This is a genomic window from Pseudomonas sp. RG1 (assembly GCF_025910115.1).
In the GTDB taxonomy this organism is placed as follows: domain Bacteria; phylum Pseudomonadota; class Gammaproteobacteria; order Pseudomonadales; family Pseudomonadaceae; genus Aquipseudomonas; species Aquipseudomonas atacamensis.
The window spans coordinates 1-56,161 of record NZ_JAPCIK010000037.1 but is presented as its reverse complement, the minus strand read 5'-3'; the positions used below and the strand labels follow the sequence as shown (position 1 = coordinate 56,161).

The following is a 56,161-nucleotide window of genomic DNA, read 5'->3' as shown; positions in this document are numbered from 1 at the left end:
CACTGCCAGCTGGCATGCGCGGCAGTCCATTCCACAGCCATCGGGTCAATGAGGAGATGTTCTACGTGGTGGCCGGGGAGGGCGAGGTGCGCTTGGGAGGGGAGCGTTTTCCGATCCGCGCCGGTGATGTGATCGCCTGCCCACCGGGCGGACCCGAGAAGGCACATCAGATCATCAATACCAGCGCGGGCGAACTGAGTTATCTGGCGGTGAGCACTCAGCAGCAGCCGGAGATCTGCGAGTATCCGGACTCGAACAAGTATGCGGTGATGGATAATTTCACGGTGGATGCCGACGGCAATGCCTCGGGCTTTGTCGCTGTCGCGCGGCAGGTGGATGGAGTGGATTATTGGGATGGGGAATGAAGCGGGCAGCTGAATATCGCGCAGACCCTGTGGGAGCGAGCCTGCTCGCGAAGGCGGCAGGTCATTCGAGGTCGTGGTGACTGACACTACGCTTTCGCGAGCAGGCTCGCTCCCACAGAGGTTCTGTTGTGATTATTCGAGGCGGGCCAGGCGTTCTTCCAGTGCGGCGATCCGCGCTTCCAGTTCCTCGATACGCTCCAGGGAAACGCCAGCGCTCGAGCGCTCCCCAGGATTCTGCCGCGCCGCCAATATCGCCTCGATATCCGCCGGATCGCCCAAGGCATGGGTGTAGCGATCCTCACGCTGCCCGGCCTGACGCGGAATCAATACCGCCAGACCGCGTGCGATCAGCCGTTCAAGCTGATGAACCACCTGCTCGGCGTCCTCGAACTCGTGCATGCGTCCGCTGCGGGTCAGCAGTTCGTTGACGGTCTGCGGACCGCGCAGAAACATCAAACCCGTCAGAATCACCTGTGCCGGCACCAGTTCCAGCGCCTTGTCGACCTTGTGCTCCCAGCGGTCGGCACGGCTGCCCATCACCAGCCGGGTGAAACCACGCCCCTCCAGCGCCCGCAGGCTCTGGCCGACCTGGCCCTGATTGAGGTTCATTACCGGTTCGCGGCTGGTTTTCTGATTGCAGGCCAGCACCAGCGCGTTGAGGGTCAGCGGATAGGTTTCCGGGCTGGTGGCCTGTTTTTCGATCAGCGCACCGAGAATGCGGATTTCCGTGGCATTGAGCCGTGGCTGGTCGGAGGTGGATTCTTGTTCGTTGCTCATCGCGCGTTCCCTCTGCAGTCGAAGCCGCCTAGCCTAATCCTTGCCAAACAAAAGGCAAGCCGTGTGCTCATCAAGCATGGCTATAATCGCCACCACGTATTACCCAGCCATCACATGAGATTGCCATGACCATTTCACTGTACGCCGCATCCGTCCCGGTTTTTCAACAAATGCTCAACGCCCTGAGCGATGTGCTGAAAAAGGCCGAAGCCCACGCCAGCGCGAAAAACATCGACCAGAGCGTCTTCCTGCAAGCGCGTCTGTACCCGGACATGTTCCCGCTGGTGCGTCAGGTGCAGATCGCCGTGGATTTCGCCAAAGGCGTGTCGGCGCGTCTGGCCGAAGTCGACCTGCCGAAGTACGACGACACTGAAACCACCTTCGCCGAGCTGCAAGCGTTGATCGCCAAGGTCCTGGCCTTCATTGGCGAGATCAAGCCAGAGCAGATCGATGGCAAGGAAGGCATCGAAATCGTCACCCGTCCGGGCACGCCGAAAGAGAAGCGGTTCAGTGGTCAGGCGTATCTGCTGACTTACGGCTTGCCGCAGTTCTTCTTCCACGTCACCACCACCTATGCGTTGCTGCGTCATAACGGTGTTGAAGTGGGCAAGCGCGATTACATGGGCGCGTTCTAAACACCCCGATACGAAAAAGCCCGCCAAGGTTCGCGCCTTGGCGGGCTTTTGTTTGATCGTTCCCACGCGCAGCAAAGGAATGCAGCCCGGGACGCTCTGCGTCCCATTCAGAGCCGAACGCGGAGCGTCCGTTGAGGCATTCCCACGCAGAGCGTGGGAACGATCTGTAATGTCTCGGCCCTTTCGCGAGCAGGGTCGCTTCCACAAGGTAAGGCGGTTACGCCGTACGCTGAGCCTTCTCTTCTTCGCCCAGGCAAGCCGCCGCGGTAAACAGCACGTCAGTCGACGAGTTCAGCGCGGTCTCCGCCGAATCCTGCAGCACGCCAATAATGAAGCCCACCGCCACGACCTGCATGGCGATCTCGCTCGGGATGCCGAACAGGCTGCACGCCAGCGGAATCAGCAGCAGCGACCCACCGGCCACACCCGAAGCACCACAGGCGCAAATGGCTGCGACGACGCTGAGCAGGATTGCGGTCGGAATGTCCACAGCGATGCCCAAGGTGTGCACCGCCGCCAGGGTCAGCACGGTAATGGTGATCGCCGCACCGGCCATGTTGATGGTCGCACCCAGCGGGATCGATACCGAGTAGGTGTCTTCGTGCAGGCCCAGGCGCTTGCTCAATTCCAGGTTGACCGGAATGTTCGCCGCCGAGCTGCGGGTGAAGAACGCGGTGATGCCGCTTTCGCGCAGGCACATCAGGGTCAGCGGGTACGGATTGCGGCGCAGCTTCCAGAACACGATCAGCGGGTTCATCACCAGCGCGACGAACAGCATGCAGCCCAGCAGCACCGCCAGCAGGTGCGCGTAGCCGAGCAGCGCGCCGAAACCGGAGGTGGCCAATGTCGACGCGACCAGGCCGAAGATGCCCAGCGGCGCGAAGCGAATGACCACACGGACGATCACGGTGACGCCGTTGGACAAGTCACCGAGCACTTCGCGAGTGGTGTCGCCAGCGTGGCGGATGGCAATGCCCATGCCGATCGCCCAGGCCAGAATGCCGATGAAGTTGGCATTCATCAGCGCGCTGACCGGGTTGTCGACGACGCTGAGCAACAGGCTTTGCAGGACTTCGCCGATGCCGCCGGGCGCAGTCACGGCAACGTTCTCGGTCGATAACACCAGATTCGACGGGAACGCCATGCTGGCGACCACGGCCACCACCGCAGCGCTGAATGTACCCAGCAGGTAGAGGAACAGGATCGGGCGGATGTGGGTTTCCTGACCGTGCTTGTGGTTGGCGATCGAGGCCATCACCAGCACGAACACCAGAATCGGCGCCACGGCTTTCAACGCCGAGACAAACACCTTGCCGATGAACGCGGTGGACTTCGCCAGCTCCGGTGCAATCAGGGCCAGGGCAATACCGGCGATCAGACCAATGACGATCTGGGTCACCAGACTCAGGCGTTTCAGGCGTTGCAGTAACGAAGGGGATGAAGCGGTCATAACGGCATCTCTGTTTTTTATAGGGTGCGAAGCGTCGTGGGCAGTCACGAAACGCCTGTCGAAGTGACATCAACGCCGCCAAACGGCACGTTGAACAGCTGTACGATTTTCAGGGCGCGGACTTTATCACAGCGTAGGCGTGAACCTTCAGGCCTGTGACGATCTGCCACCGGATCGGCCCGGCAGATCGGCAGTTTTGGGCAACTCAGTGCGGACGCAGTCTGTTAAGCTTCGCCATCCTCATTTTCAAGTTCTGCCAGCGGGCCTCCGGGTCATCGCTGGCGTCGTCGTTTTGCTGGAGTTGCGCATGCTGTTGCCTATTCTTCTGTTGTCCGCCGCCGGGTTCACGGTGCTGACCACGGAATTCGTCATTGTCGGCCTGTTGCCGGCGATCGCCCGAGACCTCGAAGTCAGCATCCCGCAAGCCGGGCTGCTGGTGACCTTGTTCGCCTTTACCGTGGCGCTGTTCGGCCCGTTCCTGACCGCTTATTTCGCCCGTTTTGAACGGCGCAAACTGTTCATCAGCATTCTGATCATGTTCGGTCTGGCCAACACCGTGGCAGCGTTGGCGCCGAATATCTGGGTGATGGCCATCGCACGGTTGATTCCGGCGTTGGGTTTGCCAGTGTTCTGGGCATTGGCCAGTGAAACCGCCGTCGACATCGTCGGCCCGGATTTCGCCGGCCGCGCCATCGCCAAGATCGGCTTCGGTATCGTCTGCGCCACGGTGTTCGGCATTCCGGTCGGCACGCTGATTTCCGACGCGTTCGGCTGGCGCAGCGCATTCGGCATTCTGGCGCTGATCGCGTTTGCCAAAGCCTTGCTGCTGTTTGTCTACCTGCCGAAAACCAGTCTGCACCAGCATCAGGTCAGCTTCCGTTCGCAGTTCAAGATCCTGCGCAGCCCGCTGATGCTCGGCCATATCTTGTTGTCGATTCTGGTGTTCAGCGGCATGTTCACCGCTTACACCTACCTTGCTGACATCCTCGAACGACTTGCCGGTTTCAACGGCACCGTGGTCGGTTGGTGCCTGATGGCATTTGGCGCAGTCGGGCTGGTCGGCAACTCGCTCGGCGGGCGTGCGGTGGATCGGCATCCGCTGGGGGCGTCGGTGTTGTTCTGTGCGTTCATGATCGCCGGCATGGTTTCGCTGGTGCCGAACATTCATTCGCCAGTGGGTCTGGCGGTGGCGATGGGCATCTGGGGCGTAACCCAGGCCGCATTGTTCCTGGTCAGCCATGTGCGCCTGATGAAAGCCGCACCGGAAGCGCCGGCCTTCGCCGCGTCGCTGAACATCGCCGGGGCCAATCTCGGTATCGGCCTGGGCGCGATGGTCGGCGGCCGGGTGATCGACAGCGCCGGTCTTGGCTTTCTCGGCTTTGCCGCTGCCGGCTTCATTTTGCTTTCGGTGTTCCTCGCCATGGTGCTGATGACACTCAAGCCACGGGAAGTCTGCGTTTCATAACCCGGTAAACAGCTCGCGTCGGGCACCCTCGGTAATCGCTACGATGCCAGGGTGCTTGACCTTGCGTTCCACCGAAATGGCATAGAACGACTCGCTCACCGCGTCGGTCTGGCCGATCAACTCGACGCCGTACTGGCGCTTCACTTCCTCGGCAATCACGCTCGGGCCGATAAAGATCCCGCTGCCGGATTGGCCGAAGGCCTGCATCAAAGCACTGTCATCGAATTCGCCGACAATCTGCGGCTGGATCTGCTGTTCGGCGAACCAGCGCTGCAAACGGCTGCGCACCACGGTTTCCGCGCCGGGAATCAGCAACGGTGCGCCGTGCAGGCTGCGCGGGAAATCCTGGCCATACTGCGCGGCAAGTTCGGCGGTGGCGAAAAAACTGATCCCGCATTCACCGAGCTTCTGGCTGTAGCCTTTGATGTCCAGATGCGAAGGCATCGGACTGTCGGAAATCACCAGATCCAGACGCTGAATGGCCAGATCGGCGAGCAGGCGCTCGAGTTTGTCCTCGCGGCAGGTGATGCGCAGCGGCTCGCTCAATTCCATGGTCGGCGCGATCAGGCGATAAACAATGGATTTGGGCACCACGTCGGCCACGCCGACGCGAAAGAGGATCTGCTGCTCGTTGGGCTGCGCACGCAGCATCAGCTCCAGCTCGCCGCCCAGCTGAAACATCTGCTCGGCGTAGGGCAGGGCCTGGCGCCCGGCTTCGGTGAGCTCCAGCTGCCGGCCGACGCGGCGAAACAACTCCACGCCATAGGTTTGTTCAAGCAGTGAAATCTGTCCGCTGATGGTCTGTGGCGTCAGGTTCAGTTGCTCGCAGGCGCGGACGATGCTGCCGGTTTTGGCTACAACCCAGAAGTAATGCAGTTGTCGGTAATTGAGCATAGTGATGGCCACTTCGTGAAAACCGAAGTATAGCCGCTAAAAATACGAATTTTCCTGAAGTGTTCATCTCCCTAGAATGCCCAGCCATCGACGGCCGGTGTGTGCGCCTGTCTGTTCATTCGAAGGAAACCTTATGAAATACACATTTCCCGCAGTGATGTTTGCGTCTTTACTGGTTCTGGCCGGTTGTGATCAGGCGGAAAAAAGCGCCCAGCAACTGATGGGTGCGGCGGCTGAAACTGCCAAGCAAGCGATTGACGACACCCATAAAGCCGCTGAGCAAGCGCTCAGTGACGCCACCGGTGGTTTGATCGAGAAAAAAGAAACCCCGGAAAAACAAGCGGAAGAATCCGAATCTTCCTCCAAGACCATCTAAACCGTCTTACACAGAGTCAGGACTGACCCATGGAATATCTGTTAGAACTCGCCGCCAGCCCCACCGCTTGGGTTGCTTTGGCCACACTGGTGGTAATGGAAATCGTGCTTGGCATCGATAACCTGATCTTTATTTCGATCCTGACCAACAAGCTGCCCGAACAGCATCGGCAGAAGGCGCGCCGTATCGGTATCGGCATGGCCCTGATTCTGCGTCTGGCGTTGTTGAGCACCATCGCGTTCATCGTGCAGTTGACCGAGCCTGTGATTGAAATTCTTGGCCAGGCGTTCTCCTGGAAGGACATGATCCTGATCGCCGGTGGCCTGTTCCTGGTGTGGAAAGCCACGACCGAGATCCATCACAGCATGGACCCGTCGCCGGAAGACCCGAAAACAGCGACTTCGACCATAACGCTTGGTTTTGCCGCAGCTATCGGTCAGATCCTGATGCTCGACATGGTGTTCTCGATCGACAGCATCATTACCGCTGTCGGCATGACCGAACACTTGCCGATCATGATCATCGCGGTGGTGGTGTCGGTGCTGGTGATGCTGCTCGCGGCTGACCCGCTGGCCAAGTTCATCAACGATAACCCGACGGTGGTCATGCTGGCGCTGGGCTTCCTGATCATGATCGGCATGACGCTGATCGCCGAAGGCTTCGGCGCCCACGTACCGAAAGGCTATGTGTACGCGGCCATGGCGTTCTCGGCGGGCATTGAGGTGTTGAACATGCTGTCGCGCCGGGCGAAGCAGAAGAAGGTTGCTCAGCAGGCGTAATTGCTGAGAACACAAAAAACCGCCTGGGCTGGTTGAGCTCAGGCGGTTTTTTTATTCACCTTTTGCTGAGTTATCGAGAGCGCGCTGCTGCTGAGCGCTCTCATGAGGGAAGGACCTTGTTGGTCTTCAATGCGCAGCAGCGTGTCGCACTGGATGCTTCTCTGTCTTCTCAACCGGCATCGTCTGCACCGGATGATGATGGCGCCGCGAAATCCGCAGCACGCCCCACAACATGGCAGTCGCCACGGCCAGCCAGCCGGCTATCAACATCACGATGGTCATGGTCAGGCTCATTGGTGCCTCCTCTTCGCCCTGCATCGGGCGCCCGCTTTTCGCAATTCGCTCTATTTCAGTGACAGTCTAGTCAATGGGGTGTTTCAAGCTATTGACCAAAGGTCGTTAGTGACCAATCAGTTTGCTCTATGCAATCGCCCGCTCTGCGGTTTAAGGCTATACCGCAGGCTGGTGCGGCTCTATGATCGCTGGCGTTGCCGGAACACGATGACCGGCGTCTGGAAGAGAGTGATTGATGGTGCAGGTATTTTCTCGAGTGCGCGGAGCGTTGCTTGCCGGCGCTTGCGCGGTGGTGCTGAGCGGATGTGCGGGCAGCGTAGCGCCAGAAGTCAAACGCTTGCCGGAGCGGGTTGAGCTCAGTGGCACCTTCTATCGTGGCGAAGCCAACCAGAGTGGGCCACAGGTGCTGGCCAGTCTGCTGTCGCAACAAGGCATCGTCATCACCCCGGGACTTCTGGAAAAACCGCTGCACTTGCCGGGCGCTGAGGACAAGCTGCAGCAGAACATGCAGAACCTCGCCCGCGAGTACGGTCTGGTGGTTTATCCGCTCGACAGCAAGCTGCCGGCCTTGCTGACCCAGGTCGCAGCGGGCTACCCGGTCATGGTGCGTTTCAGTGAAGGTTCGGCATTCTGGGCCGAGCCGCGTTACGCGATCCTGTCCGGCTACGATCGCAATAAACAGAAGGTCCTGCTGCGCGCCGGCATGAACCGTCGGCAGTTGATGGATTTCGGCAGCTTTCAAGCAGCGCTCGAAAAGGCCGGTGGCTGGGCGATCCTGATTCAGAAACCGTCGCAGATCCCGGCAGCCGTCGACCGCTCCCGTTGGTTGAAAGCCGCCGATGAACTGGCCCAGGCCGGTGAAGAAAACGCTGCGGCGCAGGCGCGAAAGGCTCTGGCAGCGCAATAAACCTCCGTTCGTCATCTGCCGGGCACGACTGCGCCCGGCCAGCCTCTGAAGATTAATGCCCGTGCTTCGCGGGTGAATCAAGGAGGCAACATGGCAGATTCCCCAAACCCGAAAGGCCCGCACTCGTCCGAACATTCCTCGGGTGATGATCTGGGATTCGATCCGGATTCGCCGGACCTTGACGATCCGCAAGTCGATCCGGTCGGTCCGGCTAAAGCGCCGCTGGATGTCGAGCCCGGTGAAGATCCGAAGAAACCGGCCAAGCCCTATGATCCGTTAGCCGATCTGAAACCTTGATGTGAGGTGCGTATGAGTACCGATTCAAGCTTCGATGACCACAAACCTGACAGCGTGCCGACCACGCCGGAGCCTGAGGTTGATCCGGTGCTGGACCCGGACAGCCCGATGCGTGACCCGCTGGCCCGGCCCAATGTGCTGACGCCGGAGGTTTCGCCAGAGCCGAGCTCGGGCGATGGCATCCCCGATGACGACAAGATGCCGCTGCCCAACGACTGATGCGCAGACGAAAAAAAGCCCCGAAGATTCGGGGCTTTTTCATCAACGCTGGATCTACTTGGCCGCCTCGACTACGCCGCTCTGACGGCTCTTGAGGTTTTTGTCGGCTTTGTACTGCTGTGCCACCGCTGGAACACTGGCGCTGCGCCCGGTTTCCACCCAGCTGCGGATGCGGCTGGCATCGGCAAAATGCGTGTATTTGCCAAACGCATCGAGAATCACCAGGGCGACCGGACGGTTGCCCATCTTCGTCACCAGCACCAGGCAATGGCCGGCCGGGTTGGTGAAGCCGGTCTTGGTGATCTTGATGTCCCAATCGGCCTTATTGACCAAGTGGTCGGTATTGCGGAAGCCCAGGGTGTAGTTGGGTTTGCGGAACGCCACGGTTTTTTCCTTGGTGGTGGTCAGTTGCACCAGAAGCGGTTGCTTGTGCGCGGCCACCAGCAGTTTGCTCAGGTCGCGGGCGGTGGAAACGTTGCGCTCCGACAAGCCGGTCGGCTCGACAAAGTGCGTGCTGGTCATGCCCAGCGCCTTGGCCTTGGCGTTCATTGCCGCAATAAAAGCAGCGTAGCCGCCCGGATAGTGATGGGCGAGGCTGGCGGCGGCGCGGTTTTCCGAGGACATCAAGGCGATCAGCAGCATCTCGCGGCGCGGCAGCTCACTCTTGAGTTTGACCCGGGAGAACACGCCCTTCATTTCCGGAGTGTTCCTGATGTCGACATCGATCCATTCGTCCATGTTCTGTCGAGCTTCCACCACGACCAGGCCAGTCATCAGCTTGCTGACGGAAGCAATCGGCACGATCACGTCAGGGTTGCTGGAATAGATGACCTTATTGGTCTGCATATCCATGAGCAGGGCGCTGCCGGACGCGATCTTCAAAGTCGAAGCGTCACGTGGGACAGCGGTGGTTTCCGCAGCGTTGATCGTTGGCGTGATGAATGTGCCCGTAACAGCAAACAACAGGCTCAGAATCGAGAGACGAATTTTCACGCGGGCGAACTCTAAAAGGTTGGATATACCGTTAGTTTGTAACGGGTTATTTCTTAAAACCGGCGCATTTTAGGAGTATGGCTGAAGAACTGTCGATGGTTGTTTGTAAGACCTGAAAATCTCGTGAAAAGGCCTGTAAAAAGAGCGGTTTCCGGCGAACGGTTGAAGTTTTTTCTCAGGCATTAAAAACCCCGCACGAGGCGGGGTTCTGGTGCGGCGGAAAAAACTGGTCAGACGTGCAGGGTTTCTGCCGCGTAGAGGGTATTTTCCAGCAGGCAGGCACGGGTCATCGGGCCAACGCCGCCCGGTACCGGAGTAATCCAGCCAGCGCGGGGCAGGGCGGTTTCGTAGACGACGTCACCGACCAGTTTGCCGTCTTCCTGACGGTTGATGCCGACGTCGATCACGATCGCGCCTTCCTTGATCCACTCGCCCTTGACCAGGCCCGGTTTGCCGGCGGCGACGACCACCAGATCAGCGCGGCCGACGTGACCGGCCAGATCCTTGGTGAAGCGGTGAGTCACGGTGACGGTGCAGCCGGCCAGCAGCAGCTCCATAGCCATCGGGCGACCGACGATATTCGAGGCGCCCACGACTACCGCGTCCATCCCGTAAAGATCAGCGCCAGTGCTTTCCAGCAAGGTCATGATGCCTTTCGGGGTGCAGGGGCGCAGCAGCGGGATGCGCTGGGCCAGGCGGCCGACGTTGTACGGGTGGAAGCCGTCGACGTCTTTGTCCGGGCGGATGCGTTCCAGCAGCTTGGACGCATCGAGGTGTTCGGGCAGAGGCAACTGCAGGAGCACGCCGTCGATGGCCGGATCGTCATTAAGGCGATCGATCAGATCGGTCAGGGCTTCCTGAGTGGTGTCGGAGGGCAGGTCGTAGGCTTGAGAGAGGAAGCCAACCTCTTCACAGTCTTTACGCTTGTGCGAGACATAAACCTGAGAGGCAGGATCGCTGCCGACCAGGATCACCGCGAGGCCGGGGGTGCGCAGGCCTTGCTGGCGACGCTCGGCAACTCGTTGGGCGATCTGCTGGCGCAGGCTGGCGGCGATCGATTTGCCGTCGATTAGTTGTGCAGTCATTGCGCGTGATTAACCATCGAGAGGGGAAAAAATGAGAACGCATTCTCGCATGTCGAGCGGTGAGGGCAAAGGCGCTTGGTCAGCAAATTCCTCTAACTCCTTTAATTAAATGAATTTTTTTCAAAAAGGATTTGACGACCTTTGGAGCCCTCTATACTATTCGTCGCACTTGTCGGGCACAGCCTAGCACTGGTTAAGAAGGTGAAGCGGAATCAAGGTTCTGCGACGCTGGAAAGCACTTAGTTTGTAGTCCTTTAAGAGTACAGATTAACAAGGCGCCCGTAGCTCAGCTGGATAGAGCATCCGCCTTCTAAGCGGATGGTCGCAGGTTCGAGTCCTGCCGGGTGCGCCATTAGGCAGCTTTGGCACAAGTAACGCGATATGGTGGGCGTAGCTCAGTTGGTAGAGCACGGGATTGTGACTCCCGTTGTCGTGGGTTCGATCCCCATCGTCCACCCCATATTTCGAAAGGCGCCAGATTTAACGGTCTGGCGCCTTTGCTTTAAAAGCTTCATCCGCGGATGTGGTGGAATTGGTAGACACACTGGATTTAGGTTCCAGCGCCGCGAGGCGTAAGAGTTCGAGTCTCTTCATCCGCACCAAATAAAGCTTCATCTGTGCCTCCGGCCTGATGAAGTTTCAACAAAGAAGTTGTTTGGCTTTTTTGTTACGCAATATGGTGGGCGTAGCTCAGTTGGTAGAGCACGGGATTGTGACTCCCGTTGTCGTGGGTTCGATCCCCATCGTCCACCCCATATTTCGAAAGGCGCCAGATTTAACAGTCTGGCGCCTTTTTTGTTTTAGCGGTTTCGAAATCCGGCCATGGCCGATTTCGAAGCGCAGGGCAGGGCACTTCATCGCTTTTAAAGGATCGGATGACGCTGAACTGCTCGTCGTTCCGGTTTTACCGGAACGCCTGTCGGGGCGGATTTGATAGTTGCTTCTATATATAGAAGCGTTGCTGCAGAGCCCTGACGTGATCGCTTGTATTCGCCAGTGGAGTGCACGGCATTCGTGCGGCGCTCCCTATAAATTGCCTGCTGTTTTTTTACCCGTTTCCAGTAGGGTGACTTCTTGAGTTTGACCCACTAGAATGCATGCCCTTGATTCTGGGGTCGGAAACGGCCGGCTAACGTCTGTGCAACGAGGAATATCCATGCAAGTTTCTGTTGAAAATACTACTGCTCTCGAGCGCCGCATGAGCGTCACCGTGCCGGCAGAGCGCATCGAGACTCAGGTCAACAAGCGTCTGCAACAGACTGCCCAAAAGGCCAAAATTGCTGGCTTCCGTCCAGGCAAAGTGCCAATGAGCGAAATCAAGCGCCGTTTCGGTGCTGATGCGCGTCAGGAAGCGGTAGGCGACGTCATCCAGTCTTCCTTCTACGAAGCTGTGGTCGAGCAGAAGCTCAACCCTGCCGGTTCGCCTTCGATCGAGCCAAAGTCGCTCGAAGCGGGCAAGGATCTGGAGTACGTTGCTGTATTCGAAGTCTTCCCTGAGTTCACCGTTGCTGGCTTCGAAGGCATCACCGTTGAGCGTCTGAGCGCTGAAGTGGCTGACGCTGACCTGGACAAGATGCTCGACATCCTGCGCAAGCAGAACACCCGTTTCGAAGTGGCCGACCGTGCCGCGCAGAACGAAGACCAGCTGAACATCGATTTCGTTGGCAAGGTTGACGGCGAAGTGTTCGCTGGCGGCTCCGCCAAGGGCACTCAGCTGGTACTGGGTTCCGGCCGTATGATCCCGGGCTTCGAAGAAGGCCTGGTTGGCGCTAAGGCTGGCGAAGAGCGCGTTCTGAACCTGACCTTCCCTGAGGACTATCAGAACCTGGACCTGGCTGGCAAAACCGCCGAGTTCACCGTGACCGTCAACACTGTGTCCGAGCCTAAGCTGCCTGAGCTGAACGAAGAGTTCTTCGCTCAATTCGGCATCAAGGAAAGCGGCATCGACGGTTTCCGCACCGAAGTTCGCAAGAACATGGAGCGTGAACTGCGTCAGGCGATCAAATCCAAGGTCAAGAATCAGGTAATGGACGGTCTGCTGGCCACCAACCCGATCGAAGTGCCAAAGGCTCTGCTGTCCAACGAAGTTGACCGTCTGCGCGTGCAGGCTGTTCAGCAGTTCGGCGGCAACATCAAGCCAGACCAGCTGCCGGCCGAGCTGTTCGAAGAGCAAGCCAAGCGCCGCGTCGTGCTGGGCCTGATCGTTGCTGAAGTGGTCAAGCAGTTCGACCTCAAGCCTGACGAAGCTCGCGTTCGCGAAATGATTCAGGAAATGGCTTCCGCTTACCAGGAGCCAGAGCAGGTCGTGTCGTGGTACTACAAAAACGAGCAGCAACTGAACGAAGTGCGTTCGGTTGTGCTGGAAGAACAAGTTGTGGATACTGTTCTGCAGAAAGCTAGTGTGACCGACAAATCGGTCTCCTACGAAGAAGCAGTCAAGCCGGTAGAAGCTCCAGCAGCCGACTGATTGATTTTGCGTTAGAAGTGCACACCATAAGCCAGCTCTCGAGCTGGCTTATGCGTATTCAAGACATAACTATTTGGGAGCGACTGCAGAGCATGTTCCGTAATTCTTATATTCAGCAGAACTCTGATATCCAGGCCGCTGGCGGCCTGGTCCCGATGGTTGTCGAGCAGTCCGCTCGTGGCGAACGCGCCTACGACATCTACTCGCGCCTGCTCAAGGAGCGAGTGATCTTTCTGGTGGGCCCGGTAGAGGACTACATGGCCAACCTGATCTGTGCGCAACTGCTGTTCCTTGAAGCGGAAAACCCGGACAAGGACATCCATCTGTACATCAACTCGCCGGGCGGTTCGGTGACTGCCGGCATGTCGATCTACGACACCATGCAGTTCATCAAGCCGAACGTATCGACTACCTGCATCGGTCAGGCCTGCAGCATGGGCGCATTCCTGCTCACCGCAGGTGCACCGGGCAAGCGTTTCTGCCTGCCGAACTCGCGCGTGATGATTCACCAGCCACTGGGCGGTTTCCAGGGTCAGGCGTCGGACATCGAAATCCACGCCAAGGAAATCCTCTTCATCCGCGAGCGTCTGAACATGCTGATGGCCAAGCACAGCGGCCGTACTCTGGAAGAAATCGAGCGCGATACCAATCGCGACAACTTCATGAGTGCCGAAGCTGCGAAGGAATACGGCCTGATCGACGAAGTGATCAACCAGCGTCCAGCTTAATATAAGCAGCGCAAAACAGGCCTGATCGGCATGTCCGATCAGCGGCGGGCTTGAAAAAGCCCGCAATAGCCTTCATCTTGTGTTGCAAGCCTATTGGATTTGGATCGAACGAATGACTGACACCCGCAACGGCGAGGACAACGGCAAGCTGCTCTATTGCTCCTTCTGTGGCAAAAGCCAGCATGAAGTGCGCAAATTGATTGCCGGCCCCTCGGTCTTTATCTGCGACGAGTGCGTCGACCTGTGCAATGACATCATCCGCGAGGAGGTGCAGGAAGCACAGGCCGAAAGCAGCGCGCATAAATTGCCTTCGCCTAAAGAAATCAGCGGCATCCTTGACCAGTACGTCATTGGTCAGGAGCGTGCGAAAAAGGTTTTGGCCGTAGCGGTGTACAACCACTACAAGCGCCTGAACCAGCGTGACAAAAAGGCTGACGACGTCGAACTCGGCAAGAGCAACATCCTGCTGATCGGCCCGACAGGCTCCGGTAAAACCCTGCTGGCCGAAACACTGGCCCGCTTGCTGAACGTTCCGTTCACCATCGCCGACGCAACCACCCTCACCGAGGCCGGTTACGTGGGTGAAGATGTCGAGAACATCATTCAGAAGCTGCTGCAGAAGTGCGATTACGACGTAGAGAAAGCCCAGATGGGCATTGTCTACATCGACGAAATCGACAAGATTTCCCGCAAGTCCGACAACCCGTCGATCACCCGTGATGTTTCCGGTGAAGGCGTGCAGCAGGCCTTGCTCAAGTTGATCGAAGGCACGGTCGCTTCGGTACCGCCGCAAGGTGGCCGCAAGCATCCGCAGCAGGAGTTCCTGCAGGTCGACACCCGTAACATCCTGTTCATCTGCGGTGGTGCGTTCTCCGGCCTGGAAAAGGTCATTCAGAACCGTTCCACCAAAGGCGGCATCGGCTTCAATGCCGAAGTGCGCAGCAAGGAAGAGGGCAAGAAGGTCGGTGAATCCCTGCGTGAAGTCGAGCCTGACGATCTGGTCAAGTTCGGTCTGATCCCGGAATTCGTCGGTCGTCTGCCGGTCCTGGCGACACTGGACGAGCTCGACGAGGCTGCGCTGATGCAAATCCTCACAGAGCCGAAAAATGCTCTGACCAAACAGTATGCCAAGCTGTTCGAGATGGAAGGCGTGGATCTGGAATTCCGTTCCGACGCGCTGAAATCGGTCGCCAAGCGTGCCCTGGAACGTAAAACCGGTGCCCGTGGCCTGCGTTCGATTCTCGAAGGTGTATTGCTCGACACGATGTATGAGATCCCCTCGCAGTCCGAGGTGAGCAAAGTCGTGATCGATGAAAGCGTGATCGAAGGCAAGTCCAAGCCACTGTATATCTACGAAAACAGTGAGCCGACGGCCAAGGCAGCGCCGGACGCGTAAGCGTTCACAGCGCCGCAACAAAGAAGGGGCCTTCGGGCCTCTTTTTTTTTAAGTCGTTTTTTACCTCCGCTTTGCGCTTGTTTTTTTTCGAGGCAGCCCCCATCTTGGTTTCAAGCTTAATTCCATCTGATTACGGCCATACGGCCGCCGTAGAGGCGAAATCATGAAGACAACCATCGAATTGCCTCTCCTGCCATTGCGTGATGTCGTGGTTTATCCGCACATGGTTATCCCGCTGTTCGTGGGGCGCGAGAAATCCATCGAAGCCCTCGAGGCAGCGATGACGGGTGACAAGCAGATTCTGCTGCTGGCCCAGCGAAACCCGGCTGACGATGATCCCGGTGAAGACGCTCTCTATCGCGTAGGTACGATTGCCACGGTTCTGCAGCTGCTGAAGCTGCCTGACGGCACCGTCAAGGTTCTGGTCGAAGGCGAGCAGCGTGGTACTGTCGAGCGCTTCAGCGAAGTCGATGGCCACTGCCGCGCCGAAGTGTCTCTGATCGAAGAAGTCGACGCCGCCGAGCGCGAGTCGGAAGTCTTCGTGCGCACACTGCTGTCGCAGTTCGAACAATACGTTCAGCTGGGCAAGAAGGTTCCGGCTGAAGTCCTGTCGTCGCTCAACAGCATCGATGAGCCCGGTCGTCTGGTCGACACCATGGCCGCGCACATGGCGCTGAAAATCGAGCAGAAGCAGGAAATCCTCGAGATCATCGATCTGTCGGCCCGTGTCGAGCACGTGCTGGCGCTGCTGGATGCTGAAATCGATCTGTTGCAGGTTGAAAAACGCATCCGCGGTCGCGTCAAGAAGCAGATGGAGCGCAGTCAGCGCGAGTACTACCTGAATGAGCAGATGAAGGCCATTCAGAAAGAACTCGGTGACGGCGATGAAGGCCACAACGAAATCGAAGAGCTGAAAAAGCGCATCGATGCTGCCGGCCTGCCGAAAGACGCGCTGGCCAAGGCGACTGCCGAGCTGAACAAGCTCAAGCAGATGTCGCCGATGTCGGCTGAAGCCACCGTGGTGCGTTCCTACATCGACTGGCTGGTGCAGGTGCCGTGGAAGGCGCAGAGTAAGGTACGCCTCGACCTGGCCCGTGCAGAAGACATTCTCGACGCCGATCACTACGGCCTCGAAGAGGTCAAGGAGCGCATCCTTGAATACCTCGCCGTGCAGAAGCGCGTGAAGAAAATCCGTGGCCCGGTGTTGTGCCTGGTCGGTCCTCCAGGCGTGGGTAAAACCTCGCTGGCGGAATCGATTGCCCACGCCACCAACCGTAAATTCGTACGTATGGCCTTGGGCGGCGTGCGTGACGAAGCGGAAATTCGTGGTCACCGCCGGACCTACATCGGTTCGATGCCGGGAAGATTGATTCAAAAGATGACAAAAGTGGGCGTACGCAACCCGCTGTTCCTGCTCGATGAAATCGACAAGATGGGTAGCGACATGCGTGGCGATCCGGCGTCGGCGTTGCTGGAAGTGCTTGATCCCGAGCAAAACCACAACTTCAACGATCACTATCTGGAAGTCGATTACGACCTCTCTGATGTGATGTTCCTGTGCACCTCGAACTCGATGAACATCCCGCCAGCGCTGCTGGACCGGATGGAAGTCATCCGTCTGCCGGGTTACACCGAAGACGAGAAGATCAACATCGCCGTGAAATACCTCTCGCCGAAACAGATCGCCGCCAATGGTCTGAAGAAGGGCGAGCTGGAGTTCGACGAGGAAGCGATCCGCGACATCATCCGTTATTACACCCGTGAAGCGGGCGTGCGGGGCCTCGAGCGGCAGATCGCCAAGGTCTGCCGCAAGGCAGTGAAAGAGCATGCGCTGGAAAAACGCTTCTCGGTAAAAGTGACAGCTGATCTGCTCGAGCATTTCCTCGGCGTGCGCAAGTTCCGCTACGGCCTGGCCGAGCAGCAGGATCAGGTGGGGCAGGTGACTGGCCTGGCGTGGACTCAGGTTGGCGGCGAATTGCTGACCATCGAAGCCGCAGTGATTCCGGGTAAAGGGCAGCTGATCAAGACCGGTTCGCTCGGTGATGTGATGGTCGAATCGATCACTGCCGCACAGACCGTTGTGCGCAGCCGCGCCAAGAGCCTGGGCATCCCGCTGGACTTCCACGAGAAGCGCGACACCCATATTCACATGCCGGAAGGTGCTACGCCGAAAGACGGCCCTAGCGCTGGCGTGGGCATGTGCACCGCGTTGGTCTCGGCATTGACCGGCATTCCGGTGCGCGCCGATGTCGCCATGACCGGTGAGATCACTTTGCGTGGTCAGGTATTGGCAATTGGCGGTTTGAAAGAAAAACTGCTGGCGGCACATCGCGGCGGAATCAAGATTGTGATTATTCCGGAAGAAAACGTCCGCGATCTGAAGGAGATTCCTGACAATATCAAGCAGGATCTGCAGATCAAACCGGTTAAATGGATTGACGAGGTCCTGCAAATTGCGCTGCAATACGCGCCGGAGCCCTTGCCGGATGTGGCTCCGGAGATAGTTGCCAAGGACGAAAAACGCGAGTCTGATGCCAAGGAAAGAATTAGCACGCATTAATACGTTTTAGCCTGGGGGGCTTTCCTTGACAGCATTTTAGAGCCCTTGTTATAAAGCGGCTCTTAAGTGTCTGTAGGCCATTCAGCACTCGTTTTTGCTTTCACCAAAAAACTTAGAAACATCTCAAAATAGATATAAGGGGACTTAGAGTGAACAAGTCGGAACTGATTGATGCTATCGCTGCATCCGCTGATATCCCGAAAGCTGCTGCTGGCCGTGCGCTGGACGCTGTAATCGAATCCGTCACTGGCGCTCTGAAGGCTGGCGACTCCGTTGTTCTGGTTGGTTTCGGTACTTTCTCCGTGACTGACCGTCCGGCTCGTACCGGTCGCAACCCGCAAACCGGCAAGTCTCTGGAAATCCCGGCTGCCAAGAAGCCAGGTTTCAAAGCCGGTAAAGCGCTGAAAGAAGCTGTTAACTGAGTTTCCAGGTTTTTACCCATCCGGGTCGGGGTCAAGCCTGACTTGGCAGCGGAGCGGTAGAGCAGGTGGCTGAAAGAGCCACCTGTAACGCCGGGATCGAGGGTTCGAGCCCTGTCCGCTCCGCCAGTTACGAGAAGGCGCATCCTCGGATGCGCCTTTCTTCTATCCGGATTCTACCCACGCTCCACGGTTGCCTAAATTGAAGTTCAACCGTTTCTGGGGGACGCATGCTGCAGAATATCAGGGACAATTCACAAGGCTGGATTGCCAAGACCATTATCGGGGTCATCGTTGCACTGATGGCCCTGACCGGTTTCGATGCCATTTTCCAGGCCACGACTCACAAGAACGAGGCGGCCAAGGTCAACGGTGACGAAATCAGCCAGAACGAGCTGAGCCAGGCCGTTGATATGCAACGCCGTCAGCTGATGCAACAGCTGGGCAAGGACTTCGATGCTTCCTTGCTCGACGAAAAGATGCTGCGCGAATCGGCGCTCAAAGGCCTGATCGACCGCAAGTTGCTGCTGCAAGGCGCCGAACAGGCGAAGTTCTCATTCTCCGAAGCCGCGCTGGATCAAGTGATCCTGCAGACGCCTGAATTCCAGGTCGACGGCAAGTTCAGCTCGGAGCGTTTCGACCAGGTGATCCGTCAACTGGGCTACAGCCGCATGCAGTTCCGCCAGATGCTGGCTCAGGAAATGCTCATCGGCCAATTGCGCGCAGGCGTTGCCGGCAGCGGTTTCGTCACCGACGCCGAAGTGCTGGCATTCGCCCGTCTGGAAAAACAGACCCGTGATTTCGCCACTCTGAACGTCAAGGCCAACCCGGCTGCGGTCAAGCTGACCGATGACGAGGTCAAGGCTTACTACGACGAGCACGCCAAGGAATTCATGACGCCGGACCAGGTGATCATCGATTACGTCGAGCTGAAGAAGTCGTCGTTCTTCGATCAGGTTGCGGTCAAGGATGAAGATCTTGAGGCGGCGTATCAGAAAGAGATCGCCAACCTGGCGGAACAGCGTCGTGCCGCGCACATCCTTATCGAAGTGAACGACAAGACCACCGAAGCGCAGGCCAAGGCGAAGATCGACGAAGTCCAGGCGCGTCTGGCCAAGGGTGAGAAGTTCGAAGCGCTGGCCAAAGAGTTCTCGCAGGACCCGGGTTCCGCCAACAATGGTGGTGATCTCGGTTACGCCGGTCCTGGCGTTTACGATCCGGCCTTCGAAAAGGCTCTGTACTCGCTGTCGAAAGACCAGGTGTCCGAGCCGATTCGTACCGACTTCGGTTATCACCTGATCAAGCTGTTGGGCGTGGAAGCGCCTGAAGTGCCGACCCTGGCCAGCCTGAAAGACAAGCTGACCCGCGAGCTGAAAGCCGCGCAGGTCGAGCAGCGTTTTGTTGAGGCGACCAAGCAACTGGAAGACTCGGCGTTCGAAGCCTCTGACCTGGCACAGCCAGCAGCGGATCTGAAACTGACCGTGCACACTTCCAAGCCGTTCGGCCGTGAAGGTGGCGAAGGTGTTGCCGCCAACCGTGCCGTGGTCACTGCCGCGTTCAGCCCGGAAGTGATTGATGAAGGTGCCAACAGCACCGCCATCGAGCTGGACCCGGAAACCGTGATCGTGCTGCGTTCCAAGGAGCACCTGAAGCCTGCGCAACTGCCGCTGGAAAGTGTGAGCGCGGCGATCCGCACTCAGCTGACCAAGGAGCACGCCAGTGCCGAGGCCAAGACCCGTGCCGAGAAGCTGATCGCTGATCTGCGCGATGGCAAGGCGCCGCTGGACAAGGCCATTGACGGTCAGAACTGGAAGATCACCGAAGCGGCCACCCGTGGTCAGGAAGGGGTTGATCCGGCTGTGCTGCAGGCACTGTTCCGTATGCCGAAGCCGGCTGCCAAGGACAAGCCGACGTTCTCCAGCGTTACGTTGCCGGATGGCAGCCTGATGGTTGTGCGACTCAACGGTGTTAACGAAGCTGCCGCGCCTACTGATGAAGAGAAGGCGCAATATCGTCGCTTCCTGGCTTCCCGTGAAGGGCAGCAGGACTTTGCGGCGTATCGCAAGCAGTTGGAAGCTGAGGCGGAGATCGAGCGGTTCTGATCTTTTGACTGACGTTTGAAGGAGCCCCGGCCTGGTTGGTCGGGGCTTTTTTGTTTTTGGTGGCTTGGCGGCCTTTGGGCCGGCCATGCTCTGGGTGGTTTGGGTGAATATCCGTTTCTTCGGGTGCTGCAGCTGGCGGTTTCGCCCTTACGGCGAGGCACTTTTTCCAGACGCCGAAAAAGTACCCAAAAAGGCTTGCTCCTACGTTCGGCCCTCGCAGGCTCGGGTTCCTTCGCTGCGGGATCGATCCGGGAGCAGCGGCTCCGGTTTGCTTCGCTGCACCTCCTTCCGCTGTGTCTGGCTGCGCCAGACGGTCGCTACGCTCCCACACCCGGATCAATCCCTCCGCTCAGCCTTCCGACGTCGCCGATGGATCAAAAGCAAGATCAGAAGCACTCGAGCTTGCGCTCATTGTTGAGTGGGGCGGCTTTGCCGCGGGCAGCTGCGCTGCTTTGCTTTTCTGTGGGAGCGAGCCTGCTCGCGAAGGCGGCCTGACAGCCGACCTGATCTTGAATTTTTACCTTTCTTTTGCATTTAGAACACGCCGGTCGGTTCTGGGGTGTTATGGCCGTCGAGCCGACAAGCCACGGCGAAATTGCGCGCGTTGATCGATCATTTGTCCACGCGGCTTTTTCCTGATGGCCATGACCGGTAAAGTTGTAACCGATTCTTGACACTATTCCATGCGCCATGGGGCGGCGATCTGTTGCACAATACGCCCCGGACTGTTTTCCCTCAGGATGTTCAATGTTGATTTTCACTCCCATGCGTGTTGTCGGGCTGGCGCTTTTGTTGACTGCGGTGGCCGGTTGTTCGAAGGACAAGCCGATCTATGAGCATGAGAACTTCGATGACTCCGGCACCTTTTCGCGCAATTATCCGGTAACCGACACCGCCAGTTGCGAAGCGGCCCGGCGCGCGTTGCTCAGTCAGGGCTACATCATTACCAGCAGTGATCCGAAGCTGGTCAGCGGTCACAAGAGCTTCCAGCAGACCGGCGAGACCCATCTCGAGATCAGCTTCAACGTGGTCTGCGCCGAAGATGGCAGCGCCGGCCATCATGCGACGGTGTTCGCCAACGCCTTGCAGGATCGTTATGCGTTGAAGAAGACCAACAACTCGGCCAGCCTCGGGGTTGGTGTGTTGGGCTCGGTGTCGATGCCGATCGGCTCCTCGGATGATTCGATGGTCAAGGTCGCCAGTGAGACGGTCACGGCGCAGAAGTTCTACGAGCGCTTCTTCACGCTGGTGGAGCAGTTCCTGCCCGCCGATGCGAAGAAAGCGGCGCATATCGAAGAAAAACCGAAAACCGACCTCGGTGTGCCTGAGCCGAAGGTGACGCCTGCTCCGGCTGCTGCGCCACTGATGCCGACACCGGCAGCAGAACCGGCCCCTGCGCCGGCTGCGGAACCAGCACCGGCCCCGATTGAAGCCGCGCCAGTGAGTTCCGAGCCGGTGGTGCCGCCAGCGGAGTCGACGCCGATTTCGCCTGCGCCAGCGCCCGTGGAAGAGCCAGCGCCGACCAGCGAAACCATCACGCCACCGACCAACCCGGATATTCCTCCACCGTCCGAGCCGATTCCGGCGATGCCTGCGTCGGGCCAATAAGAAACCAAGCGAGACCCTGTGGGAGCGAGCCTGCTCGCGAAGCGGTGTATCAGTCGACAGATGATCAGACTGTCACACCGCTATCGGGAGCAGGCTCGCTCCCACAGTGGTTTTCGGGTTGGCTTAAGATCTGGTTACATACCTGCGACATCAGCGCCGCGATAAATCCCCAGCCACCTGCTACGTTTTATTCATGAAGGCTGCGTTTCACTTTTCCTTCACACGGGCACTTTATGCTCGGGGCACAGGTCGATTGATCAGGCCATTTTCATAGCGAGTAGTTGGGGGATTCATACGATGGATGAGTATCAGGAAGAACTGCTCGAATACCAGGCCTTTGAGCTGGATCAACCAGAACCGGCTGACGACGCGACGGAGCTCTGAGCTTCAGGCTCCCGAGCGGTAATTTCGTCGGGATTCGCCGGGCGTCTGCCCGCTCCAGCGCTTGAATGCACGCTGGAAGGCTTCAGCTGAGGCAAAGCCCAGCAGGTAGGCGATCTCGCCGAACGCCAGTTCGGTGTCGCGGATGTAGGTCATTGCCAGGTCGCGGCGTGTGTCATTGAGGATCGCGCGAAATTGCGTGCCTTCCTCTGCTAGTTTGCGTCGCAGGGTCCAGGTCGGCAGTTTCAGGCGTGCCGCGACTTCCTCAAGATCCGGCTCGCGGCCGCCGTTGAGCAACGGGCCGAGCAACTGAGTGATGCGCTCGCGCAGGCTGCGGGTGCGGGTCAGTTGTTCCAGCTCCCGCTCGCACAATTGCAGCAGATGTCGCCAGGTGCTCGGGCAATGTTCGGGATTGCGCAGGGCAAGGCTGTTCAGGCTCAGGCGCAGCTGATTGCGTTCGGTGCTGAACTGGATCGGGCAGTCGCCGAGCATTGTGTAGGCGTCGCGGTAATCCGGCGCTTCGAATTCGATTTCGATTCGCTCGGCGCGCAACGTTTCGCCGCACAGGCTCGACAACTGATGCAGCCAGCCGGCGAGGATCGAGTCGACCACGAAGCGGTTATAGGCGTTGTACGGGCTGATCGAGTAGAAGCGCAGCCACGCACCGTTGGCGTCTTCGTGGAAACTGGACTGCCCGCGATAGTTGGAACCGTACAGCGGCTCGAAGCGCGTCAGGCAGCGGGCCGCTTCGCGCACGGTGGGTGCTTGCGCGGCGGTGATGCCGGCCAGCCCAGCCTGATTCAAGCGGATCATCCGGCCCATGCGCAGGCCCAGGGCCGGATCGCCGGTCAGTTGAATCGCCGCGTGGCCCAGGCGCATGTAACGCGGGATCGACAAGCGTGCCCCGGCCTCGGCCATTCGCGCGGCATCGAGGCCGTATTGCTCGAGCAGAGGCAGCGGGTCGGTGCCGTGGCTGCGCACGGCGTCGGCCAGACTATGGACGAAGCCCACCGACAGATCCCCGAGGCGCATCGGCTGCGGCTTCATGGTTTACAGCCAGACGTTCAGCAAGCGCGCACCACGGGCCTCGCCATCGGCGAACTGCTGGCCGTTGCTGCTGAGAAAGCTTGTGCCGGTACTCGGCTTGTCCCAGAACTGCCCGCGCATGAACACACTCATGCCGGCAATCGCGTGGCTGCTTGGCGGTTGCGCGGTGAGGGTCAGTCGATGCCAAGCTTGACCTTCACTGAGGTCGCCGGGCTTGAGGCTGACCGAGCCCGGCGTGCTCGAACCCTTGTAGCCGCGCCATGGCTTGTCCCAGGCGCCTTGACCAATAACCTGCGCCGGCACGGCCACCAGTTGCGCGCCTTGTTCATCGAGGGTGCGGTAGTTGCCGGGATACCAGCTGTCACTGCCGATCAGGATGCCCAAGCGTCCGGCCGGTGTGTCGACGACCTGGATGGCGTGTTTGTCTTCGGCCTGAATCACACCTTGCTGATCAAAGATCGGATGCATCTGCCGCTGCGGCTGGCCCAACGGTACGCCGTCGCGACCAAACACCACGCTACTGTTGAACAGGGCGCCGCTGCCGGGCTTGAGCCGGCCGTCGCGGATGCTTGGCTCCGGCAGCACGATGGAGCCGGCGACGAGAGTGACCTGGAACTCCTTGGCCAGACCGCCGAACAGCGCCTGGTAATCCTTGGCCATGGCCTTCGCTTTCATCCGCAGATAAGCATCGTTCAGCCGTTGCTCGCCCTTGGCCCGCAGCCACGCTCGGGCAAACAACAGTGGATTGCTCGCCGCCAGCCAGTTCATTGCCTCCGCCAGCGTTGGCGCCTGATAAAGCTCGTCTTTCTCGCCGCTGATCATCAGCCAGGTGCCGACGTGCTCGGGCAACACCACCACGGTTTTTTCGTTGAGCAAGCCCTGATCGCGGGCCTGCTGCAAATACGCCGCGAGTTTGCGGTGCAGGCGTGCGGAGCTTTGGTAATCGGTGGGGAACAGTTCGGGCTGAATGCCGAGCAGATTGCCACGGTCGGCGGGCGTGCCCTGATTGACGGCGAGCTTGATGCGCAGGTCCGACAGGTAATGTCCCGCCGGCCGGTCTGCCGCCCACATGGCGTAGGTGGTCAGGGCGGCAATGAGGGCCATGGAGAAAAACAGATACAGAAGTTTGCGCATGAAAACCAACAACAGCCGGGTACAGAGTGTGGCGCCTAGGGTAGGGCCCATGGCCCTGATTGCCAAGGGGCGCTGCGCATTTGGATCAATAACTTGTCAGTTACGGTCATTGAGTGACAGCGGTGCGACTCTTAGTCTGTCGAACATGACTGACGGGGGACGTAGAGCTCCCGCAACTTTTCCGTGATCGCTCGTTGTGGAGTTACCGATGACCGCCGCTCATTACCCGCATTTGCTGGCCCCGCTGGACCTGGGATTCACCACGCTGCGCAACCGTAGCCTGATGGGCTCGATGCACACCGGCCTGGAAGAAAAGCCGGGTGGCTTCGAGCGCATGGCGGCGTACTTCGCCGAACGTGCCCGTGGCGGTGTCGGCCTGATGGTCACCGGCGGCATCGGCCCGAATGACGAGGGCGGCGTGTATTCCGGCGCGGCCAAGCTCACTACCGAGGAAGAGGCGCTCAAGCACCGCATCGTCACTCGCGCGGTGCACGAGGCGGGCGGCAAGATCTGCATGCAGATTCTCCACGCCGGCCGCTATGCCTACAGCCCGAAACAGGTAGCACCGAGCGCGATTCAAGCGCCGATCAACCCGTTCAAGCCCAAAGAGCTGGACGAAGAGGGCATCGAAAAGCAGATCAGCGATTTCGTCACCTGCTCGGTATTGGCGCAAACCGCCGAATACGACGGCGTCGAGATCATGGGCTCGGAAGGTTACTTCATTAACCAGTTCCTCGCCGCCCACACCAACCACCGTACCGACCGCTGGGGTGGCAGCTACGAAAACCGCATGCGCCTGCCGGTAGAAATTGTCCGGCGTGTGCGCGAAGCGGTCGGGCCGAATTTCATCATCATCTTCCGCCTGTCGATGCTCGATCTGGTCGAAGGTGGCAGCACCTGGGATGAAATCGTCATGCTGGCCAAAGCCATCGAACAGGCGGGCGCGACGATCATCAACACCGGTATCGGCTGGCACGAAGCGCGGATTCCGACCATCGCCACCAAGGTTCCGCGTGCAGCGTTCAGCAAGGTCACGGCCAAGTTGCGCGGCTCGGTGAGCATTCCGCTGATCACCACCAACCGCATCAATACCCCGGAAATTGCCGAGCAGATTCTTGCTGAAGGCGACGCCGACATGGTTTCCATGGCCCGCCCATTCCTCGCCGATCCGGACTTCGTCAACAAGGCCGCCGCAGGCCGTGCCGACGAAATCAACACCTGCATCGGCTGCAACCAGGCGTGCCTCGACCACACCTTTGGCGGCAAACTCACCAGTTGCCTGGTCAACCCGCGTGCCTGCCACGAAACCGAACTTAATTACCTGCCGGTGCAGCAGATCAAGAAAATCGCCGTGGTCGGTGCCGGCCCTGCCGGTTTGTCCGCCGCCACCGTGGCCGCCGAGCGCGGTCATCAGGTGACGCTGTTCGATTCGGCCAGCGAGATCGGCGGGCAGTTCAACATTGCCAAGCGCGTACCGGGCAAGGAGGAGTTTTTCGAAACCCTGCGCTACTTCAACCGCAAGCTGCAAACCACCAATGTCGAGGTGTGCCTGAACACCCGGGTCGACGTGGCCAAGTTGGTTGACGGCGGTTACGACGAGATCATCCTCGCCACCGGTATCGCCCCGCGCGTGCCGGCGATTCCGGGCGTCGAGAATGCCAAGGTCCTGAGTTATCTGGACGTGATCCTCGAGCGCAAGCCGGTCGGCAAGCGTGTCGCGGTAATCGGTGCTGGCGGGATCGGTTTCGATGTCTCGGAATTTCTCGTTCATCAAGGCGTGGCCACCAGTCTGGATCGCGCGGCGTTCTGGAAAGAGTGGGGCATCGACACGCAACTGGAGGCCCGTGGTGGTGTGGCGGGAATCAAAGCGGCGCCGCATGCGCCGGCCCGTGAGGTGTTCCTGTTGCAGCGCAAGAAAACCAAGGTCGGCGACGGTCTGGGTAAAACCACCGGCTGGATTCACCGCACCGGTCTGAAGAACAAGCAGGTGCAGATGCTCAACAGCGTCGAATACCTGAGCATCGATGACCAAGGCTTGCACATTCGCATCGGCGAAAGCGGTGAGCCGCAACTGCTGGCGGTGGACAACATCGTGATCTGTGCGGGGCAGGATCCGTTGCGTGAGTTGCACGATGGTCTGGTTGAAGCCGGGCAGAACGTGCACTTGATCGGCGGCGCGGATGTCGCGGCGGAGCTGGATGCCAAGCGCGCGATCAATCAGGGTTCACGGCTGGCGGCTGAGTTGTAAACACATTCTGTAGGAGCTGCCGAAGGCTGCGATCTGTTGATCCTGATTTCAAAAGCAAGATCAAAAGATCGCAGCCTGCGGCAGCTCCTACTAGTATGTGGTCTTTTCCAGATTGTGCAGTGCCCATGCTTTTGCCTCCCCCCGACTGGCTAGCCCAAGCCCCCCTCGAACCGCTCCGTCTAGGCTGGCTGGCAGACGCCGGCATCGAGGTTGCGGTCCTGCGCCTGGACCGCATCGACCCGCTGATCAGCGGCAACAAGTGGTTCAAACTCGTTGAACATCTCAAAGCCGCCGAGCGTGCCGGCGCCGAGGGCATCATCAGCCTTGGCGGTGCGCATTCCAATCACCTGCACGCGCTGGCGGCGGCGGGCAAGCGGCTGGGATTCAAAACCGTGGGGCTGCTGCGCGGGCACCTGCAGGACACGCCGACAGTGCGGGATTTGCAAACGTTCGGCATGCAGTTGCATTGGCTCGGTTACGCCGGCTACCGCGCGCGGCACGAAGCGGGATTCTGGGTGCCATGGCAAGCGCAATTTCCGACGCTGCATGCGGTGCCCGAGGGCGGTGGTGGACTGGCCGGCGCCTTGGGTTGCGCAGCGATCAGGCAGCAGGCCGAAGAGCAATTGGCCAAGCTCGGCTGGAATGATTTCGACGCCTGGTGGCTGGCCTGTGGCACCGGCACGACACTGGCCGGACTGGCGCTCGCCGAGCAAGGCAAGCGCGTGGTGTACGGTGCTCTGGCAGTGCCGGATGATCACGGCGTAGCGCCGAACATCGAGTCGATCCTCGCGCACGCCACCGAGCCTGCGGCGGACTATCAACTGATCGATGCCAGCCGTGGTGGTTTCGCCAAAGTTGACCAGGCGTTGCTGACCTTCATCGATCAGACCGAGCAAACCAGCGGCATCCCTTTGGAGCCGCTGTACACCGGCAAGGCCTTGCTGGCGCTCAAGCAGCATGTCGAGTCAGGCGAATTCGCGGTCGGCACGCGTCTGGTCTTTGCCCACACGGGTGGCCTGCAGGGACAACGCGGATTTGCAGCGATGTAGCCGATGGTCGCGATCAATACATGCCAACCTGCGGCGTGATGATATTTGCAATCAATCGAAGTGCAAGTTTTACGGTTTATGACTTCTGTTTATTGAAAGTTATTGTTGTACGTTGGTCTGCGCAGCGTAACTCTATGTTGTTTATATCTTGTGGTTTCTTTTGGTTTGAATAGTTGGTTGTGCGTGATTATTGTCGGCTCGGCTCTTTAGTTTGTTATTAAAGATCAAAACTATATTTATCAATTTGAGTGTGAATATGAAAAGTCCGATCTCGAAGCCTCGCCCTATTACCACTACGTCAAAGCCGGTAACAACAAAGCCAGTTGCGCCAACCAAACCAGTTGCGCCAACCAAGCCAGTAATTCCAACCAAACCAGTGGCGCCGACCAAGCCGGTAGCGCCGACCAAGCCAGTTGCGCCAACCAAGCCAGTGGCCCCGACCAAGCCGGTAGCGCCGACCAAGCCAGTGGCGCCAACCAAGCCAGTGGCGCCGACCAAGCCGGTAGCGCCAACCAAGCCAGTAGCGCCAACCAAACCAGTGCCGCCGGTTGACACCAAGCGTCCGCCAATGCCATGGCCGACCCTTAACATCAACATCGATCCTGTGGCCTTGATAACGCTGATTCAAACAATTGGTGCGAAAGTCAATGTCGATGGCTCCACCACACTGCCTGACGGCAGCGTAGTCGCTGTAGATAAAACTTCGATCAAGCGTCCCGACGGCATCATTCAATATGAAGACGGCCGGGTAGAGTATCCGGACGGGCGAATCGTCTGGCCGGATAATACCGTTGAATATCCGGATGGGCGTATTGTCTGGGAAGATGGAACTGAACAATTGCCGGACGGAAGTGTTAAACATCCCGATGGTCTTGCGTACGATGCGCAAGGTAACCTTATTTCCGAATAAGTCATAATCAAGCGATGTCTTTACTCAAGACAGTGCAAAAAAAACACCGCTGATTGCAATCAGCGGTGTTTTAGTTTTCCAGCCTCAAGCGTTTTGCGGCATCTCACCGTTGGCCAGACGCTTGTTGATGTCGGCGATCACTTCCGGCAGATCGCTGATGGTGTCGATCATGTAATGCGGCCGCGAATCTGCGAACAGCGCGTGGATGCGCTTGCGCTCACTGGCGAGTTCATCGCTGCCCAGCGCGCGGAAACCCTCATAATCCAGACCCAGCGCGTTGCCCGAGCAAATCAGCGCAACCGTCCACATGCCGGCCCGGCGGCCTTCGAGAATGCCCGGCACGGTGTCGTCGATCTTCACGCACGCTGCAACATCGTCGATGCCCAGAGCGATCACGTTGGCCAACGCTTGCGCCGGCCATGGACGACCGTTTGGCACTTCGTCGGTGGCGACCACGTGGTCGGCGACGTAGCCGTTGCTGGCGGCGAGTTCGACGACTTTGTCCATCACCGCTTTCGGGTAGCCGGAGCAGGAACCGATCTTGATCCCTTGCGCGCGCAGTTGGGCGATGGCGTCCAGCGCGCCGGGAATCAGTGCCGAGTGCTCGGCGATTTTCTCGATCTGCAACGGCATGAAACGGTTGTAGATAGCGGTGACGTCATCGTCGGTCGGCGTGCGACCGAACACCTTGCGATAACGCTCGGCCACTTGCGGCTGATCACAGAGGGTGCGGATGTGGTCCCACTTGCCCATGCCCATCGGCCCACGGGCTTCTTCGATCGATACCTGGACATCGAACTCGGCGAAGGCTTCGACGAAGATCTGCGTCGGCGCGAACGAGCCGAAATCGACCACGGTACCGGCCCAGTCGAGGATCGCGGCTTGCAGCTTGCTTGGATTGGTGTAGTTCATGGCGTGAATTCCTGATTTGAATATGAGATCAAAATGTGGGAGCGAGGTGAGGCTCAGATGCCGAGCACTTCCATTTCGCGCAGCACTTCACCCACTGCTGCTACGGCCTTGCGCATTGCGTCCGGGGTGACGTGGCCGATGCAGCCGACGCGGAAAGTTTCGACTTGGGTCAGCTTGCCGGGGTAGAGGATGTAACCCTTGGCCTTGACCCGCTCATAGAACTCCTTGAACTGGTAACGCGGATCCTGCGGCGCATGGAAAGTCGCGATGATCGGCGCCTGAATTGCCGCCGGCAGGAAGCTGCGCAAACCGAGCTTGTTCATCTCTTCCATCAGCGCCTGACAGTTGGCCGCATAACGCGCATGCCGCGCTGGCAGGCCGCCTTCTTCGCTGTATTGCAGTAGCGCTTCGTGCAGCGCCGCGACCACATGGGTGGGCGGGGTGAAGCGCCATTGCCCGGTTTTCATCATGTAGACGTGCTGGTCGTACAGGTCCATCGCCAGCGAGTGCGAGTTGCCAGCCGCGGCGGCCAGCGATTCCTTGCGGGCGAAGACAAAACCCATCCCCGGTACACCTTCCAGGCATTTGCCGGAGGCGGCGATCAGCGCGTCGAACGGTACTTTTTGCGCATCCACCGGCAACGCGCCGAATGAGCTCATGGCGTCGATGATCAGGCGTTTGCCGTGTTGCGCGACGACCTCGGCGATCTCGGTCAGCGGATTGAGAATGCCGGTGCTGGTTTCGCAGTGGATCAGCGCCACGTGGGTGATGTCAGCGTCGGCGCGCAGCAAGCGGTCGACGTCAGCGGCGGTGGTCGGTTCGTCTTCGGCGGTTTCGAAGGTGCTGAACGAGCGGCCGAGCACTTCGCAGATTTTCGCCAGGCGCTTGCCGTACGCGCCATTGATCAGCACGAGGATTTTGCCGTCGCGCGGCACCAGCGTGCCGATCGCCGCTTCGACGGCAAAAGTGCCGCTGCCCTGTAACGGTATGCAATGGTGGCTGGCGGCGCCGTTGAGGATGGCCAGCAATTGCTCGCACAGGCTGGCGGTCAGCTGGTTGAAGCGGTCATCCCACGAACCCCAGTCGACCATCATGGCCTGACGGGTGCGGGCCGAAGTGGTCAACGGGCCGGGAGTGAGCAGAATCGGTGCGGCGGTACTCATTCGTGTGTCCTCGCGAAAACGCTGTGGGGTGAAGCTACGGGGCCTACGTTGCAATTCGCCGCTGCATCAATCAAATTGTTTGTTGTTATGCCAGCCATCAGTGAGGGTTATCCATGAATCTGTTTCAGCTGCGCGCCTTCGATGCCGTGGCCCGCGAAGGCAGCTTCACCCGCGCGGCTGCGCGGTTGTTCATCAGCCAGCCGGCGGTCACCGGACACATCAAGGCACTGGAAGAGCATTACCAGATCACTTTGCTGCGGCGTACCGCGCGACGGGTGGAACTGACCGAGGAGGGCACCAAACTGGCAGCGATCACCCGCGCCATGTTCGGCCTGGCGGAAGAAGCGCAGACGCTGCTCGAGGCCAATCGGCAGTTACTGACCGGGCGTCTGGAGGTGGCGGCGGATGGGCCGCACATGGTCATGCCGATGCTGGCAAGCCTGCGCGCACGCTATCCGGGCATCACCGTGAACTTGCGTCTGGGCAACGCGCAGGAAACCCTGGCGGCGCTGTTGTCGGAACACGCCGATGTCGCGGTGCTGACCGAGGTCGAGCCGCGCAAGGGCCTGCATTTGCAAGCGCTGAGCGAATCGCGGATCTGCGCGCTGGTGCCGGCGGGGCATCGCTGGGCGAATCGCTCCGGGGAAGTGAAACTCAAGGAGCTGGACCAAGTGATCATGGTCCTGCGCGAGCCGACTTCGATTACCCGGCGCACGTTTGACCAGGCGTGTATGCAGGCGTCGATTCAGCCGCGGGTGTTGCTGGAGCTGGACAGTCGCGAGGCGGTGACCGAAGCGGTCGCGGCCGAGTTGGGTGTCGGTGTGGTGTCATCGGTGGAGGTCAGTCATGACCCGCGCGTGGTGGCGATCCCGATTGCCGGGGAAGGGCTGATGAACCGGCACATGATTGGCTGCATGGAGCGCCGGCGCGAGTTGCGCTTGATTCAGGCGTTTTTTGATCTGGCGCTAGCCGCACCGTGATCGTTCCCACGCTCTGCGTGGGAACGCAGCCCGGGACGCTCTGCGTCCCATCCAATAGCCGAACGCGGAGCGTCCGTTGAGGCATTCCCACGCAGAGCGTGGGAACGATCAGGACAGGGAGTGAGTCAGGTCAGGCTCTCGCGAACCATATCGAGAAACGTCGCCACCACCCGCCGCGAACTCTGTTCGCGCAAGCACACCAGGGTTTCGGTCAGGCGCCTCGTGCAGTCGGTGATCGGCAACGCGCAGACCCGTGAGTCGGCGCCGAACTCCGCCGCTGAAACCACACCAACCCCGATCCCCACCACCACGGCTTCGCGCGCCGCTTCCCGACCTTCAACCTGAATCGCCGGGCGTATGCGCAAGCCCGCTCGAGCCATTTCCTCTTCCAGCGTCTGCCGGGTTACTGAACCGATCTCACGCAGCACCAGTGGCGTGTCATCCAGATCGGCCAGACAGATCGATTCGCGCTCTGCCCACGGATGATTGCGCGAAACGAACGCCACCATCGGATCGTTGCGCAACGGCACGCACAGCAAGCGTTCATCGGTTACGTCGCGGCCGAGCAGCGCCAGATCGGCCTGATAGTTGAACAGGCGAAACAGCGATTCATCGGTATTGCCGGTTTCGATTTTCACGCTGATGCCCGGGTAGCGTTCGCAGAACCGTGCGATCTGCGGCAACACGTGGATCGGCGCGTCCACCGCGAGAATCAGGCTGCCGGTCTGCAGGGCCTGGGATTCCTGCAGCAATTCCTGCGCTTCGGCTTCGATCACGAACAGGCGCTGGGTGATCGTCAGCAGACGCTCGCCCAGGTCGGTCAGGCGTACGGAACGTTTATTGCGGTGAAACAGCAGCACGCCGAAGCGTTCTTCGAGTTTGCGTACCTGGTCGGAAATCGCCGGTTGCGTCAGATAAAGCCGCTCGGCGGCGCGGGTGAAGCTGCCATGGACGGCCACCGCATGGAACGCTTTGAGTTGGGCATGAGAGATGGACATGGTGGCTCCAGTAACAAGCTCAGCTTATGTGTGAAATACGATAAATCGATTTTATTTATTAAACAGTAATTGCTTTGATCGGCTCACGCCATCGCTGACTGCTCGGTCGAACAGCAGCGCCGGCCCATGAGCCTGTGCGTGCAACAGCAGACTCATCTGACCGGTATCGCTGAAGGGAAGGGGCGGTAACGCAGTGCTCAACAATAAAAAACACAGGCGTTTTTCTTAATCGATTCTGCCGGCACACTCACACCCTGAGGTCAGAACCACCATGAACAAGCACATCGGCACCCTGGCGCGTTGGCGCGTGCAGATCTTCGCTATTACCTGGCTCGCGTACGCCGCGTTCTACTTCACCCGCAAAGCCTTTTCGGTAGCCAAACTGGGCATCGCCGAGGACTCTGATTTCACCCTCGACAAAATGGCCATGGCCAACCTCGACGCGATCTATCTGGCGGCGTATGCCCTCGGACAGTTCACTTGGGGCATGCTCGCCGATCGCTTCGGTCCGCGAGTGGTGGTGCTTGGCGGTTTGCTGATATCCGCCGCTGCGGCGCTGGTGATGGGCAGTTTCGCTACATTGCCGATCTTCGCCACGTGCATGTTGATTCAAGGTTTGGCGCAGTCCACTGGCTGGTCCGGGCTGTGTAAAAATCTTGGCAGCTTCTTCCCGTCTGAGCAGCGCGGGCGGGTGCTCGGCTTGTGGAGTTCCTGCTACGCGTTCGGTGGTCTGGTCGCCTCGCCGTTCGCCGGCTGGTGGGCCTACACGCTGGTCGGCACCTGGCACGCGGCATTCATTTCCAGCGCGGCGGTGGTCGCGGTGGTCGCCGTGCTGTTCTTTATCTTCCAGCGTAACAAACCGGAAGACGTCGGCTTGCCGGCGGTGGAGCCCGAGCCGGAACTGACCGCCGAAGAAACCGCAGCCAACAGCAAACTCAGCGTCTGGGAGCCGTTGAAGGAAATACTGCGCAACCGCACGGTGCTGGTGCTGGGCCTGGCGTATTTCCTGCTGAAACCGGCGCGCTACGCGATTCTGTTGTGGGGTCCTGTGATTGTTTTCGAACAGATGCCCAGTGTCGGCAAGGTCGGCGCGGCGATCATTCCCACCGCGTTTGAACTGGCCGGATTGCTCGGGCCGATCATGATCGGCCTGGCCTCGGACAAACTCTTCGGCGCCCGACGCATGCCGGCCTGCGTGCTGAGTCTGCTGGCGCTGACCGTGACGCTGGCGTTGTTCATGGCCGCGCTGAACACCGGCAGCGTGTTGTTGGTCGTCGCGTTGCTGTTCGTCATGGGCCTGACGTTGTACGGCCCGGACTCGATGATCAGCGGTGCAGCGGCCATCGATTTCGGCAAGGCCAAGGCCGGCGCCACCGCCGCCGGTTTCGTCAACGGCTGCGGCTCCGTTGGCGCGGTGCTCGGCGGTTTGCTGCCGGGCTACTTCGACTCGGTGACGGTGTTTATCGTCTTCGCCGGATGCGCGCTGTTCTCGGCGCTGGTGCTGATTCCGCACTGGAACAGTCGGCCGGTCGGCGTGATGGAGCCGCGCGCGGCGATCCCCAACTGCCCGCTGAGCGTCAAACCGCTGCGTTCCTGAAACCCTTCGCCCCGAGGCCTGCTGCGCGGTGCGCGGCAGGCTGCGTCGTGGCTATCTGACTGGAGATTTCCCATGCGACCGTTCTGGCTCGAGCAAGCCTTGCAGGCCGACCCATCTGAGCAGTGTCCACCGCTGCAAGGCGAGGTGCGCACGGATGTGTGCATCGTTGGCGGCGGCTACACCGGATTGTGGACGGCGATCATGCTCAAGCAGCAAAACCCGGAGCTGGAGGTGCTGCTGATCGAAGCAGACATCTGCGGTGCCGGCGCCAGTGGCCGTAACGGTGGTTGCGCACTGTCATGGTCGGCCAAGTATTTCACCCTGGAGCGCTTGTTCGGTGTCGACGAGGCGGTGCGTCTGGTCAAGGAATCGGAGCGCAGCATCCATGCGATCGGCGAGTTCTGCGAGCAGTACGGCGTCGATGCCGACTACCGCCTCGACGGCACGCTGTACACCGCGACCAATCGCGCCCAGGTCGGCGCAACTGACGCGGTGATCGCGGCGCTGGAGCGTAATGGCATCAACTCGTTCAGCCAGCGCCCGCTTGCCGATGTGCAGCGTATGGCCGGTTCGGCAAAACATCTGGAAGGCTGGTTTTCCCCGGCGGCCGCCAGCGTGCAACCGGGCAAACTGGTGCGCGGTCTGCGCCGGGTGGCGCTGCAATTGGGCGTGAAAATCCATGAGGGTACGGCGATGACCGGACTGGAAGAGGGCCGCCCGGCACGTGTTCACACGCCCGGCGGCAAGGTCATCGCCGACCGCGTGGTGCTGGCGATGAATGCGTGGATGGCCCGCGCGTTTCCTCAGTTCGAGCGCAGTGTGGCGATCGTTTCCAGTGACATGCTGATCACCGAACCGCGCCCGGACCTGCTGCAGCAAATCGGTTTGACCAGCGGCGTCAGCGTCCTCGATTCGCGGATTTTCGTGCATTACTACCACAACACCCCGGACGGCCGGATCATGCTCGGCAAGGGCGGCAACACCTTCGCCTATGGCGGGCGGATGCTGCCGGTGTTCGATCAGCCGTCGCCTTATGCCGGATTGCTCAAGCGCAGTCTCGCGGATTTCTTCCCGGCCTTCGCCGAGGTCAAAATCGACGCGACGTGGAACGGCCCATCGGATCGTTCGGTGACCGGTTTGCCGTTTTTCGGCCAGATGAGCGGTGCGGGCAACGTGTTTTACGGCTTCGGTTATTCCGGCAGCGGCGTCGGCCCGTGTCACATGGGCGGGCAGATTCTCGCCGCGCTGGTGCAGGGCCTGGATAACCCGTGGACCCGTTCGCCGCTGGTCAACGGGCCGCTGGGTTATTTCCCGCCGGAACCGATTCGCTACCTCGGCTCGCTGATGGTGCGCAACGCCATCCGCCGCAAGGAGCGCGCCGAAGATCACGGGCGCCGGCCTCGGCATCTGGATGTGCGGCTGGCCAAGTTCGCGGCGGCGGCGGGCAAGGCGGACAAAGGCTGAGGCGCCGATCAATGCTCGGCGCGGTGGCTCAGCCAGTCGAGCAACAGGCTGTCGCGCGCGGGTTCTGATTCGCGCTCCGGCGGCTGGCGTGCGTGGCTGAGGCACAGGATCGGTCGGTCCGGATCACTGTCGAGGAAACTCACCCACACTTCACTGCCGGCACGCGGTAATTGATCGACCGCGACGGGGCCGCTGAACCGGCTCATGGCGATCGGCAGCCACAGGGCGTCGCTGGCGGATTTATCCGCAGACGGCCACAGGCTTACAGCGAGGCAGCCGTTTTCGTCCACTTGCGCAGGTTGCCCAGGCGCACCCGCGACTTTCGCCAAGTGATAACCGGCAATATTCGGGCGAGCTTGTTTGAGTGGCGGACGGAAATCGGTCGACCAGGGCTGCGCAGTGAAGTCGTTGTGATAACGCTGAACGCTTGGCGCCGGATCAAGTATCGAAGGGTGCTGCCCTTGGTGGCGCACGGCGCATATCAGCCATTGTTCGTTGAAATGATGAATCGGATGGTCGGCCACAAGCAGCAGTCGTCCACTGAGCAAATCGCTGCAATCACTGCGCCCGTGAATGGAACGCAACTGGCAGCGCTGGCGTTGCAGATGGCGCCGGCTGCGCTGTTCGGCGTACAGACGTTCCGGCGATCGCGCGGGCATCGGCAACTCGGTGGAGACTTCGTTGGCGGCTTCGGCGTTGCCGGTTGGCTGGCCACGATTGCGCACCGCATGCAGCACCGGCACCGGCGCCGCGCGATGTTGTTGATAGAGTGTGCTGACGCAGGGCGATGGGGGTTGCTCATCGACATTGAAGGGAATTTCGATCGGTTGCTGGGGCAGGCTCAGGCTGTCGTCGGCGAACACCACGACGTGTCCGTCCGGCCCATGTTCGAAGTGATAGTGGATGCCTTCTTCTTCGCATAGCCGCTGCAGCAGTGCCAGATCGCTTTCTTCGTACTGAATGCAAAACGCCCTTGCCGGGTAGTGACCGACGCTCATTTCAATGCGGTAGCTGTGCGCTGGCAGGGCATGTTCTTCGAGCAGTTGCTGGATGATCTGCGGCGTACTCAGGTGAGTAAACACGCGGCGCTTGTGCGTTTGCGCCAGTTGTTGCAGATGCGGCACCAGAATCAGTCGATAGCCGACCCGATGGGTCCCGCGATGTTCGCAGCTGGCGCTGGAAATGACGCCGTGGAACCCGTGCTGCTCACTGAGCCGCAGAAAGGCCGGCCGGTGCAGGAAGGATCCCGGAACGATGGCCGGGGCCAGGCCGAGCAGTTCGATGTCGAAACGGTAAGGCTGGTTCAGCGCTTCCTCGCCGCGAAAACGCACCACCGGCAGGCGCAATCCGCTGTCGGTCAGCGTAAGGGTGAAGGGACTTTCCTTGTCATTGAGCATTCGAGCAGGCCCTGTCAGGCGATACGGGGTTTCAAGGGTACGAAACCGTCGGCCTGAATGGTCATGTCAAAGGCGCTTTTCAGAATCCCCCTACATGCTTTGGTGAAGATGTCGATTCCGTCGGCTGTTTTTTTGGTCGATTGCCGACTTTAGGCCGTATAAACTTGCCGCCACGCGTCGGCCAATAGATGTCTCGGCGCCACAGATCAAGAGAGTGAGTAATGGGCGCACAGTGGAAGGTTAAACACAAAGAAGCGGCAGCCAACGCCAAAGGGAAGATCTTCGGCAAACTGGTGAAGGAAATCACCATTGCTGCACGCAACGGTGCCGATACCGCCACCAACGCACACCTGCGTCTGGTGGTCGAGCAGGCGAAGAAAGCCTCGATGCCAAAAGAAACCCTCGATCGCGCGATCAAGAAAGGCGCCGGTCTGCTGGGTGAAACCGTGCAATACCATCGCGTGACCTACGAAGGCTTTGCCCCGCATCAGGTGCCGCTGATCGTCGAATGCGTCACCGACAACATCAACCGCACCGTCGCGGAAATCCGCGTGGCGTTCCGCAAGGGCCAGTTGGGCGCTTCCGGTTCGGTGGCGTGGATGTTCAACCACGTCGGCATGATCGAAGCCTCGCCGGACAGCCCGGATGCCGATCCGGAAATGGCTGCGATCGAAGCCGGTGCCCAGGATTTCGAGCCGGGTGAAGAGGGCGCGACGCTGTTCCTCACCGACCCGACCGACCTCGACGCTGTGCAGAAGGCACTGCCGGAACAAGGCTTCACCGTGCTCTCGGCCAAGCTCGGCTACCAGCCGAAGAACCCGGTCAGCGGCCTGAGCGACGAGCAGATGGCTGAAGTCGAAGCGTTCCTCGAAGGCCTCGACAACCATGATGACGTGCAGGACATGTTCGTCGGTCTGGCTGGCTGATCTGTCGCGCCAGTAATGACCTCTTCGCGAGCAGGCTCGCTCCCACACTGGAATGTATTTCAACTGTGGGAGCGAGCCTGCTGGCGATTGACCGTGCAGCGGTCACAGGTTCTCCAGCACCTCGATCACTTCACTGAACCCCGGCCGCCCCAGCACATCGGCCTGACAGCAACGTCGTTCCAGCGCCTGCAGTTGCGCGCGGCGCTCCGTACTCAATCCTGAGTCGACACGCTCCAGCAATTCCCCCAACAACACACCGAACGCACGGACTTCCAGGCGCTGCAATGCGCGCGTCTGCACATCATCGCCGGTGGCATGAAACGACGCCGCGCCGAAATCCCCGAGCAGACAATCGCCCTGATCGTTCAACAGAATGTTGTGGCCATACAGATCGCCGTGGGTGATGCCTTGGCGGTGCAGGTGCTCGGCCGCTGAGGCGATGCCTTTGGCGACGCGCAGGGCGACCTCGGCGGGGAACCGGCAATCTTCGGCATAAACATCCCGCGAGCAGGAGTCCAGGCTGGGCAAACCGGCGAGATTGCCGAAGCTCGGATCAATCAATTGCATCACCAGCCCCTGCTGTTGATCGGGATGGCCGCTGATGCGCCCTTCGACGCGGATCAGGTTCGGGTGCAGGCCTGCGGTGATGCAGGCGTTCATCTCATGCAACGGCGAGCCGTCGCTGGTCATCTCGCCTTTGTACAGCTTCACCGCAACCGCTTGCGCCGTGCCGTCGTCGCGCTGCCAGACTGCCCGGGAAATCACCCCGGAAGCGCCTTCGCCCAATTGCTGTTCAAGGCGCAGCGCCGACCAGTCGATCAGCGGCGTGGCCTCAAGGGCAGCGGCATCGGCTTCGGTCTCCAGCGGATTGCCGGCGTAGGCCAGCCAGGTCAGGCTCGGCAAGGTCAGCAACCACTGCGGCAGTTCGCTGAGTTGGTTGGCAGCGATGCGCAGCAATTCCAGCCGATGGCAGTGGCGCAGGGAGTCTGGCAGCGTTTGCAGGCGATTGCCGGCGAGCATGAGCTTCTGCAGAGCGGGGCGTTCACCGAGTTCGATGGGCAGGCTTTCGATGCGGTTATCGGTGAGGATCAGCCAGCGCAGCTGCGGCGGCAGGGCGGCACCGGGCACATTGACGATGCGGTTGGCCTTGAAGCCGACCATGGTCAGCGCGGTGCACTGGCCGAGGCAGGCCGGCAGTTCGCTGAACTGGTTGTCGGAGCAGAACAGCACGCGCAGGCGGGTCAGGCGATGCAGGTCAGCGGGCAAGCTGGATAACGCGTTGCCGCTGAGGTTGAGCACTTCCAGCGTGTCGGCCAGTTGGAAAATTTCGTTGGGGAATTCGGTCAGCCCGCAGGAAAGGTCGAGGCGGGTGATGCCGGACAGCTCGCCGGCGCGCAGTTGAGCAAGGGTGTGCATGTCTGGTTTCGCTATTGATCGGTGGAGCGACGCGGGGGCGCTGGAATGGGCGACATGATAGCGGTAAAGCGGATGCTGAACGGATTTTGAGTTGTCCCGGGACCTTGTGGGAGCGAGCAGGCTCGCTCCCACAGGGCTCGCTCTCACAGGGTAGGGAGTCAGTTGGGAGCGTGAATTTCCTGCAATTGCCCCAACCGGCTGCGCGTGCGCGCCAGGTCGATGGCGTGACCTTCCAGGCTCTGGCCCAGCGGCAGTTGGCCGAGCAGGGTCAGGTGTTTGTCCTGATCGTAGAGCACGTCAATCAGATTGATGAAGCGCTGCTGCACGGCGATCGGACATTCGCCGAGCTGCGGCAGGTCATCGATGATCCACTGGTCGAAACGCTGGCACAGTTGCAGATAATCCATCACTGCCGTTGGCTGTTCGCACAGGTCGTTGAAGGTGAACGCGACTCGCCGGCCTTGGCAAAAACGGGCCTGAAGCTGGCGCTTGCCAACTTCGAGGGCAAGGGCAGGCGCGTCGGCCGGTGGCAGGTCCAGAGTCTGACGTTGAGCTGCCGTCGCCGGCCACACGTAATGTCCTTGGGTAAACACTTGATGCGTGTGTTGGCGGTTGAGTGCGCGGTAGTCGTGGGCGCCGCCGACTTCCATCACTTGCATGCGCGTGTTGATCAGCTCGATCACCGGTTTGAAGCGCGCGTGATACAGCGGATTGGGCAGCAGGCCCTCGGGTGCATAGTTGGAGGTCACCAGCAGCATGATCTGCCGTTTGAACAGGGCCTTGAACAGCCGCGTGATCAGCATCGCATCGCCGATGTCATGCACGTGAAATTCGTCGAAACACAGCACCTGGCAATCTTCCAGCAGTTCGTCCAAGGTGATTTCCAGCGCGTCTTCCTCCTGGCGATGACGGAACATGCCGTCGTGCAACCGGGCAAAAAACTGATGGAAATGCAGGCGGCGTTTGCGCGTGATCGGCAGTGCCTGGAAAAAACCGTCGAGCAACCAGCTTTTACCGCGCCCGACGGCGCCGTACAGGTACAGACTCGGCGGTGTGTGGCCGCTGTCGCCGAGCAGCACGCTGGCTTGCTGCGCCATGCAGTCGATGACTTGCTGCTGACTGCGGCTGAGGGTGTAGCCCCGGCTTCTGGCCTTGTCGCGGAAATAATCGCGGATGGTCGCGGCATGAGCATCGTGCCCGGCGCTGGCGGGCAGGCTTTTGCCGAACAGGCGGCGCAGCAACGGCCAGCGTTGGCTCAGTCGTGATCGTTTCGGCGTTCGGGCGGGCACGCGGGACAGGCTCCTGGTTTCTCAGACCGGCTCCACAGCGAGCGCGGTGGCCCCAGTGTAACCAGAGCCCGGGCGTCGGCTCCATGAAATATCACCATCAGAACGGTGGCGATTGCTTGAGCAACTCTGCCGCCGGCGAGTCGGTCGGGCTGACCACCGCATAGTTGTAGCCCGGCCCTGACCAGTAATCGGCCTGCAGATCGCCATCGCTGCGCGAGCCACGCGGCAGCAGGGTGTTTTTCGGCCCCGGTGGACGCAGGTAAAAGCTCACTTTGTGACCGCTGCCATCCTCATACATCACCATCGCCGCCGCGCCTTCATCGGTGCTGAGCAAGCGCCCGCTGACCGGCTCGAATCCGGCAGCTTTCAAGTCCGGCAAGCGCCCGGCACCGCTGAAGTAGCGGTCGAGCCAACGCTGCATGTCGCCGTCGCTGTCGACCTTGTAATCGGCGGGCAGTACGCCTTGCTGGGCGATCAGGCGATAGGCTTGCAATGCGTCAGTCATCGGCAATTGCGCAGGGCGCGCCAGGGTCATTTCCCGCGCCTGCCAGCCACTGAAACCGCCGATGCTCACGGCAATCAGCAACACCGCCGCGCTGGCCAGGTGGCGACGGGACTGCTGGCGGCGGCGCTGGCGAATCATCATCGGGTCGAGCGCCGGATTGGCCGGTTGCTGCAAGGCGCCACTCAGCGCTGCGCGCAACTGCTGGGCGTCGCGTTGCCAGGCGCGCACCTGCGCTGCTTCTTCAGGGTGGCTGGCCAGCCAGGTCTCGAGCACGCGCCGATCGGCGTCGCTGAGCTGGTGGTCGACGTAGGCGTGCAAATCTCGTTCGCTGGGAGGCAGGCTGATCATTTGAGTATCCGCAAGGAAGGGCTGCTGATTTCGCCGTCGCTGAGTTGGCGCAAGGCCTGGCGGGCGCGGGACAGGCGCGACATCACGGTGCCGATCGGGGCGCCGAGGATCTCGGCGACCTCTTTATAGGACAGGCCTTCCACCGAGACCATCAGCAGCAAAGCGCGCTGTTCGGTGGGCAGGCGTTCGAAGGCTTGCAGGGTCGACTGAGCAATCACGGTGCGTTCCACCGACGGCTCGGTATCGTCGCGACCGGTGAAAAATTCCAGCATGCGCGCATAGCGCCGCGAGCGACGGTGCGCATCGAGAAATTGCCGATAGAGAATTGCGAACAGCCAGGCGCGCAAGTCGCCTTCGGCGCGTTTTTCCCCCCACGCCGACAGCGCCCGCTCGAGGCTGGCCTGGACCAGATCGTCAGCGCTGCTGCTGTTGCGCGTCAACGACACGGCGAAGCGGCGCAATCTGGGAATGATTTCTCTCAACTGTTCGTCGAATTCGCTCATGAATTTCTGCTGGTCGCTACGCTGTGAACTAGGAAGACGCCCGTCAGCGCAGGTTATTCCCCGTGCGCAAAAATAAATACCGCGCCGTGGAATAAACCCGGACGGGGTGCGTCTTGCTGACTCTTTCCACTTGTGGCCGATGGCCTGGAGATATTCATGGTTGATCGCTCGTCCCCCAACGCTGCACCGCCCGGCAGGCCGCCGCGCCAGCCACTGAGCGCCGCGAGCCTGGTTTTACGTCTGGGCGGCATTGCCGTGATTGTCGCCGCCGTGGCCGGGGCGTTTGCCTACGTGCATGGCAACCTTGACCCACAACGATTGACGCCAAAAGCGTTGGTCGATGTGCTGGAAAAGAACAACGGCGTGCATCCCGGCTTTCGTCGCAATCATGCCAAGGGTGTTTGCGTGATCGGCCATTTCGAAAGCAGCGGCGAGGCGCGCGCGTTCTCCACGGCACAGGTGTTCAACCTGCCGCAGACACCGGTGGTGGGGCGTTTTGCCTTGCCGGCGGGCAATCCCTATGCGCCGGACAGCGCCGTACCGATCCGCAGTCTGGCGCTGCGCTTCACCCAGGCGAACGGTCAGCAATGGCGCACCGGCATGAACAGCATGCCGGTGTTTCCGGTGGGCACGCCTGAAGCGTTCTACCAATTGCAGCAGGCGCAGTCGCCGGATCCAGCCACTGGCAAGCCCGACCCGACGAAGGTGCCGGCGTTCTTCGCTGCACACCCGGAAGCCGTGCCGTTCTTGACGTGGGTGAAGACCGCCAAGCCTTCGGCCAGCTACGCCACTGAAACCTATAACAGCATCAATGCGTTCTATCTGGTCGATGGCAACGGTAAAAAACAGGCCGTGCGCTGGAGCATGACCCCTTTGGCGCAGGACGCAGCAGGTGCCACAGCCCCTGAAGGCGCGGACTTTCTCGAGAAGGATCTGGTGCAACGCCTGGCCGCCGCACCCTTGCGCTTCCAGTTGAACATCACCCTGGCCAATGCCGACGACCCGGTCAACGATGCCAGCAAGACATGGCCCGCAAATCGCAAAGTGCTGAACGCCGGGACTCTGGTGCTGGAGAAAACCCAGCCGCAGCTCAGCGGTGAATGCCGCGACATCAACTACGACCCGCTGGTGCTGCCGGCCGGGATTCAAGGCTCGGAAGATCCACTGCTGGCCGCGCGTTCTGCCGGCTATGCCGATTCCTACCTGCGTCGCACCAGCGAAGTCAGCCAGTTGCCCGCCGCCAAACAGGAGGCTCGTCCATGAGCAAGCAACCGACGCATTTCGTTTTGCTGGCGCGCCTGCTGCACTGGCTGATGGCGCTGATGATCATCGCCATGCTGTTTATCGGTGCGGGCATGGTCACTTCGGTGTCGTCTCGCCATGAATGGCTGATTCATTTGCACAAGCCGCTGGGCATCGCGATTCTGGCGCTGGTGATCGTGCGCCTGCTGGTGCGCTTCACCACACGACAACCGCCACTGCCGGATGATCTGCCGGGCTGGCAGGTGCTGGCAGCCAAGGCTTCCCACGTCTTGTTGTATGCGTTGATGCTGGTGTTGCCGCTGCTCGGCTGGGCGATGATCAGTGCCTCGGGCGAGCCGGTGATGCTCACGGCGTCGCTGCATCTGCCGTCGATTGTGCCGGCTGACGCGCAACTGTTTGCGGTGCTGCGCAAGTCCCATGGCTATCTGGCGTATCTGCTGTTTCTGACGGTGCTGCTGCACCTGGCGGCGGCGCTGTTTCATGGCTGGGTGCGTCGTGACGAAGTGCTCGACAGCATGTTGCGCGGGCGTGATCGCGGCTGACCCTGTAACGCAAAAGATCGCAGGTCGGCTGCGATCTTTTGTCGTTACAGAGGAGGGGATCAGCGCAGGGTGTCGACCATGTCGGCGAGGGTGGTCAGCACATCCTTGCCCAATTGCTTGGAACGTTTGCCCGACCAGCCGGTGATCTTGTCCGGGTGGTCGTCGTGGTCCTTGAACGGCATCTCCAGGGTCAGCGACAGGCAGTCGAATTTCTGCCCGACGCTGTTGCAGGCCAGGGTCATGTTGGCCTGTCCCGGTTCGTCGCGGGTGTAGCCGTAGGTGGTCTGGAAGTCTTTGGTGGTGTGCTTCAGATGGCTGCGGAAATGCTCTTCAAGCTTTTCGATGCGCGATGTAAAGCCAGGATTACCTTCACAGCCGGCGGTAAAGACGTGGGGGATTTCCTCGTCGCCGTGCACGTCGATAAACGCATCGACGCCATATTTTTCCATGTGCTGCTGGACGAAAAGCACTTCCGGACTGATGTCCTGGCTGGCGTTCTGCCAGGCCCGGTTCAAGTCCTGGCCCATGGCATTGGTGCGCAGGTGGCCGTGGAAGGCGCCATCCGGGTTCATGTTCGGCACCAGATACAGATCGGCGCTGGCCAGCAGTTTGTTCAAGACCGGATCGTCCTGGCGCTCCAGACGCTCAATCACGCCTTCCATGAACCATTCCGCCATGTGCTCGCCCGGATGCTGCTGGGCGATGATCCAGATCTTGCGCTGGCCTTCGGCACCGGTGCCTTTGCGCAGCAGCTGAATGTCCCGGCCCTCGACACTTTTGCCGGTCGCCAGCAATTCGGTGCCAGCCTTGCTCAGCGCCTGTTCGATCAGCCAGTCGTGGCGGCCGCGGCTGTAGGGCTCGAAGTAGGCGAACCAGGCGTGGGTCTGTTCGGCTTCGAGGCAGAAGCGCAGGCTGTCGCCTTCGAAGCTGGTGGGGATGCGGAACCAGTTGACGTGGTCGTAGGAAGCGACTGCCTGATAGCCGGTCCAGGCCTTGTTATAGGAGGACTGGCTGGCGTTGACCAGACGAAACCAGTGTTCCTGATGCACATGCAGGCCGCTGGCCTTGAAATGGAACCACTGAAAATGAGCGCTGCGGGTGTCCGGGCGGATGGCCAGAACCGGATTGAGCGGGTTGCTGATGTCGATGACTTGGATATTGCCGCTGTCGAAATTGGCGCTGATGTCGAACGAAGATTTGGCCACGGTCATAATCGCTTCCAGAGCAGGATTTTTATGACCGGTACTTTACACGCAGGCAGGGCTGAAACCGAGGGGAATTGCGGGCGTAGCGGGGGGCGTCTTCCGTGACGCGCCAGCAGCTTAGAGGCTGTGCGATTGATTCTCAAGTGCTGATTGCCATTAGTTTTGCCCAATGTGGCCGGGCTCGGCTTGCCAATCAATATTCTTTTGATATTATCCGCGCCATCGAATTTGCAGCACCCAAAGACTTCATTAGCCTGAAGACGCAAGCCCGAAAAACGGGCAAAAAAAGACCCGGCAAAAAGCCGGGTCAAAAACCGTGATTAGCCTGATGAGGAGATAGTCCAGAAGACCGACCTAAGGTCTCTGGTCCATCGACTGATCTCGCGACCAGCTGCTTGCAATAATAATCATTATCATTTGCAAGTCAAATGTTTTTATCTGCGCGATGGGAAAATTCTTTCCTGTCCGCCCGTACCTTGTCCGCCGTGACTTCGTCGTTGTCGATCGAATGGTCGACCATCGCCCGCGCCATATCCACCATGTGCACCACCGAAAAGGCCAGATCGCGATTGGTGCCTTGCAGGTTTTCTGCGGCCTTGAACGCGGTGGCGGCTGCACATCGCAACAGATCCGAGGCATGCACCAGCGCTTCCTCGCCGCTGAGATGGCCTTTGACATTGAAAAAACGTTCGTCCGTCTCGGGTTCTGAAACAGCCGGTTTCAAGTAGTAGTCCAGCGCGCGCTGTGCGGCGGCATTGCCTTGAGGGGAGGTGAAGCTGGTGTCGATTTGCAGATCGGGCAGGTCTTTGCTGCTGATGTTCATCATGAAACGTCACTCCATGTTCGATTGAAAGTCCGTTTCCTTAGGATAGTACCGCCTGTATTTGTGACGAGAATTTAAATACTACAATATGTGTTTTGCCGGTCGAAGACGTCCGCGTAAGGTGCGGCACATGGATAAATGGATTGAGTTGGTCAAGGCCAAGATGAGTGAACTCAAAGTCACTCAAACAGAGCTTGGAGAGCGCGTCGGCATGTCCCAGGGCGGGATCGGTCATTGGCTGAACAAGCGTCGCGAACCCGGTGTTACCGAAATGAACCGCGTGCTCAAGGCGCTGGGAATGGACTTCCTGGAAGTCGTTCTGGTGATTCGCGAGCCGCAGCCGACGCCGGAAGACGAAATGCCGCTGGCGCAGAAGTACAACCCGTACTTCCGGTATCCGGTCTGCGATTGGCGTGCACCGTGCGAAGTGCGTGACACTGCGGCGAGCTATCCCGGAGCATCAGCGAAGCAGCGCTTCGAACTGACGGATTACCACGCTCGTGGCGGTGCCGCGTTCTGGCTGACGGTGACGGGGGATTCGATGACCGCGCCGAGCGGCCAGAGCATTGCCGAGGGCATGCTGATTCTGGTTGACCCAGAGTTGGAGGCAGTGCCTGGCAAACTGGTGATCGCCCAGTGGCCGGACAGCGAAGAAGCGATTTTCCGCAAACTCGACGAACAGGCCGGCCAGCGCTACCTGGTGCCGCTCAACCCGACCTGGCCGAAAACCCTGCTCACCGATGAATGCCGGATCATCGGCGTGGTGGTTCAGGCAACGGCGCGTTACTGAGCGGATCGATCCTCGCTCAAGGCGAGGGTCGATCCTTTTATTTCATCCCTCTTCCAGTTCAACCAAAGCGCTGCCTTCGCTGACCATATCGCCTTCCTGGCAATACAGCGCTTTGATCACACCGGCGTGCGGCGCGCGGATGCTGTGTTCCATCTTCATGGCCTCCAGCACCACCAGTTGCGCCCCGGCCTCAACCGACTGTCCCGTTTCGACCAGCACGCGCACGATGCTGCCGTTCATTGGCGCGGTCAGACCGCCCTGATGGCTGTGGCTGGCTTCAACGGCACTGATCGGATCGAACGCTTCGATGCGCCGCAACTCGCCGTCCCATTCCAGATACAACGCGCCACCCTGACGAATCGCCCGCAATGTGCGGCGCACGCCGTCATGCTCGATGGTCAGCGCCTCGCCCAGCAGTTTTGCATGGGCCGCAGTTCTCAAGGTCAACGCGCGATCCTGTCCCTCGCAGCTCAAGTGCAAGGTGATTTGCGCCGGCAAACCTGCGCGCAAACCACTGCTGCAAGACCAGGGGGAGGCGGGATCATCCGCCCGCGCATGCTTCGGCAGACTCTGCGCAAACGCCTGCGCCGCCGCTTGCCAGAACTCATCGCTCAACGCGCCCGGCGCTGGCAGCAATTGCTCCTGATAGCGCGGAATGAACCCGGTATCCAGCTCTGCCGCCGCAAACGCCGGCTGCGCGATGATCCGGCGCAGGAAATTGATGTTGGTCTTCAGCCCGCCAATCGCAAACTCGTCGAGCATGCTCAACAAACGCAAGCGCGCCTGTTCGCGATCTTCACCCCAGGCAATCAGTTTGCCGAGCATCGGATCGTAGAAGGGCGAGATCTCGTCACCTTCCTCAACGCCGCTGTCTACCCGCCGCCCCGGTCCCTGTGCCGATTCGCGGTACAAGTCCAGACGCCCAGTGGCCGGCAGGAAATCATTCGCCGGATCTTCGGCATACAAGCGCACTTCGATCGCGTGACCATTGAGTGGCACCTGCGCTTGGGTGATCGGCAGCGCTTCCCCACGGGCGACGCGAATCTGCCAGGCGACCAGATCCAGCCCGGTGATTGCTTCGGTCACAGGGTGCTCGACTTGCAGCCGCGTGTTCATCTCCATGAAGAAAAACTCGCCGCGCGCATCCAGCAAAAACTCCACGGTGCCGGCGCCGACATAACCGATCGCCTGCGCCGAACGCACAGCCGCTTCGCCCATTGCCCGGCGCAACTCGGGCGTCAGACCCGGCGCCGGGGCCTCTTCGACGACTTTCTGGTGCCGACGCTGGATCGAGCAATCGCGCTCGTTGAGATACAGGCAGTTGCCGTGCTGATCGGCGAACACCTGAATCTCCACATGACGTGGCTTGAGCAAATACTTTTCCACCAACATCCGCGAGTCGCCAAACGACGATTGCGCTTCGCGCTGCGCCGAGGCGAGGGCTTCAGCGAGTTGGCTGACATCTTCGACGACTTTCATGCCTTTGCCGCCACCACCCGCAGTGGCCTTGAGCAGCACCGGATAACCGATGCGTTCGCAGGCTTCGCGGAAGGTGTCGAGGTCCTGCGCTTCGCCGTGATAGCCCGGAACCAGTGGCACGCCGGCCTTTTCCATCAGCGCCTTAGCGGCGGATTTGCTGCCCATCGCATCGATGGCCGCGGCGGGCGGGCCGAGGAAGATCAGCCCGGCGGCTTCGATGGCGCGGGCGAATCCGGCGTTTTCCGATAGAAAGCCGTAGCCGGGATGAATCGCCTGGGCACCGCTGGCCTTGGCGGCGGCGATCAATTTATCGATTTGCAGATAACTCTCGGCAGCCTTGCTGCCGCCCAGATCCACGCGGATATCGGCTTCACGGCTGTGCCGCGCATCGCGGTCGGTGGCGCTGTGCACGGCGACGGTGGTCAGGCCCAGAGCCTTGGCGGTGCGCATCACGCGGCAGGCGATTTCGCCGCGGTTGGCCACCAGCAGGGTGGTAATCACAGGTGCGCTCATCAACGCGACTCCTTGGTGGATGCGGCTTGCCAGTTCGGTGGGCGTTTTTGCAGGAAGGCACGCAAGCCTTCCTGGCCTTCAGGGCTGACGCGAATCCGCGCGATGGCATTTTCGGTGTAGCGGCGCAGGGCCGGGGTCAGCGCGCCGTTGCCGACTTCGCGCAGCAAGTCCTTGCTGGCGCGCATGGCGGCGGGGCTGTTGAGCAACAGGTTGTCGATCCACTGTTCGACCTGTTGCTCCAGTTCCGCCGCAGGATAGCTTTCGGCGAGCAAGCCGATCTCCCGCGCCCGCTGTCCGCTGAAGCGCTCGGCCGTCAGCGCGTAACGCCGTGCCGCACGCTCACCGATCGCCTGCACTACGAACGGACTGATCACCGCCGGCGCCAGGCCGATGCGCACTTCCGACAGGCAGAACTGCGCGTCATCGGCGCCGATCGCCATGTCACAGCAACTGATCAAGCCCAGCGCGCCACCAAACGCCGCGCCCTGAACCACGGCCAGCGTGGGGATTTTCAGTTTGGCGAGGTTGTACATCAGCTCGGCCAGCTCGCGGGCGTCATCGAGGTTGGTGTGGTAATCGAGTTCCGCTGATTGCTGCATCCACGCCAGGTCGGCGCCGGCACTGAAATGCTTGCCATGCCCGCGTAGTAGCAGGAAACGCAGGCTCGAATCGCTGGCGACCTTGTCGAGAGCGAGGATCAGTTCGCGGATCATCTCGGCGTTGAACGCGTTGTTTTTCTCGGCGCGGTTGAGCCATAACGTCGCGAAACCGCGTGGATCGGTTTGCAGTTCGAGGGTATTGAAGTCGTTCATATTCATCCGTCTCCACGGTTCTTGTGGGAGCGAGCCTGCTCGCGAAAGCGGGGTATCAGTCGATCTATCCGCTGCCTGACAGAGCGCATTCGCGAGCAGGCTCGCTCCCACAAAAAAACATCACATCCGGAACACGCCGAAGCGGCTCGGTTCGATTGGCGCGTTCAGCGACGCGGACAAGGCCAGGGCCAGTACGTCGCGGGTCTGCGCCGGATCGATGACGCCGTCGTCCCACAGCCGCGCGCTGGAGTAGTAGGGGTGACCCTGTTCTTCGTACTGATCGAGAATCGGCTGCTTGATCTCGGTCTCCTGCTCGGCGCTGAACGCCTGACCGCTGCGTTCGGCTTGTTCGCGTTTGACCTGCACCAGAACGCCTGCGGCCTGTTCGGCGCCCATCACGCCAATCCGCGCGTTCGGCCACATCCACAAGAAACGCGGATCGTAAGCGCGACCGCACATGCCGTAGTTGCCGGCACCGAAGCTGCCGCCGATGATCACGGTGAATTTCGGCACTTTGGCGCAGGCCACCGCGGTCACCAGTTTCGCGCCGTGCTTGGCGATGCCGCCGGCTTCGTACTTCTGGCCGACCATGAAACCGGTGATGTTCTGCAGAAACAGCAGCGGGATGCCGCGCTGGCAGGCCAGTTCGATGAAGTGCGCGCCTTTCTGCGCGGCTTCGGCGAAGAGGATGCCGTTGTTTGCCAGAATCGCGATCGGGTAGCCGTGCAAATGCGCGAAACCGCAGACCAGCGTGGTGCCGAACAGCGCTTTGAATTCATCGAACACCGAACCGTCGACCAGCCGCGCGATCACTTCGCGCACATCGAATGGCTGCTTGGCGTCAGCCGGAACCACGCCGTACAACTCGTCGCTGGCGTACAGCGGCGCAATCGGCGTGCGCTGCTGCACCTCGCCGAGCTTGCGCCAGTTGAGGTTGGCGACGCTGCGGCGGGCGAGGGCGAGGGCGTGTTCATCGTTCTCGGCGTAATGGTCGGCCACGCCGGAGGTCCTGCAGTGCACATCGGCGCCGCCCAGATCTTCGGCGCTGACCACTTCACCGGTCGCGGCTTTCACCAGCGGCGGGCCGGCGAGGAAAATCGTCGCCTGGTTGCGCACCATGATCGCTTCGTCCGCCATCGCCGGCACATACGCGCCGCCAGCGGTGCACGAACCCATGACCACGGCGATCTGCGGGATGCCCATGGCACTCATGTTGGCCTGGTTGAAAAAGATCCGCCCAAAGTGCTCGCGGTCCGGAAACACTTCGTCCTGACGCGGCAGGTTGGCACCACCGGAATCCACCAGATAGATGCACGGCAGGCGATTCTGCTGGGCGATGGTCTGCGCGCGCAGGTGTTTTTTCACGGTGAGCGGGTAATACGAGCCACCTTTCACCGTCGCATCGTTGGCGACGATCATGCACTCCACGCCTTCAACGCGACCAATCCCGGCGATCACCCCGGCAGCCGGGACGTCTTCGCCGTAAACCGCATGGGCGGCAAGTTGGCTGATTTCGAGAAACGGCGAGCCGGGGTCTAGCAAGCGATTGATGCGCTCGCGCGGCAGCAATTTGCCCCGCGAGGTGTGGCGTTCCTGAGCTTTGACACCGCCGCCCTGCGCGACTTGAGCGAGCAGGGTGTGCAGCGCGTCAACCTGTTTGAGCATCGCCGCATTGTTGGCGGCGAACTCCGCTGAACGCGGGTTGATCTGAGTGTGCAGAATCATGGGGCTTACTCCGTAAGCAGCTTCTAGCTACAAGCGGCAAGCTGCAAGTTGGGGCGAGAGCGTGGTTCTCTTGCAGCGTGTAGCTTGCGGCTTGCAGCTGACGAGATTCATTTCGTCTCGTTGAACAGTTCGCGGCCGATCAGCATGCGGCGGATCTCGCTGGTGCCGGCGCCGATTTCGTAGAGCTTGGCGTCGCGCAGCAGGCGGCCGGCGGGGAATTCGTTGATGTAGCCGTTGCCGCCGAGAATCTGGATCGCGTCGAGGGCCATTTGCGTGGCGCGTTCGGCGGTGTAGAGGATCACCCCGGCCGCGTCCTTGCGCGTGGTTTCGCCGCGCTCGCAGGCCTGGGCCACCGCGTACAGATAAGCGCGGCTGGCGTTGAGCTGGGTGTACATGTCGGCGACTTTGCCCTGGATCAGCTGGAATTCGCCGATGCTCTGGCCGAACTGCTTGCGGTCGTGGATGTACGGCACGATCAGGTCCATGCACGACTGCATGATTCCGGTCGGGCCGCCGGAGAGCACCACGCGTTCGTAATCGAGGCCGCTCATCAGCACTTTCACGCCACCGTTGAGCACGCCGAGAATGTTCTCTTCCGGTACTTCGACATCGTCGAAAAACAGCTCGCAGGTGTTGGAGCCACGCATGCCGAGCTTGTCGAACTTGTTGCTGCGGCTGAAGCCTTTCCAGTCACGCTCGACGATGAACGCGGTGATGCCGTGCGGGCCTTTTTCCAGGTCGGTCTTGGCGTAGATCACGTAGGTATTGGCGTCGGGGCCGTTGGTGATCCAGGTTTTGCTGCCGTTGAGGACGAAGCGGTCGCCGCGTTTGTCGGCGCGCAGTTTCATCGAGACCACGTCGGAACCGGCGTTGGGCTCGCTCATCGCCAGGGCGCCGACGTGCTCGCCGCTGATCAGTTTCGGCAGGTATTTGCTTTTCTGTTCGTGATTGCCGTTGCGGTTGATCTGGTTGACGCAAAGGTTGGAGTGCGCGCCATAGGACAACGCCACCGACGCCGAGCCGCGGCTGATTTCTTCCATCGCCACTACGTGCGCCAGATAACCCAGACCCGCGCCGCCGTACTCCTCCGGCACGGTGATGCCGAGCAGGCCCATGTCACCGAATTTGCGCCACATGTCGGCGGGGAACAGGTTGTCGTGGTCGATCTGCGCGGCGCGCGGGGCGATCTGATCGGCGACGAAGGACTGCACCTGATCGCGCAGCATGTCGATGGTTTCACCGAGGGCGAAATTCAGGGATGGATAGCTCATGGGTCACCTTTTGGCTTTTTTATCGGGTGGAGCGCACGACGAATCGGCGTTCAGCTTTACGTTAACGTAAAGCTTCCACAGTTCGACTGTCAATCGGCTTTACGTAAGCGTCAACTTGGGCGAGAGTAAGGGCAGTTCAGGATCAGATATCGGTTTGTTTCTGGTGGGAGCGAGCCTGCTCGCGAAAGCGCTGTATCAGTCGCCCTAAAGGGTGAATGACGCAGCGTATTCGCGAGCAGGCTCGCTCCCACAGGGATTCAAAACCGGGAAAACCCACTAATAAAGACAATAGGGGTCGTCATGGATCAACCCAGTGCAAACCCGCAGCGCAGCTACACCCGTGGCTCTCAGGACCATGCCCTGCTGGCGATGACCATCGGTCAGCGCTTCGATCAGACTGTCGCGCAATACCCTGACGGCGAGGCTTTGGTGGTGCGCCATCAGCAGTTGCGTTACTCCTGGCGGCAACTGGCCGACGCGGTGGATGAGCAGGCCAGGGCCTTGCTCGCACTGGGCTTGCAGACCGGCGATCGCCTCGGCATCTGGGCGCCGAATTGCGCGCAGTGGTGCATTACCCAGTTCGCCACGGCGAAGATCGGCGTGATCCTGGTCAATATCAATCCCGCCTATCGCAGCTCCGAACTCGAATACGTGCTCAAGCAATCCGGCTGCCAGTGGCTGGTCTGCGCCGGAGCATTCAAAACCTCGAATTACCACGCAATGCTCCAGAGCCTGGCGCCAGAATTGGCCGAGCACGCCATCGGTCAGCTGCGCAGCGAACGCCTGCCGGAGCTGCGCGGCGTGATCAGCCTCGATGCCAATCCGCCGCCCGGTTTTCTGCCGTGGTCGCAGCTCAGCGATCTGGCCGCCAGTGTCTCGTCCGAACCGCTGCGCGAACGCAGCACCAGCCTGCATTTCGATCAACCGGTAAACATCCAGTACACCTCCGGCACCACCGGTTTCCCCAAGGGCGCGACCCTCAGTCACTACAACATTCTCAATAACGGCTACATGGTCGGCGAAAGCCTCGGCCTGACGGCTGCCGATCGTCTGGTGATTCCGGTGCCGCTGTATCACTGCTTCGGCATGGTCATGGGCAACCTCGGTTGCGTCACCCATGGCAGTACGATGATTTACCCCAATGACGCGTTCGATCCGGCCCTGACCCTGCAAGCAGTAGCGGAAGAGCAGGCCACGGCGCTGTACGGCGTGCCGACCATGTTCATCGCCATGCTCGATCAGCCGCAGCGGCAGACTTTCGACCTGTCGAGCCTGCGCACCGGGATCATGGCCGGCGCCACCTGTCCGATCGAGGTCATGCGCCGGGTGATCAACGAGATGCACATGAGCGAAGTGCAGATTGCCTACGGCATGACCGAAACCAGTCCGGTGTCGTTGCAGACCGGGCCTGCGGATGAGCTGGAATTGCGCGTCACCACGGTCGGGCGCACCCAGCCGCAACTGGAAAGCAAGATCATCGACACCGCCGGCAACCTCGTGCCGCGCGGCACCATTGGCGAACTATGCACGCGCGGCTACAGCGTGATGCTCGGCTACTGGAACAACCCGCAGGCTACTGCCGAAGCCATCGATGAGGCGGGGTGGATGCACACCGGCGACCTGGCGAGCATGAACGAGGAGGGTTACGTCAACATCGCCGGGCGTAACAAGGACATGATCATTCGTGGCGGCGAGAATGTTTATCCCCGTGAGCTGGAGGAGTTCTTCTTCACCCATCCGGCGGTGGCCGACGTGCAGGTGATCGGTATTCCGTGCTCGCGCTACGGTGAGGAAATCGTCGCCTGGATCAAATTCCACCCCGGCCATAGCGCCTCGGAACTGGAGCTGCAAACCTGGTGCAAGGAACGCATCGCCCATTTCAAGACACCGCGTTACTTCAAGTTCGTCGACGCGTTTCCGATGACGGTGACGGGCAAGATCCAGAAATTCAGGATGCGCGAGATCAGTATCGAGGAGCTGAAAACAATCGACCGATAACCACGTCTTCTGTGGGAGCGAGCCTGCTCGCGAATGCAGTGTGTCATTCAGCGTAAATGTGTCTGATACACCGTTTTCGCGAGCAGGCTCGCTCCCACAGGGATGCAGTGATAGAGAGGCGAATCGCAGAAAGCACAAAGGGGAGCCGAAGCCCCCCTTTAATTTGTCGTTGCGTGCTCTTTTTATTATTGAGGGTCGGTCTGTTGTTGTTTTTGGCAACCGTGGCCCTGTACAGCTTTTTGGCGACCCCCATCCGGGGTCAAGAGCAAACGTATTTTTTTGAGCGCTGATCTGCTTTCTCGTTTAACGATCCAACCGATTCGGGAGCTACCTGAAGGTAGTTTTATTGTTCTCTGCCCGGTTGCGGGTCACTCCTGAGAGCACCCTGAAAAGCACACCTTCTCCAAAAAAATCTGTTAGCTGCGTCTCTGCCGTGTTGTTCTTGTTATGTCAGAGTCGTTTCGTCTTGTTTTTATTGGTTTGCGGCTTTTTATTCTTGTTATGCGATAGAGATAGCAGGTGTCGTGCCAACTTTTAAAAATCCTTTTGAATCAACCACTTAGGATTTCGAGGCTTTTTCAGCTTGGGGCAAAGCCAGACAATTTGTTTCCGTGTTACTCGCTTTTGCCCACATCGCTGACGCAGCGGTAACACCTCACTGCGCGCTGCGCGCCTTCGCCACCCGCGAACCGCTCGGGCGGCCGAGCACTGCGCTGATCTGCTGGCCCGCGGCAATCAAGGCGTCCAGGTCGATACCGGTCTCGATGCCCAGGCCATTGAGCAGGTACACCACGTCTTCGGTGGCAACGTTACCGCTCGCGCCTTTGGCGTACGGGCAGCCGCCGAGGCCGGCGATAGAGCTGTCGAACACCGCAATGCCTTCGAGCAGGCTGGCGTAGATGTTGGCCATGGCCTGGCCATAGGTGTCGTGGAAATGCCCGGCGAGTCTGTCCCGTGGCACCTGCGCCGAAACCACCTCGAACAGGCGCCGGGTCGCGCCGGCCGTGCCGGTGCCTATGGTGTCGCCCAGCGACACTTCGTAGCAGCCCATCGCGTACAGCTCGCGCGCGACCATCGCCACTTGCTCCGGCGCAACCGTGCCTTCATACGGGCAGCCCAGCACACAGGAAACGTAACCGCGCACGGTAACGCCGTGTTGTTTGGCGGCCTCCATGATCGGCGCAAACCGCGCCAGGCTTTCGCTGATCGAGCAATTGATGTTGCGCTGCGAGAACGCCTCGGAGGCGGCGGCGAACACCGCGACTTCCTTGACCCCGGCGGCGAGCGCGTCTTCAAAACCGCGCAGGTTCGGCGCCAGTGCGCCGTAGGTCACGCCGGGTTTGCGCTGAATCTGCGCGAACACTTCGGCGGAGCCGGCCATCTGCGGCACCCATTTCGGCGAGACGAAACTGCCGACTTCGATGTAGCCAAGCCCGGCGGCGCTCAGCGCATCGACCAGTTGCACCTTGTCAGCGACGCTGATCGGCTGGGCTTCGTTCTGCAGGCCATCGCGCGGGCCGACTTCGATCAGGCGTACTTGGGAGGGGAGGGACATGGGTGGGACCTGCTTCGTGGATTCGTGGTGATCCCTGTGGGAGCGGGCTTGCCCGCGATGAGGTCGGAACATCCTGCAATGATGTTGACTGACCCGACGCCC

At 60.2% G+C, this 56,161-nt stretch carries 50 protein-coding genes and 4 tRNA genes (1 of these 54 cut by a window edge); 31 read left to right on the top strand and 23 right to left on the bottom strand.

The window, feature by feature from the left end:
* Positions 1-365: the 3' portion of a cupin domain-containing protein gene (locus OK411_RS18630; protein WP_264365505.1), read on the top strand. The gene continues 154 nt to the left of window position 1, outside the view; the window shows 365 of its 519 coding nt (coding positions 155-519); its start codon lies off the left edge, out of view; its stop codon occupies positions 363-365.
* A 132-nt stretch (positions 366-497) separates the two neighbouring features.
* Here the strand turns inward: OK411_RS18630 and OK411_RS18625 are convergent, their stop codons facing one another.
* A complete protein-coding gene (locus OK411_RS18625) occupies positions 498-1,142 on the bottom strand; it encodes a YceH family protein (RefSeq protein WP_125927601.1) in 645 nt (214 codons plus the stop codon).
* 125 nt (positions 1,143-1,267) lie between these two features.
* Between OK411_RS18625 and OK411_RS18620 the strand changes: the two genes are divergently transcribed.
* A complete protein-coding gene (locus OK411_RS18620) occupies positions 1,268-1,777 on the top strand; it encodes a DUF1993 family protein (protein ID WP_264365504.1) in 510 nt (169 codons plus the stop codon).
* Positions 1,778-1,994: 217 nt separating this feature from the next.
* Here the strand turns inward: OK411_RS18620 and sstT are convergent, their stop codons facing one another.
* A complete protein-coding gene (gene sstT / locus OK411_RS18615) occupies positions 1,995-3,227 on the bottom strand; it encodes a serine/threonine transporter SstT (RefSeq protein ID WP_110600731.1) in 1,233 nt (410 codons plus the stop codon).
* Positions 3,228-3,534: 307 nt separating this feature from the next.
* Between sstT and OK411_RS18610 the strand changes: the two genes are divergently transcribed.
* On the top strand, positions 3,535-4,692 hold the full coding sequence (locus tag OK411_RS18610; RefSeq protein WP_264365503.1) for an MFS transporter: 1,158 nt from the start codon (positions 3,535-3,537) through the stop codon (positions 4,690-4,692).
* Here OK411_RS18610 and nhaR read toward each other — a convergent pair.
* Positions 4,687-5,586: a transcriptional activator NhaR gene (gene nhaR, locus OK411_RS18605; protein WP_016775345.1), complete on the bottom strand. Its 900-nt coding sequence runs from the start codon at positions 5,584-5,586 to the stop codon at positions 4,687-4,689. The genes OK411_RS18610 and nhaR overlap by 6 nt on opposite strands.
* Before the next feature lie 133 nt (positions 5,587-5,719).
* On the opposite strand from nhaR, the gene OK411_RS18600 reads away from it, so the two are divergent.
* Positions 5,720-5,962: a hypothetical protein gene (locus OK411_RS18600; RefSeq protein WP_024013465.1), complete on the top strand. Its 243-nt coding sequence runs from the start codon at positions 5,720-5,722 to the stop codon at positions 5,960-5,962.
* Between the two features lie 29 nt (positions 5,963-5,991).
* Positions 5,992-6,741 carry a TerC family protein gene (locus OK411_RS18595; protein WP_264365502.1) on the top strand — a complete coding sequence of 250 codons (750 nt, stop codon included), beginning with the start codon at positions 5,992-5,994 and terminating at the stop codon, positions 6,739-6,741.
* A gap of 126 nt (positions 6,742-6,867) precedes the next feature.
* On the opposite strand, the gene OK411_RS18590 is transcribed toward OK411_RS18595, so the two are convergent.
* Positions 6,868-7,035, bottom strand: coding sequence for a hypothetical protein (locus OK411_RS18590; protein WP_016775342.1), 168 nt, complete (start codon positions 7,033-7,035; stop codon positions 6,868-6,870).
* A gap of 235 nt (positions 7,036-7,270) precedes the next feature.
* On the opposite strand from OK411_RS18590, the gene OK411_RS18585 reads away from it, so the two are divergent.
* The 3 genes from OK411_RS18585 to OK411_RS18575 all read left to right on the top strand — a co-directional run bounded on the left by OK411_RS18585 (position 7,271) and on the right by OK411_RS18575 (position 8,458).
* Entirely contained in the window at positions 7,271-7,942 is a 672-nt protein-coding gene (locus OK411_RS18585; protein ID WP_110600735.1) for a peptidase C39 family protein, read from the top strand.
* 90 nt (positions 7,943-8,032) lie between these two features.
* Positions 8,033-8,239 carry a DUF6021 family protein gene (locus tag OK411_RS18580; RefSeq protein ID WP_024013462.1) on the top strand — a complete coding sequence of 69 codons (207 nt, stop codon included), beginning with the start codon at positions 8,033-8,035 and terminating at the stop codon, positions 8,237-8,239.
* A 12-nt stretch (positions 8,240-8,251) separates the two neighbouring features.
* A complete protein-coding gene (locus OK411_RS18575) occupies positions 8,252-8,458 on the top strand; it encodes a hypothetical protein (RefSeq protein ID WP_016775340.1) in 207 nt (68 codons plus the stop codon).
* A gap of 54 nt (positions 8,459-8,512) precedes the next feature.
* Here the strand turns inward: OK411_RS18575 and pbpG are convergent, their stop codons facing one another.
* Both pbpG and folD read right to left on the bottom strand, forming a co-directional pair.
* On the bottom strand, positions 8,513-9,451 hold the full coding sequence (pbpG, locus tag OK411_RS18570; protein ID WP_016775339.1) for a D-alanyl-D-alanine endopeptidase: 939 nt from the start codon (positions 9,449-9,451) through the stop codon (positions 8,513-8,515).
* A gap of 230 nt (positions 9,452-9,681) precedes the next feature.
* Positions 9,682-10,536: a bifunctional methylenetetrahydrofolate dehydrogenase/methenyltetrahydrofolate cyclohydrolase FolD gene (folD, locus tag OK411_RS18565; RefSeq protein ID WP_110600737.1), complete on the bottom strand. Its 855-nt coding sequence runs from the start codon at positions 10,534-10,536 to the stop codon at positions 9,682-9,684.
* Positions 10,537-10,811: 275 nt separating this feature from the next.
* On the opposite strand from folD, the gene OK411_RS18560 reads away from it, so the two are divergent.
* The 11 genes from OK411_RS18560 to OK411_RS18505 all read left to right on the top strand — a co-directional run bounded on the left by OK411_RS18560 (position 10,812) and on the right by OK411_RS18505 (position 21,816).
* Positions 10,812-10,888, top strand: a tRNA-Arg gene (locus OK411_RS18560).
* Between the two features lie 32 nt (positions 10,889-10,920).
* Positions 10,921-10,996: transfer RNA gene (locus OK411_RS18555), tRNA-His, on the top strand.
* A gap of 57 nt (positions 10,997-11,053) precedes the next feature.
* Positions 11,054-11,138 (top strand) — tRNA-Leu (locus OK411_RS18550).
* A 77-nt stretch (positions 11,139-11,215) separates the two neighbouring features.
* Positions 11,216-11,291 (top strand) — tRNA-His (locus OK411_RS18545).
* Between the two features lie 401 nt (positions 11,292-11,692).
* Positions 11,693-13,003, top strand: coding sequence for a trigger factor (tig, locus tag OK411_RS18540; protein ID WP_016775337.1), 1,311 nt, complete (start codon positions 11,693-11,695; stop codon positions 13,001-13,003).
* A 92-nt stretch (positions 13,004-13,095) separates the two neighbouring features.
* The gene (clpP, locus tag OK411_RS18535; RefSeq protein WP_016775336.1) at positions 13,096-13,731 is read left to right on the top strand and encodes an ATP-dependent Clp endopeptidase proteolytic subunit ClpP; all 636 of its coding nucleotides are present in this window, start codon (positions 13,096-13,098) and stop codon (positions 13,729-13,731) included.
* A gap of 112 nt (positions 13,732-13,843) precedes the next feature.
* Positions 13,844-15,127, top strand: a complete 1,284-nt coding sequence (gene clpX, locus OK411_RS18530) for an ATP-dependent Clp protease ATP-binding subunit ClpX (protein WP_016775335.1) — start codon at positions 13,844-13,846, stop codon at positions 15,125-15,127.
* A gap of 163 nt (positions 15,128-15,290) precedes the next feature.
* Entirely contained in the window at positions 15,291-17,687 is a 2,397-nt protein-coding gene (lon, locus tag OK411_RS18525; RefSeq protein ID WP_016775334.1) for an endopeptidase La, read from the top strand.
* 149 nt (positions 17,688-17,836) lie between these two features.
* A complete protein-coding gene (locus OK411_RS18520; RefSeq protein WP_016775333.1) occupies positions 17,837-18,109 on the top strand; it encodes an HU family DNA-binding protein in 273 nt (90 codons plus the stop codon).
* A 227-nt stretch (positions 18,110-18,336) separates the two neighbouring features.
* Positions 18,337-20,208 (top strand): SurA N-terminal domain-containing protein, encoded by a 1,872-nt coding sequence (locus OK411_RS18515; RefSeq protein WP_122703710.1) that lies wholly within the window; start codon positions 18,337-18,339, stop codon positions 20,206-20,208.
* 747 nt (positions 20,209-20,955) lie between these two features.
* Positions 20,956-21,816, top strand: a complete 861-nt coding sequence (locus OK411_RS18505) for a DUF2242 domain-containing protein (protein WP_264365501.1) — start codon at positions 20,956-20,958, stop codon at positions 21,814-21,816.
* Between the two features lie 387 nt (positions 21,817-22,203).
* Here OK411_RS18505 and OK411_RS18500 read toward each other — a convergent pair whose 3' ends face one another.
* Both OK411_RS18500 and OK411_RS18495 read right to left on the bottom strand, forming a co-directional pair.
* Positions 22,204-23,244 (bottom strand): AraC family transcriptional regulator, encoded by a 1,041-nt coding sequence (locus OK411_RS18500; protein WP_136493772.1) that lies wholly within the window; start codon positions 23,242-23,244, stop codon positions 22,204-22,206.
* Positions 23,245-23,247: 3 nt separating this feature from the next.
* The gene (locus tag OK411_RS18495; RefSeq protein ID WP_264365500.1) at positions 23,248-24,378 is read right to left on the bottom strand and encodes a nitrilase-related carbon-nitrogen hydrolase; all 1,131 of its coding nucleotides are present in this window, start codon (positions 24,376-24,378) and stop codon (positions 23,248-23,250) included.
* Between the two features lie 208 nt (positions 24,379-24,586).
* Between OK411_RS18495 and OK411_RS18490 the strand changes: the two genes are divergently transcribed.
* The 3 genes from OK411_RS18490 to OK411_RS27050 all read left to right on the top strand — a co-directional run bounded on the left by OK411_RS18490 (position 24,587) and on the right by OK411_RS27050 (position 28,585).
* Positions 24,587-26,626 carry an NADPH-dependent 2,4-dienoyl-CoA reductase gene (locus OK411_RS18490; RefSeq protein WP_264365499.1) on the top strand — a complete coding sequence of 680 codons (2,040 nt, stop codon included), beginning with the start codon at positions 24,587-24,589 and terminating at the stop codon, positions 26,624-26,626.
* A 125-nt stretch (positions 26,627-26,751) separates the two neighbouring features.
* A complete protein-coding gene (locus OK411_RS18485) occupies positions 26,752-27,675 on the top strand; it encodes a 1-aminocyclopropane-1-carboxylate deaminase/D-cysteine desulfhydrase (protein WP_264365498.1) in 924 nt (307 codons plus the stop codon).
* 211 nt (positions 27,676-27,886) lie between these two features.
* Positions 27,887-28,585 carry a hypothetical protein gene (locus OK411_RS27050; RefSeq protein WP_319636916.1) on the top strand — a complete coding sequence of 233 codons (699 nt, stop codon included), beginning with the start codon at positions 27,887-27,889 and terminating at the stop codon, positions 28,583-28,585.
* Positions 28,586-28,669: 84 nt separating this feature from the next.
* Here OK411_RS27050 and phnX read toward each other — a convergent pair whose 3' ends face one another.
* Both phnX and OK411_RS18465 read right to left on the bottom strand, forming a co-directional pair.
* A complete protein-coding gene (phnX, locus tag OK411_RS18470; protein WP_016770551.1) occupies positions 28,670-29,497 on the bottom strand; it encodes a phosphonoacetaldehyde hydrolase in 828 nt (275 codons plus the stop codon).
* Between the two features lie 53 nt (positions 29,498-29,550).
* Positions 29,551-30,660, bottom strand: a complete 1,110-nt coding sequence (locus OK411_RS18465) for a 2-aminoethylphosphonate--pyruvate transaminase (protein WP_264365497.1) — start codon at positions 30,658-30,660, stop codon at positions 29,551-29,553.
* A gap of 113 nt (positions 30,661-30,773) precedes the next feature.
* Here OK411_RS18465 and OK411_RS18460 point away from each other — a divergent pair, with 113 nt between their 5' ends.
* Positions 30,774-31,640 carry a LysR substrate-binding domain-containing protein gene (locus OK411_RS18460; protein ID WP_264365496.1) on the top strand — a complete coding sequence of 289 codons (867 nt, stop codon included), beginning with the start codon at positions 30,774-30,776 and terminating at the stop codon, positions 31,638-31,640.
* Between the two features lie 125 nt (positions 31,641-31,765).
* On the opposite strand, the gene OK411_RS18455 is transcribed toward OK411_RS18460, so the two are convergent.
* Positions 31,766-32,638: a LysR family transcriptional regulator gene (locus OK411_RS18455; RefSeq protein ID WP_016775328.1), complete on the bottom strand. Its 873-nt coding sequence runs from the start codon at positions 32,636-32,638 to the stop codon at positions 31,766-31,768.
* Positions 32,639-32,909: 271 nt separating this feature from the next.
* On the opposite strand from OK411_RS18455, the gene OK411_RS18450 reads away from it, so the two are divergent.
* A complete protein-coding gene (locus tag OK411_RS18450) occupies positions 32,910-34,235 on the top strand; it encodes an MFS transporter (protein ID WP_264365495.1) in 1,326 nt (441 codons plus the stop codon).
* 72 nt (positions 34,236-34,307) lie between these two features.
* Positions 34,308-35,699 carry an FAD-dependent oxidoreductase gene (locus tag OK411_RS18445; RefSeq protein WP_264365494.1) on the top strand — a complete coding sequence of 464 codons (1,392 nt, stop codon included), beginning with the start codon at positions 34,308-34,310 and terminating at the stop codon, positions 35,697-35,699.
* Positions 35,700-35,707: 8 nt separating this feature from the next.
* Here OK411_RS18445 and OK411_RS18440 read toward each other — a convergent pair whose 3' ends face one another.
* Positions 35,708-37,096: a type VI secretion system Vgr family protein gene (locus tag OK411_RS18440; protein ID WP_264365493.1), complete on the bottom strand. Its 1,389-nt coding sequence runs from the start codon at positions 37,094-37,096 to the stop codon at positions 35,708-35,710.
* A gap of 221 nt (positions 37,097-37,317) precedes the next feature.
* On the opposite strand from OK411_RS18440, the gene OK411_RS18435 reads away from it, so the two are divergent.
* On the top strand, positions 37,318-38,022 hold the full coding sequence (locus OK411_RS18435) for a YebC/PmpR family DNA-binding transcriptional regulator (protein WP_073471330.1): 705 nt from the start codon (positions 37,318-37,320) through the stop codon (positions 38,020-38,022).
* Positions 38,023-38,124: 102 nt separating this feature from the next.
* On the opposite strand, the gene OK411_RS18430 is transcribed toward OK411_RS18435, so the two are convergent.
* The 4 genes from OK411_RS18430 to OK411_RS18415 all read right to left on the bottom strand — a co-directional run bounded on the left by OK411_RS18430 (position 38,125) and on the right by OK411_RS18415 (position 42,083).
* Positions 38,125-39,438, bottom strand: a complete 1,314-nt coding sequence (locus OK411_RS18430) for a protein kinase (protein WP_264365492.1) — start codon at positions 39,436-39,438, stop codon at positions 38,125-38,127.
* Positions 39,439-39,596: 158 nt separating this feature from the next.
* Positions 39,597-40,727, bottom strand: a complete 1,131-nt coding sequence (gene zapE, locus OK411_RS18425; RefSeq protein WP_217878512.1) for a cell division protein ZapE — start codon at positions 40,725-40,727, stop codon at positions 39,597-39,599.
* Between the two features lie 97 nt (positions 40,728-40,824).
* Positions 40,825-41,580, bottom strand: coding sequence for an anti-sigma factor family protein (locus tag OK411_RS18420; protein WP_110600761.1), 756 nt, complete (start codon positions 41,578-41,580; stop codon positions 40,825-40,827).
* The gene (locus OK411_RS18415; RefSeq protein ID WP_264365491.1) at positions 41,577-42,083 is read right to left on the bottom strand and encodes an RNA polymerase sigma factor; all 507 of its coding nucleotides are present in this window, start codon (positions 42,081-42,083) and stop codon (positions 41,577-41,579) included. The genes OK411_RS18420 and OK411_RS18415 overlap by 4 nt, the downstream gene beginning before the upstream one ends.
* Positions 42,084-42,239: 156 nt before the next feature.
* Between OK411_RS18415 and OK411_RS18410 the strand changes: the two genes are divergently transcribed.
* Positions 42,240-43,346 carry a catalase family peroxidase gene (locus OK411_RS18410; protein WP_151552815.1) on the top strand — a complete coding sequence of 369 codons (1,107 nt, stop codon included), beginning with the start codon at positions 42,240-42,242 and terminating at the stop codon, positions 43,344-43,346.
* On the top strand, positions 43,343-43,888 hold the full coding sequence (locus OK411_RS18405) for a cytochrome b (RefSeq protein WP_024013443.1): 546 nt from the start codon (positions 43,343-43,345) through the stop codon (positions 43,886-43,888). Before OK411_RS18410 ends, OK411_RS18405 begins: the two co-directional genes overlap by 4 nt.
* Before the next feature lie 59 nt (positions 43,889-43,947).
* On the opposite strand, the gene OK411_RS18400 is transcribed toward OK411_RS18405, so the two are convergent.
* Positions 43,948-45,099, bottom strand: a complete 1,152-nt coding sequence (locus OK411_RS18400; protein WP_264365490.1) for a M14-type cytosolic carboxypeptidase — start codon at positions 45,097-45,099, stop codon at positions 43,948-43,950.
* A 95-nt stretch (positions 45,100-45,194) separates the two neighbouring features.
* Here OK411_RS18400 and OK411_RS18395 point away from each other — a divergent pair, with 95 nt between their 5' ends.
* Positions 45,195-45,413: a hypothetical protein gene (locus tag OK411_RS18395; RefSeq protein WP_264365489.1), complete on the top strand. Its 219-nt coding sequence runs from the start codon at positions 45,195-45,197 to the stop codon at positions 45,411-45,413.
* A gap of 104 nt (positions 45,414-45,517) precedes the next feature.
* On the opposite strand, the gene OK411_RS18390 is transcribed toward OK411_RS18395, so the two are convergent.
* Positions 45,518-45,916 carry a DUF6124 family protein gene (locus tag OK411_RS18390; RefSeq protein ID WP_071172941.1) on the bottom strand — a complete coding sequence of 133 codons (399 nt, stop codon included), beginning with the start codon at positions 45,914-45,916 and terminating at the stop codon, positions 45,518-45,520.
* A 130-nt stretch (positions 45,917-46,046) separates the two neighbouring features.
* Here OK411_RS18390 and OK411_RS18385 point away from each other — a divergent pair, with 130 nt between their 5' ends.
* A complete protein-coding gene (locus OK411_RS18385; protein WP_038861876.1) occupies positions 46,047-46,706 on the top strand; it encodes a LexA family protein in 660 nt (219 codons plus the stop codon).
* A gap of 42 nt (positions 46,707-46,748) precedes the next feature.
* On the opposite strand, the gene OK411_RS18380 is transcribed toward OK411_RS18385, so the two are convergent.
* From OK411_RS18380 to OK411_RS18365, 4 genes are all read right to left on the bottom strand, one after another.
* On the bottom strand, positions 46,749-48,698 hold the full coding sequence (locus tag OK411_RS18380; RefSeq protein ID WP_264365488.1) for an acetyl/propionyl/methylcrotonyl-CoA carboxylase subunit alpha: 1,950 nt from the start codon (positions 48,696-48,698) through the stop codon (positions 46,749-46,751).
* On the bottom strand, positions 48,698-49,510 hold the full coding sequence (locus OK411_RS18375) for a gamma-carboxygeranoyl-CoA hydratase (RefSeq protein ID WP_186566350.1): 813 nt from the start codon (positions 49,508-49,510) through the stop codon (positions 48,698-48,700). The genes OK411_RS18380 and OK411_RS18375 overlap by 1 nt, the downstream gene beginning before the upstream one ends.
* 120 nt (positions 49,511-49,630) lie before the next feature.
* Positions 49,631-51,235, bottom strand: coding sequence for a carboxyl transferase domain-containing protein (locus OK411_RS18370; RefSeq protein ID WP_264365487.1), 1,605 nt, complete (start codon positions 51,233-51,235; stop codon positions 49,631-49,633).
* Positions 51,236-51,342: 107 nt separating this feature from the next.
* Positions 51,343-52,506 (bottom strand): isovaleryl-CoA dehydrogenase, encoded by a 1,164-nt coding sequence (locus OK411_RS18365; RefSeq protein ID WP_016775311.1) that lies wholly within the window; start codon positions 52,504-52,506, stop codon positions 51,343-51,345.
* Positions 52,507-52,806: 300 nt separating this feature from the next.
* Between OK411_RS18365 and OK411_RS18360 the strand changes: the two genes are divergently transcribed.
* Positions 52,807-54,504, top strand: a complete 1,698-nt coding sequence (locus OK411_RS18360) for an AMP-binding protein (protein ID WP_264365486.1) — start codon at positions 52,807-52,809, stop codon at positions 54,502-54,504.
* Positions 54,505-55,159: 655 nt separating this feature from the next.
* Here OK411_RS18360 and OK411_RS18355 read toward each other — a convergent pair.
* Positions 55,160-56,059 carry a hydroxymethylglutaryl-CoA lyase gene (locus tag OK411_RS18355; RefSeq protein ID WP_041477111.1) on the bottom strand — a complete coding sequence of 300 codons (900 nt, stop codon included), beginning with the start codon at positions 56,057-56,059 and terminating at the stop codon, positions 55,160-55,162.
* Between the last annotated feature and the right edge of the window lie 102 nt (positions 56,060-56,161).

Excerpts from the sequence above, each read along its gene's own strand:
- OK411_RS18625 (WP_125927601.1), bottom strand. The coding sequence starts at position 1,142 with ATGAGCAACGAACAAGAATCCACCTCCGACCAGCCACGGCTCAATGCC.
- OK411_RS18620 (WP_264365504.1), top strand. The coding sequence starts at position 1,268 with ATGACCATTTCACTGTACGCCGCATCCGTCCCGGTTTTTCAACAAATG.
- sstT (WP_110600731.1), bottom strand. The coding sequence starts at position 3,227 with ATGACCGCTTCATCCCCTTCGTTACTGCAACGCCTGAAACGCCTGAGT.
- OK411_RS18610 (WP_264365503.1), top strand. The coding sequence starts at position 3,535 with ATGCTGTTGCCTATTCTTCTGTTGTCCGCCGCCGGGTTCACGGTGCTG.
- nhaR (WP_016775345.1), bottom strand. The coding sequence starts at position 5,586 with ATGCTCAATTACCGACAACTGCATTACTTCTGGGTTGTAGCCAAAACC.
- OK411_RS18600 (WP_024013465.1), top strand. The coding sequence starts at position 5,720 with ATGAAATACACATTTCCCGCAGTGATGTTTGCGTCTTTACTGGTTCTG.
- OK411_RS18595 (WP_264365502.1), top strand. The coding sequence starts at position 5,992 with ATGGAATATCTGTTAGAACTCGCCGCCAGCCCCACCGCTTGGGTTGCT.
- OK411_RS18590 (WP_016775342.1), bottom strand. The coding sequence starts at position 7,035 with ATGAGCCTGACCATGACCATCGTGATGTTGATAGCCGGCTGGCTGGCC.
- OK411_RS18585 (WP_110600735.1), top strand. The coding sequence starts at position 7,271 with ATGGTGCAGGTATTTTCTCGAGTGCGCGGAGCGTTGCTTGCCGGCGCT.
- OK411_RS18580 (WP_024013462.1), top strand. The coding sequence starts at position 8,033 with ATGGCAGATTCCCCAAACCCGAAAGGCCCGCACTCGTCCGAACATTCC.
- OK411_RS18575 (WP_016775340.1), top strand. The coding sequence starts at position 8,252 with ATGAGTACCGATTCAAGCTTCGATGACCACAAACCTGACAGCGTGCCG.
- folD (WP_110600737.1), bottom strand. The coding sequence starts at position 10,536 with ATGACTGCACAACTAATCGACGGCAAATCGATCGCCGCCAGCCTGCGC.
- tig (WP_016775337.1), top strand. The coding sequence starts at position 11,693 with ATGCAAGTTTCTGTTGAAAATACTACTGCTCTCGAGCGCCGCATGAGC.
- clpP (WP_016775336.1), top strand. The coding sequence starts at position 13,096 with ATGTTCCGTAATTCTTATATTCAGCAGAACTCTGATATCCAGGCCGCT.
- clpX (WP_016775335.1), top strand. The coding sequence starts at position 13,844 with ATGACTGACACCCGCAACGGCGAGGACAACGGCAAGCTGCTCTATTGC.
- lon (WP_016775334.1), top strand. The coding sequence starts at position 15,291 with ATGAAGACAACCATCGAATTGCCTCTCCTGCCATTGCGTGATGTCGTG.
- OK411_RS18515 (WP_122703710.1), top strand. The coding sequence starts at position 18,337 with ATGCTGCAGAATATCAGGGACAATTCACAAGGCTGGATTGCCAAGACC.
- OK411_RS18505 (WP_264365501.1), top strand. The coding sequence starts at position 20,956 with ATGTTGATTTTCACTCCCATGCGTGTTGTCGGGCTGGCGCTTTTGTTG.
- OK411_RS18500 (WP_136493772.1), bottom strand. The coding sequence starts at position 23,244 with ATGAAGCCGCAGCCGATGCGCCTCGGGGATCTGTCGGTGGGCTTCGTC.
- OK411_RS18495 (WP_264365500.1), bottom strand. The coding sequence starts at position 24,378 with ATGCGCAAACTTCTGTATCTGTTTTTCTCCATGGCCCTCATTGCCGCC.
- OK411_RS18490 (WP_264365499.1), top strand. The coding sequence starts at position 24,587 with ATGACCGCCGCTCATTACCCGCATTTGCTGGCCCCGCTGGACCTGGGA.
- OK411_RS18485 (WP_264365498.1), top strand. The coding sequence starts at position 26,752 with ATGCTTTTGCCTCCCCCCGACTGGCTAGCCCAAGCCCCCCTCGAACCG.
- phnX (WP_016770551.1), bottom strand. The coding sequence starts at position 29,497 with ATGAACTACACCAATCCAAGCAAGCTGCAAGCCGCGATCCTCGACTGG.
- OK411_RS18465 (WP_264365497.1), bottom strand. The coding sequence starts at position 30,660 with ATGAGTACCGCCGCACCGATTCTGCTCACTCCCGGCCCGTTGACCACT.
- OK411_RS18460 (WP_264365496.1), top strand. The coding sequence starts at position 30,774 with ATGAATCTGTTTCAGCTGCGCGCCTTCGATGCCGTGGCCCGCGAAGGC.
- OK411_RS18455 (WP_016775328.1), bottom strand. The coding sequence starts at position 32,638 with ATGTCCATCTCTCATGCCCAACTCAAAGCGTTCCATGCGGTGGCCGTC.
- OK411_RS18450 (WP_264365495.1), top strand. The coding sequence starts at position 32,910 with ATGAACAAGCACATCGGCACCCTGGCGCGTTGGCGCGTGCAGATCTTC.
- OK411_RS18445 (WP_264365494.1), top strand. The coding sequence starts at position 34,308 with ATGCGACCGTTCTGGCTCGAGCAAGCCTTGCAGGCCGACCCATCTGAG.
- OK411_RS18440 (WP_264365493.1), bottom strand. The coding sequence starts at position 37,096 with ATGCTCAATGACAAGGAAAGTCCCTTCACCCTTACGCTGACCGACAGC.
- OK411_RS18435 (WP_073471330.1), top strand. The coding sequence starts at position 37,318 with ATGGGCGCACAGTGGAAGGTTAAACACAAAGAAGCGGCAGCCAACGCC.
- OK411_RS18430 (WP_264365492.1), bottom strand. The coding sequence starts at position 39,438 with ATGCACACCCTTGCTCAACTGCGCGCCGGCGAGCTGTCCGGCATCACC.
- OK411_RS18420 (WP_110600761.1), bottom strand. The coding sequence starts at position 41,580 with ATGATCAGCCTGCCTCCCAGCGAACGAGATTTGCACGCCTACGTCGAC.
- OK411_RS18415 (WP_264365491.1), bottom strand. The coding sequence starts at position 42,083 with ATGAGCGAATTCGACGAACAGTTGAGAGAAATCATTCCCAGATTGCGC.
- OK411_RS18410 (WP_151552815.1), top strand. The coding sequence starts at position 42,240 with ATGGTTGATCGCTCGTCCCCCAACGCTGCACCGCCCGGCAGGCCGCCG.
- OK411_RS18405 (WP_024013443.1), top strand. The coding sequence starts at position 43,343 with ATGAGCAAGCAACCGACGCATTTCGTTTTGCTGGCGCGCCTGCTGCAC.
- OK411_RS18400 (WP_264365490.1), bottom strand. The coding sequence starts at position 45,099 with ATGACCGTGGCCAAATCTTCGTTCGACATCAGCGCCAATTTCGACAGC.
- OK411_RS18390 (WP_071172941.1), bottom strand. The coding sequence starts at position 45,916 with ATGAACATCAGCAGCAAAGACCTGCCCGATCTGCAAATCGACACCAGC.
- OK411_RS18385 (WP_038861876.1), top strand. The coding sequence starts at position 46,047 with ATGGATAAATGGATTGAGTTGGTCAAGGCCAAGATGAGTGAACTCAAA.
- OK411_RS18380 (WP_264365488.1), bottom strand. The coding sequence starts at position 48,698 with ATGAGCGCACCTGTGATTACCACCCTGCTGGTGGCCAACCGCGGCGAA.
- OK411_RS18375 (WP_186566350.1), bottom strand. The coding sequence starts at position 49,510 with ATGAACGACTTCAATACCCTCGAACTGCAAACCGATCCACGCGGTTTC.
- OK411_RS18370 (WP_264365487.1), bottom strand. The coding sequence starts at position 51,235 with ATGATTCTGCACACTCAGATCAACCCGCGTTCAGCGGAGTTCGCCGCC.
- OK411_RS18365 (WP_016775311.1), bottom strand. The coding sequence starts at position 52,506 with ATGAGCTATCCATCCCTGAATTTCGCCCTCGGTGAAACCATCGACATG.
- OK411_RS18360 (WP_264365486.1), top strand. The coding sequence starts at position 52,807 with ATGGATCAACCCAGTGCAAACCCGCAGCGCAGCTACACCCGTGGCTCT.
- OK411_RS18355 (WP_041477111.1), bottom strand. The coding sequence starts at position 56,059 with ATGTCCCTCCCCTCCCAAGTACGCCTGATCGAAGTCGGCCCGCGCGAT.